The following is a 44,428-nucleotide window of genomic DNA, read 5'->3' as shown; positions in this document are numbered from 1 at the left end:
GTTTCTGAAAAAACTGCCGTCCAGCTATCGGGAACGGCTGACCAAAGCGGCAGCCTGAGCTAATTTATCCAGGAAGAACATAGAACCAGCAAGGAACAGGGACACTTTTCTATCTTTCAAGTTTTAGATAACTAATAAAAAAATTTGATGGTTAATAACTTAACTTAATAGTAATTCACTATATTTGTTCATGTCATTATTCATATCATACAAAAAAGAGCGGTTATTTTATGTAATATAAACATACATTATTTGTTATTTAATCTAACTTTTAATTTCACATACAGATCTTGTTGGGGGAGAGCTGGATCGGTTTGTGAGAAGGAGGGCAGCTGGGTCCCGTATCTTCCCATCGCTGAGGCATATCGTCTTCTTTGTGGAGCTTGAATGAGCTCCTTTTTCATTTTCTTTTTTCATTTTTCAGGTGAAAGGTGAAAATCGCTGTAAGCCTTGGTTGCCCAGTGGAAAGCAGAGATCATACCGCAGGACGTGAATATTCTAGGTACAAGGGTTACTTCACCGTGTGATACAAATAATTGTAATCCCTTTCTTAATACGTTACACTGATTTCGTAGTTTTCATGCTATCGCATAAAATGAACAAAATTATTTCATCCTAGGATGTGACAAATGTTGAAAAATCTTTATTTTATACGACATGGGCAAACACTCTTTAATCTCTTAAATAAAGTACAGGGGGCTTCGGATTCCCTGCTGACCTCACGCGGTGAAGCCCAGGCAGATGAATTAGGTGCCCGTTTCAAAGAAGAACAGATTGATTTTGATGCGGTTTTTTCAAGTGATCTTGGACGGGCAAGACAAACGGCCAAACGCTTCCTCCATCATTCGATGAAACCGGATATGCCCATAATTGAAACTGAAAATCTGCGTGAAGTTTCCTTTGGCTCATTTGAGGGCGGATCAAATGACACGCTCTGGGAGACGGGCAGTCAGGGGAAACATGATCTGACTGTGACTGAAGCTTCTTCTGATGAAGACAAGATTCATATTCTCTCAGCCATCAAAGAAAAAGATAAGCTGCATCTGGCAGAAAGTTTCGAAGAAGTCAGGGAACGCATCAGCCGGTTGCTGGATCAGGTCTCGCACTCAAACCATTCAGATATTCTCCTGTTCAGCCATGGGCTGATCATTGACTGTGTCCTGTACCTCTTATCTGATTTTCAGATGCATGTCACAAGGATTCCGAACACAAGCGTCACAAAAATAGCCTGTCATGACCCTTCATCTTATCATATCGAATATGTTGGGCGAACAGAGCATTTCTGATGGCTTGAAAGATCAATCATATAGGGTACGCCATGAATTTTTTTCTCTGCCGAATTCATCCAAGTATGAAAAGAAGCCTTATTTCTCAGATCTTTGAGAAATAAGGCTTCCTTGAACGGAATTATCCTATATTTTTCACCGGGTAAGGTACTCAATAAAGAGTCTGGCCACATGTTCCGGCGTAAAGCCATAGGCTGCCGTTACATCCTTGCCCTTTCCCGAAGCACCGAAACGGTCGATCGTCAGGTATGTCCCCTCAGAACCGACGTAGCGGTCCCATCCGAATGAGGAAGCCATTTCTATACCGATCCGCTTCTTGAGTTTCGGCGGAAGGATCTGATCTTTGTAGGCCTTGCTCTGGGCATCAAACTGTGCGAATGAAGGCAGACTGACCACCCGGACATTGACGTGCTCACGGAGCAGGAGTTGCTGAGCCTCAATTGCCAGACCAACTTCCGATCCGGTTGCAATGAGAATACCGTCCTCCTCTTTCGTTGTATCCGCAGGAGAAACGACATACCCTCCTCTTTTGACGCCTTCCGGTGCCTGCTCTACTTCACCCTGATAAGTTTTTGTACTTTGTCGCGTCAGAACAAGGACAGTCGGTTCGTCTCTGCTTTGCACAGCCTGTTTCCAGGCTTCCCTTGTTTCTACCGCGTCCGCCGGTCGAATCACGTTCAGATTCGGAATGGCGCGAAGGCCGGCCAGCTGTTCAACCGGTTCGTGGGTTGGGCCGTCTTCACCTACCGCAATACTGTCATGAGTGAAGACAAAGATAGACGGAACCTTCATTAACGCGGCCAGGCGAAGAGCCGGTTTCAGATAATCAGAGAAAGTGAAAAAGGTTGAACCATAAGCTTTCACACCGCCGTGAAGAGTCATCCCGTTTACCATGCCTGCCATGGCAAATTCACGGACACCGAACCAGATATTTTTTCCTGCATAATGTCCCGGCTGAAAATCGCCACTGTCTTTCAGATAGGTTTTGACGGAGGAAAAGAGATCCGCTGCGCCTCCGAACAGATCTGGCATGCTTTTGTTCAGGGCCTGCATGACTTCACCGGAAATTTTACGCGTGGCCCCTTCTGTTCCGGCCTGATAATCCGGAAGTTCCGCGTCATAATTTTCGGGAAGACCCCCATGGATAACAGAAAGCAGTTCCCTGCCTTCATCCGGGTAGACTTTTGTATATTCCGCGAGCAGCCCTTTCCACTTTTCTTCGGCTGCAGCTCCTTTCTGGATGCTCTCTGCACAATGCCGGTAAACGTCTTCCGGAACAACGAAAGGATCAAATGTCCATCCGTATCCCTTTTTCGCCAGCGCAGTTTCCTGATCACCAAGTGGGGAGCCGTGAACCTGATGCGTACCGGCAACATCCGGTGCACCGTAGCCAATCACCGTCCGTACTTCGATCAATGAAGGGTGATGAATATCTGCTTTCGCCTGATTCAGAGCCTGTTCGACGGCATTCAGATTATTCCCGTCCTCAACGGTTAATGTCTGCCAGCCATAGGACTGAAATCTTTTCTGAACGTCTTCGGTAAAGGCCATATCGGTGCCACCATCAAGAGAAATCCGGTTGGAATCATATAAGACAATGAGTTTCCCCAATTTTAGATGTCCGGCAAGCGAAGCAGACTCCGCTGTCACGCCTTCCATCAGATCGCCGTCACCGCTGAGCACATAAGTATAATGATCCACAACCGGGTATGCCGGCCGATTATATTTTTCTGCCAGATGTGCCTCAGCCATGGCCATCCCTGCAGCCATGGCGAATCCCTGTCCCAGTGGACCGGTGGTAGCTTCAACCCCGGGTGTATGGCCGTATTCCGGATGACCGGGCGTTTTACTGCCAAATTGTCTGAACTGCTTCAAATCATCAATGGTCAGCCCATACCCGAAAAGATGGAGCAGGCTATATAACAGGGCAGATCCGTGACCTGCCGAAAGGACGAAACGATCCCGGTTAAACCAATTCGGATCTTTCGGATGATGAACCATAACCCGGGACCACAGAGTGTAAGCCATTGGAGCCGCTCCCATTGGAAGACCCGGGTGCCCTGAGTTGGCCTTATTGATCATATCAATGGACAATGTACGGATGGCGTCAACAGTCAGCTGATCGATCTGTTTCTCCATATTTTATCCCTCCAAAGTAACTTACAAAATTGAGTATCCGAGGACTTTAATATCTTTGTTAAAGCCCTTGACCGTATCCAGCGAGACGTCCTCAAGTGGTTTCCCAATGTTCCCTTTCAATTTATTGATGATTGCCGGTGTGCAGGTGATGATATCAACGCCCAATTGTTCAGCCTGAAAGACATTAATCACTTCTCTTGAACTGGCCCAGAGCAGATGGGCTTCAGGTCTTGTATCACACAGAGCGACACTGCGCTGCATATAAGGGAGTGGGTCCCTTCCGGTATCAGCAATGCGTCCGGCAAATACGGAGACAATGTTATCCGTACCCGGAGCAAAAGCGTGAACGGCCTGCTCAACCTGTGAAACCGTTAATATAGCCGTAACATTGAGGTTGATCCCGTCTTCAGACAGTGCATGAATTAACGGTATGGAACTTTCGCCCTTTGTATTCTGAATCGGTATTTTGACATAGACATTTTTTCCAAGACTGTGTATCTTGCGGGCTTCCTTTTCCATCGTTTCAAAATCATCGGCAAACACTTCAAACGAAATGGGGAGATCAGGAATTCTTTCAACGACTTCTCTCGCGAAAGCGACATAGTCAGGCACTCCAGCCTTTTTCATCAAACTGGGATTAGTGGTAAAACCGCTTACGAATCCTGTGTGATAAGCATCCAGCATATCGTCAAGCACGGCACCGTCCGCATAGATTTTTACGTTAAGAGGTTCCATGAATCATTCCACCTTTTAATCTTTTGTTTATTTTCAATATGGGGCAAATTCTATCAGACAAAGATATCAATAATCAGGACGATGAAGAAGGCGGCAAAGGACAGTAAGGTTTCCAGTACCGTCCAGGTTTTGAACGTCTGTTTCACGGATAATCCCAGATATTCTTTAACCATCCAGAATCCTGCATCATTCACATGAGAGAACATCAGCGAGCCGGCACCGGTAGCGAGCACCAGCAATGGGAGATTTACCCCTGACATGTGAATAATAATCGGGTCGACAATACCCGCTGCCGTTGTTAAGGCAACTGTCGCGGAACCGGTTGCAATTCGTATCAGCCCGGCAACAACAAAAGCCATAATAATCGGGGAGAGTTGCCATTGCGTGGCAACTTGAGCGATCGCATTTCCGACACCGGAAGAGATCAGAACCTGCTTAAATGCACCGCCCGCACCGATAATCATCATAATGGAGGCCAGCGGAGCAAGGGAATCACCGGTTAGCTTACTGATCAGTGTCCGACTGATCCCCTGTCTGATACCCAGCAGATAATAGGCCACGAATACGGAAATCAGTAACGCAATCAGTGGATGGCCGATAAAATTTAAAACATTAGCCAGCTGATGAGGCATGGGAACAAACGGGACAATAACCGTTCCTATCATTAAGATAATAGGCAGCAGAATGGTAAAAAATGAAACACCGGTTGAAGGATAGGATGTCGCTGAAACATTAGCTGAGACAACTTTCGGTTCTGTCTCCGGCTTAACCCGCTTGCTGATATAATAGGCGAACAGCGGACCCCCAATAATACCGGCAGGCACAGTGACAATTAATGAATAAAGCAAAACCTGACCGACATCCGCATGGAAGATCCCAATGGCTGCCATGGCACCCGGATGAGGGGGAACAATGCCATGAGAAATAGACAACGCAGCAATCATCGGTATCGCAATCAAAAGCAGATTCTTTTTTGTCGTTTTCTGAATCGCGATGCACAGCGGCAAAAGAATAACCAGCCCGACTTCAAAAAATACCGGTATACTGATAATTAATCCGGCAAAGAACGTGGCCCATGGAAGGTTCCGTTCACCGAATGACCGGGTGAAGAAGTTGGAAATCTGTACACCCGCTCCGGACTCCGACATCATCTTGCCAAGAATGGTACCCAGAGCAAGGATTCCAAGTAATGAGCTGAGAATATCACCGACACCCTGCTCATACTCTGTGGCAATTTTCGTAAGGGGCAAACCTGCCGCAAGACCGAGCACCAGGCTTGCAACGGTCAGGCTGATAAAGGCATGCCATTTAAACCATGTGACGCCAACAATGACAAGGGCGATGGCAAGTACAGTAATGATAATGAGATAGGCATTGCTCATATAAATCACGGCTTTCTGTTAAAGAGTATTAGATCCTGTGTCTCCATTGACGAGCTGTTTCAACGGGCGTATGCGCTTACTTTCTGTGCGAACTGTTCCGCATTCTCTTCAACGCGTGTGTAGTTCCCCTCTTCTGCCCCTTTGGTCAGGACACTGCCTACGCCAACCGCAAAGCTGCCCTGATCCAGCCATTCCGTCACATTTTGCAGATTGACACCGCCTGTCGGCATCAGCTGGATATTGGGGAGCGGACCTTTGATGCTCTCGATAAATCCTGTTCCCACCGTACTTCCCGGGAAGACTTTAACGACATCCGCTCCGGCTTTCAAAGCCTCAACCATCTCCGTTACCGTCAGACAGCCGGGCAAATAGGGAACGGAGTATAAGTTGCATTGTTCACTTATTTCCCTTGAAAAACTTGGACCGACAATAAATGAGGCACCGGCAAGGATCGACAGCCGGGCTGTATCAGCATCAAGTACGGTACCGGCGCCAATAAGCGCATCCCTCTCCTTCCCGGCCAGTTTCCGTATGGCGTCCAGACCAGACGGTGTCGTCAGGGCAACTTCTATACTGCGGATCCCGCCACGAATGCAGGCTTCCGAAATGTGGCAGGCATCTTCTGCATCACGGCCCCGGACCACAGCCACCAGACGGTTCTGATTCATTTTTTTCAGCACATCATATTTTTTCAACATATCTGTCCATCCCCTCTCATTTGATCAGACCATGCGTACTGCGCCATGTGCGGCCGACGCTGTACTTTCGGCATATAATTTCAGGAATTTGCTGGCTGTATGTTTGATCTTGTTCAATTCTTTACTCCGCTCAGCCAGCTCCCTTTCGCTGACCTCCAGTTCAATAGAGCGTTCAGGTACATCGATGGTAATGATGTCATCATTTTTGACTAATGCGAGGGGACCCCCTTCTGCTGCCTCAGGACTCATATACCCGACAGAAAGGCCAGCCGAAGCACCGGAAAAACGACCATCCGTGATTAACGCAATTTTTTTGAACCGCGAAAGTATTTCCGTGCAACGGTGTAATTCGCGCATTCCCGGTCCGCCTTTCGGTCCTTCATAGCGAATCACAATCACATGGTTTTCCGAAATTTTACCGGATGAATAGGCTTCCTGGAACTGCTCCTCCGAATTGAAGACCATGGCCGGAGCCGACAGACGCATCAGTTCTTCTGGAACAGCTGATTGTTTGATTAATGCACCCTGATCGGCCAGATTGCCTTTCAGTACGGCAATACCGCCTTCCGGTTCAATGGGCTGATCCAGAGGATGAATGATTTCACGGTCGTGTACTTTTGCGCCTTTAATGTTCTCTCCCGCCGTCTTTCCGGTTACCGTCAGTGCATCCAGATGAAGCAGCGGTGAAAGTTCTTTCATGAGCGCCGGAACGCCGCCTGCACGCTGCAGATCATTAGTCGTAAAGTTATTGTTATTCGGTGTAACCGCAGCAATAAATGGAACTTTACGGCTGAGCCGGTCAAAAGTATCAAGTGCAAGGTCAATACCCGCTTCCTTGGCAATAGCCGGAAGATGAAGACAGGCATTTAACGAGCCACCCATAGCGAGCAGAACAGAGATTGCATTTTCAAAGGCTTCTTTTGTCAGGATATCTCTCGCGCGGATATTCTTTTTCGCGAGTTCGACGGCCTGACGTCCTGCGGCTCTGGCCGCTTCGAACTGTTCATCTGACTGCGATCTCATCCATGACGTGCCGGGTAAAGCCATTCCCAGAGCTTCCGAGAGCCCCTGCATCGTATTCGCCGTCCCAAGGAAAGGACAGACGCCGGCGCAGGGATAGTACTTCCGTGTCACGGCAACCAGTCCATCTTCGTCAAGCTCACCGGAAAGGAACTGCTGGCGCGCCGCTTTGGACTCTTTTGGCTTAATATAATTGGGCATCACTCCTCCAAGCACAACAACACTGGGGAGATTAACCCGTGCTGCACTCATCAGCATTCCCGGAACAATTTTGTCGCAGGAACTGAGCATGACCATACCATCGAAAATCTCATGCGCGCGGATCATGATTTCGACACTGTCGGCAATAATGTCCCGGCTTGGCAGAGAGTACTTCATCCCGTCATGTCCCTGCGCGATGCCGTCGCAAACGGCTATGGTGTTAAATTCAAGCGGATAACCTCCTGCTTCAAGCACACCCTTTTTTACATATTCCGCCAGTTTTCTGAGATGAACATGGCCGGGAACAATCTCATTCCAGGAATTGGCGATGGCAATAATTGGACGATCCATCATCTCATGAGGCACACCGCTTGAACATAAATGACCTTTCAGAATAGCCCGTGTATAGGGTTTGATCTGTGATAAACGATTTTGCATGTTTCTAAACTCCCTTCAGATCCCTGATGATTTTGTGTGAAAAGCTGTCAGCCTGCATTTTGTTCATGCTGAAAAGCTGCGATAGCATTCCATTCATCGTTCAGCTTTCTCGAAAGACGAATAAAAATCGGAAATAACTGTTCATAGGCTGCAACATTTTCCCGGATCGGCTGATGACTGTGTACGGAGCCGACCATTTGCGAGACTACATTGAGACTGTCTGTCCCTCCGGTTGCGTACAATCCAAGAACAGCAGCCCCGAGGCAGGAACTTTCGAAACTCTCCGGAACGTTTACCGGTTGATCAAAAATATCAGCCATCATCTGGCGCCACAGGGCAGAACGTGCAAATCCGCCGGTTGCCTGAATCCGTTTGGGTTCTCCTGTCCTTTCCCTCATGGCCAGCATGACGCTGTAAAGGTTATAAATGACCCCTTCCAGTACCGCCCGGAACATATGCTGCTTCTTATGATGCAAAGTCAGGCCGAAGAAAGCACCGCGAGCATTTGGATTCCACAGAGGCGCGCGCTCCCCGCTGAAATAAGGCTGGAAGATCAATCCGTCTGAACCGGGTTTGACTCGTGATGCCATGCGGGTAATCACATCATAAGGACTGATTCCAAGACGTTTCGCCGTCTCAATCTCCGAATCTGCAAATTCATCTCTTGCCCATCTCAGAACGCCGCCACCGTTGTTAACGGGCCCTCCAACGACCCACCTGTTTTCAGTCAGTTCATAACAGAAAAGCCTTTCTTTTGGATCAGCAGAAGGATGATCGAGCACGGTCCGGATCGCTCCGCTCGTACCGATCGTTACGGCAACCACACCGGGATCAATTGCATTCACACCCAGATTAGACAGAACGCCGTCACTCGCTCCGAGAACAAACAGGGTCTCCTTGCTTAATCCCATTTCTTCCGCATAATTCGGATTAAGCCCTTTCATTATTTGCGTCGTTGGTACCGGATCAGACAATTGATCCTTGGTAATTCCGGCGACTTTCAATGCCTCCTCATCCCAGGACAGGTTGTCCATTCGCAACAGACCCGTGCAGGAGGCAATGGAGTAATCAACAACATACTTATGGAACAGACGATAAAAAACATATTCTTTAATGGAAATGAATTTGGCCGCTTTGTTAAAAATCTCCGGCTTTTCATGACGCATCCAGATCAGTTTTGGAAGAGGAGACATCGGATGGATCGGTGTCCCCGTTCGCATGTAAATCTCATGGCCTCCTTCTTCCTTCAGTTTTTGACTCCAGTCCATGCTCCGATTGTCTGCCCATGTCATACAGCGCATCAGCGGTTTGCCCTCCTGATCAACCGGGATGACGCTGTGCATGGCGCAACTGAAGCTGACAAACTGAATCGTTTCCGGACTTTTTCCACTCTTTTCAACTACCTCATGAATAACACCGATCACCGCTCCAAAAATTTCATCAGGATCCTGTTCTGCGGTAAAAGCATCCGGCGTATATAATGGATAGCTATGATTGGCATACGCCACGATCGTGCCATCAAACGTATACAGCACGGCTTTTGTACTGGTGGTACCGATATCAACACCCATCATGTACGATTGACTCATCATTGAGACCCCCTTCTCCTTTTCATTAAACCGTTTTCATTTTTAGATTAAAGCGTTTTCATTTAATCTTGGATACTTGTCGACAACTTGCATTTAAAATGGGACTTTCCTTGATTTCGTCACGGCCTCTTAATCCGATTGTGATTCCGATGTCGGAAACGACTTATCAAGCGTTCTTTTCGAATCTTTAAAGTAGGTCATAACGGATTGCTCTACATTTTGACGATTTCCCGAAAGCAGACTGTGCATAATTTTTCGATGTTTGTTAATGACCCAGGCTACATGATCCGGACCATGAGCAAAAACATCTTCAGTCGTCACGATGATGACAGCCATAATTAATGATCTCATACCATTCCACAAATTCATGATCCGTTTATGATTGGCATGACGGATAATCTCTTCGTGAAAAGTTAAATCAAAATAAGCAAAATCGCTGTGATTATGATATTTCGCTGCAATTTCCATTTTATCGATAATCTGATTTAACAGACTGGATAACTGTTCCTGATGGTCGGTTGAGACTCTTTGCTGCGCGAAATTTTCAATCATTTCGCGCACATCATATAATTCATGAATATCTCTCAGGTCCATGCCTGATACATAAGCTCCCATGCGTTCCAGCCGTATCAATCCATCATGAGACAGTGCCTTCAATGCATCACGAACCGGGGAACGGCTGGTCCCATATTGTCGTGCCAGTCGGTTTTCCGATAGAATGTCCCCCGGTTTTATCTCATTTTCGAGAATGCGCAGACGCAAATCGTTGGCAATACGCTCACCTAGTGATGTATTTTTTGTCCATAACTCGGGAAATTGCAGCATTATCAAAAACTCCTGTTTTTGAAAAGCATATCACCTGGAAATACTGATTTCAACAGGTTTATTGCAAAGTACGGCCCGACTGTGTCACGGCATGGCCGCCGAATTCGTTGCGGAGTGCAGCTACCACTTTTCCGGTAAAGGTGTCCTTCTCGAGAGAGCGATAACGCATGATCAGCGACAGAGCAATAACTGGTGTAGACGCTTTCAAATCAAGCGCAGATTCAACCGTCCATTTCCCTTCACCGGATGATTCCATAATGCCAGTGATTTGATCCAGATGCCCATCCTTAGAGAAGGCATGCTCCAGCAGCTCAACCAGCCAGCTGCGAACGACTGATCCATGATTCCATACTTTTGCGACAGCCTGATTATCATAATCAAACTGGCTTTTCTCCAGGACTTCGAAACCTTCAGCCAGTGACTCCATCATCCCATATTCAATGCCGTTATGCACCATCTTCAGAAAATGTCCGCTCCCCGGTTTACCGGTATAAAGATAACCATCTTTTACCGTGATCTCTTTGAAGAGCGGTTCCATGGTATCGAATGCAGGTTTATCACCGCCAATCATCAGACAGGCCCCATTTCTGGCACCACTCATGCCACCAGAGGTGCCGACATCGAGAAAGGCAATGTCTTTTTTTCGAAGAAGCTGATAATGTCTGATGGAATCCGTATACCTCGAATTACCACCGTCCATAACGATATCCCCCGGGCTAAGGAGTTCTGCCAGCCGATGAATCGTTTCATCAGTTGGCTTGCCGCAGGGTACCATGACCCATATTTTTCTCGGTGTTTCCATCTTTCTGACGAGTTGCTCCAGGGAAGTGTAGCACTCGGCCCGTGAATCCAGTTTTGCAAACTGTTTGACTGCCTGATCTGATATGTCATAAGCTTTTACATGAATCTGATGATCCATCATATTCAGTGACAAATTCAGACCCATTTTGCCCAGTCCGATCATTCCAATATCCATAAGCAGCCCTTCTTTTACATATTGTGTACTTGTTGTGTTGTGTACTTGTCGACAAGAAACGCTTACAATTTGATGTAAGCCCTTTCTCAGTACGACTACATAATAGTACGGCTATCTGAAGTTGTCAAGACGATCTTTGATCAGTGTATTGCGATTCTTTTAAAGCCGCCACGGGCTACCTCCCGTCTTGATAGGGTTTTCACCTTAAAGATGTTTTGTCCTTAGAGCAAAAAATAAAATAAGCGGAGATTCTCCGGTTAGGGGCAGAACGGAATTCTGCTCGTGGGTATATAAGGTGAGGTTTTCCGGTTATGCCAGGCAAAAAGCTCCATTTTCCCGTTTTCTGAGTCAATAGGCGGAATCTCTCCGTCTATTTTAGCTGTTTATAAATTTAATGACTAAAGTAAGCGGCATTTTTCCGCCTATTCAACTGATCATGCACTTAACCGGATCCCCCCAACCGATAAGAGCAGATCCCAGGTCACCCCCATCGTATTTTAGAGTAAATCGTTCCTGTTTTTCAACCATACGATCGCAGTTTTACCCTCAATTTCAGAGCTCCCCAGGGTTTCCCACAGTGCAATGAGCTCTTTCTGAATCTATTTTCTCTTCAGCGGCCCTGTTGAAGAGGTCGATGATTTCAGCAACCCTTGAATCGCCTGATGACGGTCATGATGCCCGTATATGGCCGAACCGGCGACAAAGAGGGATGCCCCCGCCTTTCTGCACAGCGGCAGCGTTTCCGTATTGATTCCGCCATCCACCTCGATCGCGACATGCTGTTTACGCGTGTCAATCAACTGGGCAGCCTCCCGGATTTTATCAGGCATGGAGGGAATAAACGACTGACCGCCAAAGCCGGGATCAACGGTCATAATCAGCAGATAGTCTAGTTCATCAAGGATTGGACGCACCCAATCAACAGGCGTCGCCGGATTCAGCGCGACACCCGCCGCTATTCCGCTCTCTTTGATCATCCGGATCACGCGATGTAAATGACGGCAGGCTTCAACATGAACAGAAATCATATCCGCTCCGGCTTCGATAAATGAGGGAATGAGTGCAGCCGGTTCCTCTACCATCAGATGGACATCCATTTTAACGGCATTCGATTTTTTTAGTGCGCTTACAACATTTGCCCCCATCGATAGATTGGGCACAAAATGGCCATCCATCACGTCAACATGGATCAGATCCACATCCCTTTCAACGTCACGGACTTCTTCTGACAGTCTGGAAAAATCTGCAGATAGTATGGACGGTATAATCTTCATCACTCACAACTTCCTTTCAATCAGTAAAGCGTTTACCTCGGCAAAAATATGTCCTGCTGTCCGTTCGATTCAATGATATCGATATCCATTTGTTCCTGATTGTACTACGGCTTCCACAACTTTTCGCGCAGGAATGGAGGGCTGCGCGCCTAATTGCTGTACACTCAGCGATGCGGCAACATTGGCATAGGCGACCGCCTCCGCCAGATTGCTGAGATTCCGGTTCAGTCTAGTGCTCAATGCACCGATAAAGGTATCCCCTGCAGCCGTCGTATCGACCACACGGACTTTATGAGCCGGAATGATACCTGAGCCCTTTTCAGGCAGGTCATAATAGGCCCCTCCCGCTCCAAGCGTGATGACTGCGGCGCCGACTCCTTTTTCAGTAAAAAACGCTGCGGACCTTTTCATCGAGGCTTCATTGGTAATTTTTATTCCTGTGAGCGCCTCACTCTCTGTCTCATTAGGGATAATCAGATCGGTCAGCTGATATAGCTCCGGATCGACTGATTCCAGGGCTGGCGCCGGATTCAGGACGGTCAGCACATGCTGTTCTTTAGCCATATGGAAGGCCCTGACTGCGGCTGCAACCGGTGTCTCAAATTGCGTCATCAATAGATCATAGTCTGCCATTCCGGATAAAAGTCTGTCGATATCCTCAGAACGGATGTCCTGATTCGCTCCGGGATGGACAATAATGCTGTTTTGTCCCGCAGAGTCCAGTAAAATACAGGCCTCGCCTGTTCCCTGTTCAGAAATGCGGATTCGAGAGGTATCAATCCCCTCTTTATTCAAGGCTTCAATCATAGCTTTGCCATGGGAGTCCTCTCCCACTTTGCCCATGAAAGAGATCTGGGCACCGAGACGGGATGCAGCAATCGCCTGGTTGGCCCCTTTCCCGCCTCCTGCCCACGTCTTCTGGCGGGCGAAAATTGTTTCACCAGGATGGGGCAGGTGATCCAGATGAAGGGTTGTATCTACATTTATACTTCCCAGCACCATCACGCGATTCATTAGCGTCTCCTTTCAAATCCCTTTTGATCAGTCAGATGTCCGATTTATTCGTCGTTGCGAAAGTTACTGATCCCATATTAAAACATAGTTTCCAGCCTGAAATTCACATCGTCAAGGTCAAAAATCTGATCTGACTGATCACCACTCCATTCAACCCGTTCATCATGTTCCGGGTGAGTGGGGTCGTTCATAATTTTTAAATAATCCTCGTATCCCCACTCTCCGCCGACATCCTCAGGCGGCGTGTTTTCTTCTCCTTCGAGACAGACTGGAACATTTTTTGTACTGTTCTCATCAATGGATTCGACTTTCAATACATGATCCCACCCATCACCAAAATCGTAGGTATAGATGATACGTGTTCCTCTGCGCGCAAAGTCCGACAGCAGACGATCGTTTTCCATGAACATCGGGGTATTTCCCGGGAAATCGAAAGCTTCTTTATCACATACCAGCTGAGCCGATGGTTTCCCGCCTTTGTATACGGTAAATTCATGGAGATGACTGTCTGTCCATTGAAAGAGTACCTGCAGGATCCGGTGAAGCTGTCGAAAAGTGATGTCAAGTGGAACAACCACTCTGCGCCAGACGTCATGATTTTCAAGTACAAGAGTTGCTTTGATTACAGCTGCCCTGCATTGAATAACAGGCTGATCCGTAAGTTTTGCCAATTCTTTGTACATCACCTCATCCGGTATGATATAGTCACCGCTGCTGTTACCCACCAGAATTTTGCTTGTACCCCTGCCGGCTGCACTCTGGATCAGATCATTCGGATCCAGGACTTCCCCTCTAAACTGAACATTCTCACAGGCTTTATTCAGCCGTGCGACCATTGCCCGGTTTTTCGTCTTTGCATAAACGCAGCCCGGTGAAGCGCTGAGATACCGTTCAATGATCTCAGGGTTCACACTTGCATCAGATAACCTCCTGCGAATGGCATCAGCAATCAGCCCATCGAGTTTACGGAAATCTGCCGCCTTCAGCCCATAGAGAACAACTGTATAACGGCTGACATCGTTCATCAGCACAACCGTCTTCCGCCTGTTTATCGTCAGCAAATTGGCGTGCCATGAATAAAGCGGAGGAACATTTTCAACATGATCCGGTCGTTTCTTCAATGTGTCCAGTAATTTTTTGGTGCACTGAATTAGCATAATCAGTTATCCCTTCAATAAGATCAGTTAATTGCCGGGCCTCGTTTGTTGTTAACAGAGCATGCCATGATTATCTTCCCTTAACAAACAGGCTTATCTGTCTATTTGGTAACTCCCGGATTGTCTGTTTTCGTCTCAGACATAACAGGGGCTACTTCACAGTATACATTTGATCCCAAAATAAAAAAAGGACGAGCCTGAGCCCGCCCGCAATTTCTGATTGACTTGTTCATTCAACCACCAGCATGAAATGTGTTGAATTTTTCACATACTTTTAACAAGATTATCCATCCGGTGGTATAATTAGATATAGAAGCAAGGAAGTGCATCGGTCAGCTGATGCGCCTTTTTCTGTCGGACGATTTCCCCCTCCAAGACTTTCACAACTTATCCTGCAAGCATCTGCACCGTGTCTCCACGGGCGGATGTCCTGAATTCGTTCTTTCCTTTATCAACGGGGCGTTCAGCGTCCATTCGTTCAGGATCAAAACAAATTAAAGATATTCATTTGACTGAAGATACGCGGAGTATTCTAATCCAATTATATGTGAACGGATTCACAGCAACATACTTTCGGGGATTGACAGACAGATCTCCTTGGCCGATCAATGAAGGAGAGGATTTAATGATTAAAAAAGGTCAGCGTGTAGCGATTATTGTTTTAAACTGGAATGATTATGAGGATACCGCCGAATGCCTGAAATCACTCGAACGGCTTAATTATCCGAATTTTCACGTCTATCTGGTAGATAATCATTCCAGTGATCATTCATATGAAAAGTTAAGGGAAGACCATCGTCGCCATAAACTTACTTATGACATCAGCTTTCTGCAAACTGAATCTAATCTCGGCTTTGCCGGGGGAAACAATCTGGCCATTAAAAAAGCTTATGAAGCAGGTTATGACTATTTCTGGCTCGTAAATAACGACGCGGTGGTCACGCCTGATGCTCTGACGGAACTGGTCAAAACCATAAAAAGTGATCAAAAAATTGGGATTGTCGGATCGAAAATGTATTACTACAATTCCAACAAAATCTGGTTTGCCGGCGGTCGGGTCAGTTCCTGGACCGGCCAGACACATCACATCGGGTACGGTGAAGAGGATCACGGCCAGTATGATCAGCAGCGACCGGTTGAATTCATCACCGGATGCAGTCTCCTGTTCCGAAGAGCATTGATTGACAGAATCGGTCTGATGCGGGAATTCTACTTCCTTTATTATGAAGAGACAGAGTGGAATATCCGGGCCAGACAGGCAGGATTTAAAGTTGTCTACCAACCAAAATCGCGAATTTATCATAAGGTGTCGACGGCTACCGGAGGCGAGCAGAATCCGGACCCCTATGTGGCGTATTACGATTTGCGAAATGAATACTGGATGATCAAGCATACGCAGAACCTGTTTCGTACGCTGGTTGCCTATTTCTATCGCTTATATAAGGCCTTCCTGAAAACGAAAATTATTTTTCAGGGACACCAGGACCGCAAATTAGAGCGGATAAAATATATACTTAAGGCGGTGACCACATTCTGATTCATGAAGCAAACGGGATCAGGAGACAGGCACAAAAAAGTATCGTGTTGATGTGAACTCCTAAAGCCGGGTTCTTAAAGTGCTTGCCTGACAGTTGAAATCTGGTATTAAACCGGACTCTGACGACAGAGTTCTTTTTTTGATTCTGGATTCATTAAATAACACTTACTCCATTGGCGAATAGCTGTTTCTAATTTTTCTTCATGGTGACTGCCCGTTAATATGGGATAAATCACAGGTTTGCCGTGAACCGGCAGAAACTGTTTCGTGGCAGAGCATATGATCGGGTCAGACGACGTGCCCCCCGCCTCCCTCTATAATACCTCGCAATAGATTACCCTCTATATTATTGTATTGATTGAAAATAGTTGAGAAAAATGTATAACCTGCAAAATATGGAGCATGTGGACATATCCGGAGCGGTTGCACGGATCAAATTAATCCAGCCATTCAGGAGAATAAAAAACCCTCTTGAGGCTGAATTTTTTCATTCGGCTTCAAGAGGGCACTTCAATTTTTTTCATTTTATTTATTTAATGCTCCACGGTCACGTTCCGCGTCTGACGTCCAAAGTTTATTGCCTGCTGATTCGTGGCAAAATGGACATCAAGCCGATTACCTTTTATTGCACCACCGGTATCAGCTGCAGTGTACGTACCGAGACCGGATATCGTCACTTTTGATCCAAGAGGAATGACTGATGGATCAACAGCAACCACCCTGGCATTTGGATTCTCTTTCAGATTAATCCCGGTTGCCGTCGTCCCGTTCAAAGCGTAGCCGGTCACTTCAAATGATCCGGACTGACCACGCTGAACAGGCTGCTTTGTCGGCTGGGATTGCTGAACCTGGCGCGCGGCGGGTTGTGTTTGCTTTTGCACCGGCCGGGTAGCAGGCTTCGATGACTGAGGAGCCTTTTTGACAGCCGGCTGGCTTGGGGCTGCCTTTGTCTGCTTCGTTTTATCCTGAGACGTTTGCGCAGTTGCCTGCGGTTGGGTTGCTTCCTGGTGCACAACCGGTTTCTTCTGAACTGGCTGCGCGACTGGTTTCTTCTGAACTGGCTGTGCAGCTTGTTCCTTTTGAGCAGGCTGTGCGACCGGTTTCTTCTGAACTGGCTGAGCAACTGGTTTCTTCTGAACTGGCTGTGCAGCTGGTTTCTTTTGAACTGGCTGTGCAGCTGATTTCTTCTGAACTGGCTGTGCGGCCGGTCTGGCTGCAGGTTTATTTACCTGTGACTGTGATTTATTCACTTTTGGCTTGGATTCATTTACCCGGACCTGCTGAGCAGGTTCGGCTTTATGAACCGTTTGCTGCGCTTTCTGTTCCTCCGCCTTCTTTTCTTCCGCTCTGGCTGCAGCCGCTCTCTTCGCATTATATTGCTCCCAGCGCGTTGCCTTTTCTTTCCAGAGCCCATTCACTTCTTCACTCAAGGCACCACTGTCATAACTTTTATGTTCATCAGGGACGACTGGATTACTCTTTTCGGCAGGCTGCTCAGCATGAGCCGGAGTGGATCCGGCGGTCACAGGAAGAACAAGTCCTGTGGCCAGCATTATGGCAGCCATTTTCTTCATTCTGTTTCTTCGCATGAATCAAACCTCCTGAAATCCGTGTCATGCGATGAATAACACCGCTGTTCCTTTCAACACTGTTTATTATAGGAGGCTTATGTCACAGAATGATTGAAGCCGGTTTACAAAAACAATACGAATCGATGGTTCATATTTCATCTGTAACAAACAACCTGTCGATTCGTCGTGAATCGCGCTATCGAACTTCCACAATCAGGCGGTATCCGGTCAGCTGGTCAATTTCGTCGCAGACGTGCTGCAGTTCATCTTCCGGAGGCTGGACCGAAAGTTTAACCATCACTTCGGTCTGAGCAATATGTAAGGATGGATTTTTCTTCATCCCCCATCCATCCGGGATATGCTCGGACACCATGCGAATGATTTCATTTTGTTTCGGATTTTTGGCATAAGTAACCGGCAGGCCGGTACGCCAGGAAAGTTCCTCCATATCCGTCTCGTGCCGGCGGGCTATTTCCGGGGTAACAAAATGGACTTCCATATACGGTTTACCCTGGGATTGTTTCATACTCGCCTTATACAGGGTAATGCCGCGTTCTTTAGCCCAGACGCCGGCTTCGTGGATCCCCTGATTATTTTCCAGCCTGGGCGAAGGGGCCTCTGACCGGTAGAAATCAGTCTGGTTATCCGCCTGACCCGGAACAGCCGCATGGTTCTGTTCCCCTTTAAAGATCAGTGAAAACCCGGTTTCATCCTTTAACTGCTGCAACCGTGAATCCGCGTCATGAGGCCGCTTGACCGGCAGGCTGGCCGTCCGCTGATCCAGATAGACCGAGGCTGAACCACTGGTACCGAACAGGTCATGGATTTTTTTCTGGAGGCGGTCCACCCGCACAGAATCCGAAAAGTGAATAAACCAGCCGGTTCCCTCTTTTATACGATGACTCAGATCTGCCCGCTTTTCAGAATCGATGATGGCCGGAAAATCAAAGTACAGCGTCAGGTGCTCATCAGCTGTTCCCAGTGCGTCAGCCCCGCAGCGGATAAAATGAGGATCATCACTGAGCATATTCCGAATATAGTCCATTGCTTTCGTCGCGTTCATTTTGATCGCCTGAATGGGCAGATCGAGGTGTGCCAGCCTGTTCAGGTGCTCACGTGTCAGGGTATAGGTTGTTTTTCCTTCATCGACTTTTCGACTGTCTTCAGGCAGACTCTGCAGGGCCAGTGCGAGCGCAAGACGCGGTTTCAGGTCATCTTCAGGCAGAACCTGTGCAGCGATTGACTCAAAAGGATAGCGGCCTTCTTTACCGTTCTCCCAGTTAATCGTTTGCAGAAAAGGACGTGAAAAAGTAAACACTGCATCTGCTTCTTCCTGCAGCAGATCAAACGAACGGTTCCAGGGACCGATCGTCTCACAAACCTGTTCGAGTGACAGGCGAACCGCCTCCCCTTTTGGTGTCCGGCAGGTCAGTGATTGCGTCTTTGGATAAAAGCCGGTGCAGAGCGCCAGCTGAAGCGCATGATCCGCCTCTTTTTTATAGAGAAGCAGTTGGCCGACTTTTTCCTTAAGCGGCTGATGACGGCTATTTTTGCCCGGAGAAAATGAACCTGTCGCCTTTGCCCGGGCTGATACGGTGTATAGCTCACCGTTCTCAGTCAGCACCGGATGATGACGCGGTTCGATCCGCTCATTTAAGGCAAGGCGTGCATCATCGTCACCGTGGACGATCAGCGTCTTTGCCGGACGGACCATGCTGATAAAGCGGAGCAGCTCTCCGGCATCTCCATGGGCAGAAAGGCCGTACTTACCCACACGACATCTCACCTGATGGACGGTTCCGTTCAGCTCCAGTTCCCGGCTCTCCCCTTCTGCCAGACTGAGCAGTTTCCGCCCCGGACTTTCCTCATCCTGATAACCGGTAATAAAAATCGCATTTTTTTCGTGATTGACCAGGCGTTCGGCGTACCAGACACTGGCCCCGCCAATCAGCATCCCGGATGAAGCAACGATACATGCCGGCTTTCCCTTCAGTACCTGCTCACGATCTTTCGGCTTGACCGCAATGCAGCGCCCCTCAGTTAAAAAAGCATCACCGTGCACGCGGATCCGATGTGCAACCGGTCCTTTCAGATACTGCGGGTATCGGCGGTATATCTTACTGATCGGCGTCACCAGACCGTCGACATAAATCGGGAACCGGGGGATCAGTCCGCGATCCATGTAGTCCTGCAGAATCAGCAGGACTTCCTGCGCCCTCCCGAGAGCAAAGGCCGGAATTAAGGCAAAACCACCACCTGCAATCACTTCAGCGACATTATCGGCAAGCCTTTTCTCTTCCGTGTTCCGATCCGAATGTTCCCGGTTTCCGTATGTCGACTCAATAATCAGCGCATCCGGCCGGCTTGCGATGGGGACTTCTGCACCCGGTATGGTGCGTCCCGCTTTGAAGCTCAGATCTCCGCTGACCAGCAGTTTTTCTCCGTCGCCCTCGATACTGAACATCACCGCACCGAGGATATGACCGGCCCGGTGGAGCGTCACTTTCGTCTCTCCGAAAGCGATCTGACCACTTGCCGGAAAAAGCCGGACCGCGCGCAGTGTTTCTTCCATCTGTTCCTTTGTATACGGAATCAGCATCCGCGCCTCCATGCACCGCTGCGTCATGATTTTAAAAGAGTCACGCATCATGATTTGCATCAGATCGGCCGTCGGCGGCGTCGCAAAAATCGGAACATCCGGATAAATCCGATGTATAACAGGAAGCGCACCAATATGATCAGCATGGGCATGCGTCACCAGAATTGCATCCGGCTTATTCAGATGATCCAGCATCCCAATCGCCGGCATCAGTTCCTCACCATGAACCCGCATCCCGGCATCAACGATCAGACTGGTCGCGCCTATTTGAATATGAAGACAGGAGGCACCAATTTCGCTGCCCCCGCCAAGCACACTTATTTTCAATTCTTTAAACTCCTTTGTTTGTGAGATCGCTGTTCTTTTTTTTATCATAACACAGCATGATCAGTTGTTTCCCATTACGGGGATAAAGTATCCTGTCAAAGATACGGGCAGGAAGAAGGCAGAAGTATCGTAGATTCAGAGGCAGTGCTGAACTTGCCGTAACATCGAGTTAAAAAATCGATATGCAGTAATTCGGAAGCTTGATTCATATAATCGAAGGATCTTCAGCGCGGGAGCCATTGCCTTTGTTGACGGCCATGCCAGGTCAAATCCATGTCCCTCTCCGGACTTGTTCAACCAGAGTGTCTAAATCGTATTCGATGGATTGCGCGTTGAGGCTGAGATTAGTGATCGCCTGTGACTCGTTTTGGTTTAACTGCCAGGCGACTTCTTTAAATTGCAGTCTGATATTCTGAAGTATGCCGAGTGCGACGTGATTATAGGCAATAACAGCCTGATATTGCGTGCCGCCAAATAAGGCGGCTTCAATATAGGGCTTGAACGCATGCAAGATTTCCGGAAGATTTTTCTGAGTATAGTGAAGTACTTCCTGGAGATTTTCGGTTCGGTGAAGCAGCCTCTGCATGTCATCTCCGCTGTTATCCAAAAATCTGCGGATTCTATGATCCAGATCCGTGAACGGTATATGGACAAAAGCGGCGATGCCTTCACATCGCCTGATCTCATGTATTGCAGCCCGAATCGCGCCGCAAATAAATTGAACGGTAAAGCCTAATCCAGCCAAAAGCGACCCAACCCGTGCGTTTACTGACTGAGCGAATGCCTGATAGTTCTTTTCCAGGATCTCCCGACGGATGGCCATTCCCTGTTTGAGATAGTGTGACGACTCCAGATTCCCGCTTACCGTCTGTTCCACATGTGCCGATGCTTTCAGAGGGCTGCCCTGACTGAGCGCCTGGGCAATCGACTGATCAGCCTGATCCATGGCCTGCAGCGTTTGTTCGACCTGATTCCGAAAGCCGGTTATCTGCTGCTCTACTCTTTTTACATTTTTACTGACGATGTGATAATGCGCTTTCAGTTCCTCGACTACGCCATCAAGAAACTCATCTGTCCCGCCACGCAGTAATTCCGGTGTTTTGTGGTACTTTGCCTCAATGATCGCCCGAACAAGATCATTCCGATACAGGGCGACCTGAGTCAAAGGATGATCGACTCCATATAATTGACCCGCCAGCCTGCCCAATAGAGACCAGACGCCGGCAAAAGCCATGTCCGTCACCCATGATCCTTGAATCCAGCGGGCTTCATCACGAGTAGTGACCACAATGGCATGCATCCGGGTGATCCGATCAGCCTCTTCGAAGATTGGATCTGCCGTCTGACGCATAATCCGTTCAAAGCCGTTCTTCATTTCTGTCTGCCGATCATCGAGGCGGGCTCCCTCATAATCTATCGTCTGAACTGAACGATCCAGATAACGGGCCGATTGCTGAAAATCTGCCAAAATGACCTGATCCAGCGCATGAACCAGTTTGCTCATACTCGATTTGTCCAATTTAATTTTTGGCCCCGATCCGACCGTGGATCCTGTCAGTGTTTTGCCGGACCAGATATCTGATACAATCTGCCGGTCAGCCATGAAATGAATCTGACCATAAGAGGGCGTCCCTTCAATACCGACCGTAATCGTCTGATTCATTCTGCCGTTCTTATCGGAAACATAGCCGGTGTGATTGTTCGCCAGATAGCGCAGCCAGCTGACACCAAAATCGATCGTCACCTTCTCACCCGGCACACGATCATCATACCCGCCGGCCTGCTGTGCCAGTGTCAGCGGATCATAGTTGCCATAATAGTTGGTGATATGGCTATTTGCTTTTCCCACTGCATATTTATCCGCCACATCCTCAGGCAGCATGGCCGGATCCAGTGTGACTGAATGGACATCCTGCCTGACCGCAACATAATTGGCCAGTCCGCCACCAAGTGAATTGCCGGCAACATGATCGATGTCTCCATAAATCGCTTCCATTTCTTTGTAGTAGACTTCAGCCTGTTTAAACTGCGCGGTCACAGAATCATTTAATGCTAAATTGATATCTGTCTTAAGGTCGAGGTTGCCCTGTTCAGACTGCGTGCCTTCGTAAATGATGGAAATGTCGCCGGTCTGCAAATCCTTGACTGTGATGGCATCAAGACCGTGACGGGCGGGGTCATCGTAGGTTCTATTGACAACATAGTAACGATTTCCGTTAACTTTTAGTTCCTTTCTAACTTCCGGATGCTGATATACAGTAAATCCGCTTAAATACACTAAATCTTGATCATTAGTTATCTTAATTTGAGTATTTACAACCATTATCTCACCTCATTTCTCTGGCCTTATAATAATGTCATCAATGGCAGGAGTTGTCCCTTCCTCACTTTTTGCCGTCCCCGTCCTTTTCAGAATGTCATTACTATTTATAAATACGCCATAATTTCCTGGAGCTATTCCTTTTATAGATTTGAATTGTTCAATAACGGAATCAGCAATTTTCTTATCAGGAGCGGCATGCTTTTCTTTCATAAAAAAAGTTAAACTAATCAACACTCCATTTGGATCAAATGATTGTTGCTCGATTAACTGACGTAAATTTTCTTTTGAAATGTGCTGATTACTCATGTATGCTTTATACGCTTCGGGAAAATTAATGTCCATAGTACTAACATAATAATTGGAAGTTACATAGCCAGAGCCTGTATTATTTACTGCATTCTGCCGTTTACCTATTACCGGATGTTTTACTGTAATTGACTGGACAAATTGATCCAAACGTTTAAACTCTTCTTCATAGGCCATCACATAAAGCCCAGCCATAATCGCCCCTTCGACTTCTCCTTCATACGCCCAAACGTCACCGGTAACCTGCTGATTCTCAAGATCCACGGGAACGATCACTGAAGTATGAAAGTGCGGCTCACCCTTCGATTCGACAAAGGCTACAACTGCATTTTTCGCCCCTACCAGATGATGTGTCGTCACTTCGAGCTGGTATTTCTCTTTGAAAAACCGATCCACCTGTTCCACAATCTCATTTTTATGCGTTTTCGCAAAGGCATCTTCTTCTTCGCCGTTGTTGAACGAGTAACCTTGTCCGATATAGTCCTGGACAGGCATATATGGTGAACTGCTTGCTTCTTCCTTCTGCTGTGATGTATCTGGATGATCCGTGCTGTTTATCATTAATCCGCAGCCTCCCAGCGTTAAGCCTGATATCAGGATAAAAGCAGTGACTAAAAACCGTCTCCTGTGCATAATCCACGCTCCAATGTTCACAAAGCCTTATTTAGCTGTTTTTCAGTTCTGTATTTCCATTTTATCAACTTCACAGAATAATGAAATTGGTATAAAGGCCCAATGATGAATGCGCTTTCGACAAAAATAAAATTAAATCTGCATGATTTACCGGAAACAGAACGTTCTTTTGGTGACTAAAGGTCTAAAACCAGTTATTAAGTTTTCAAAAATTCAGGGGACTTTAACTGCTTTTACCCATTCTTTCAAAACAATATGCATAGAATGATTCGAGTAAGGCATCTCCTGGCCCGCTTGCACAGAAAATTAAAATGATGCTATGATGGATTGCGTTTACTGGATTAAAAGACGAAGATACATAGCTTATCATTTCTTGAATGACCCATTCTCAGCCATTCATTTACACGGAGGCAGTTTATGAAAAGAAGACTTTTCATCGCTTTAACACTCGCACTGAGTCTGGCTGTGGCAGGCTGTGCCCGGACGAGCTGGTCCGGAGAGAGTGTGAACCACACTCAGGAACAGAAGCAGGAGCAGGATTACGAACAGAAGCAGAATCAAAAACCAGGCCCGAAAAACATACAGGAAAACCCACGTATTGAGAAACATCATTATCGGACAAAGGACCTCGAATATCCGCAGATTGACGGAATGGTCAACAGAAATGCCCAGGAGAAAATGAATCAGAAACTCCAGACTTATGTAAGAAAAGTCTACTCTGACCGGATCAAAATTCTTTCTCAATATGAAAAAGATAAGAAAGAATTTGAACAAGACGCCGGTGCAGAATTGCCTCCGTATTATTCGACACTGAACTATGAAATAAAATATTTATCTTCGGAGAAAATCAGTCTGCTGTTGATCAATGACATCGGTACCGGTGGTGTCCACGGAAACCCCCAGGGAACCGTGTTTAATTTCAATGTTAAAACGGGAAATGAAGTCCCGCTTGAAGATAATTTTTCATCAGAGAAATATCTCAGTCAGGCCAGACATTTTGCCATCAACTATTTAGCAGCTCACCCGGACAAGTATCCCCTGTACGATTCAAAATCTTTCGGTCCGGACGATATTACCAGCTACTACTGGACAAAAGAAGGCATGGACTTTCTGTTTCCACCTTATGCAGTCGCTCCTTATGCAGCGGGATTCGTCTCCCTGCCCATACCAGACTACCTGATGGACAGTCCTGATTCCCGGAATCTTGACGAGGTAAATAATAAACAAAAGCTAATCGCAGCTCAGCCATCCTTCAGCAGTTATCAGGGAAACTGGGCACAGTCTGTTGGTCCCGTGGAGCAGGTTGCAGTGAACCTCACCTTTTCGGAAGGGATGCCTGCAACGGTCAATATTAACGCCATGTTCGGAGACGAGGCCACAACAACCGGTGACATGTACGTTCTATTCGATAAAAACGGGAAAGCGAAAGCAGACTTTACCACAAAAAGTTATACGGCCGCGATGGACGCGGCAGGTGAATCCAAAAATGGAAAAGCCGTCATCACGCTGAATAACGATACCATCACCGTAACCATCAGCTATCCTGTCGGCGGGGAAGACGGAAAACTGAAGGCGGGCACCTATCATCTGGAAAAGAAAAGTGCAGAAACTCAGGACATTATCTATTAATGTTTCAATCTATTACAAGAGCATTCACCGCGATACTGTTTCACAAAGAGGGTACAACTGAACCGGGATTCATTTCAGCTGTAAATCGTCGGGTTTTCTCCGCTGACAATCCTTGATTAGCATGGCTGTTTATTATTGTGTTAACCCAACGTAATCATGTTTGACGTTAGTTGAACGTTTATTAAATGATCCAACCAAAGAAAGATGTACCTGCAGTTGCGGCAAGGCCAACGAATCAATTCGCTCAGAGCATCTTAAAACTTTTGGATGAGGATGGGAAAATATAGCGTTCGGAGAAATCAATTGTGCTGGCGGATCACAGTAAAATTGGTGTAACGACTTTTGCGCATATTTGTGGTCTGAAAGAAGTCTCGACGCTGATAACCAATGGTGAATGCCCTGCAGATATACAGCAGGCACTGAAGGAAAATGGAGTGAAGTTGCTTTCGTCGACTTACACCGATCAGGATCCCGTTTAATCAATGACACCCCTTTCTATGTCAATTATGATTTTTATTTCTGAAGTCTGCTTTTTACTCAACCAGATTAATAACGACCTCATCTAATTTTTGCAACTGACTAATTTTCTGTTTTTTGTAATCTGTCTTTGTTGAACGAACGACAAGACTGACGTAATATATTTTACGGCTATCCTTGTCCTTCCCCGTTTTCACCGAGTAAGATAGAACATCATCATGATCAAACAGGTTGAAAGCAGCGTGCAATGACGTCTTGTTGATTGATGAATAGTTAAATGCAATGGTCATGTTTTTTCTTGATTTCAGAAAAATGCTCGGTAATTCTAACCCAAGGAGAGTTAAAATCGTTCCGCAGATCCCCACCAGAAACATTCCTGATCCGATCGCCAGACCAACACCTGATGTTGTCCAAACCCCGGCCGCTGTTGTCAGTCCGTGCACAAATCTTTTCTGAACGATAATAGTCCCCGCTCCAATAAAACCGATACCGCTGACTACCTGGGCAGCAATACGGCTTGGATCAAGAGAAATTTTAGTTTCCGATGCAATCTGGGCAAACCCATACTGGGACACAATCATAATCAAGGCACTTCCAAGAGAAACAAGAAAATGGGTACGGATACCTGCTTCTTTTGAGCGCAGTTCACGATCTAAACCAATGACTGCTCCCAGGATTCCAGCGACCAACAATCTTATAGAAAACTGCAAATTCATCTCATCACGTTACCTCCTCTGAAATAATAAAAAGAAATAACACAAAAACGGTCAAATAAATCATCATAATCCTAGTTTATTCAGAATTTCTCCAAGATGCTCAGATGCTTGAACTGATCACTTTTCTCGATTACACCCCGTGCATGAAAAAAGTGCACGCAAAAAGGATCCAAATCTGGTGAAATTAAGTCACCACAACAGCCAGAGAGGATCCTTTATGAAGACTACTTTATCGCAAATCACGTTAGATTTCAAAGATTTCAATCGAAAAATCAAGCTATCAAACGATGGTGGTGAACTTTCTTCAGATAGTGGTCAACTGCTTTTTAAAGAAAAAAAGGGAGTGTTGAAAATGACTGTTCGTCAACCTACCGAAAAGGAAATGTTGATTCAAGATATTTTAAATATGACAGACGAATAGGCTAAGGAATTGCGTAAACAATTGAACGAATGTAAAAAATTATTGCTTCCTTACGAAGACGAGATCTTGACTAAAGAAGAAGAACAGGCTTTGAAAGAATCTGAAAAAGGTAATGCCAAAACGTATCCTTACAACGAGATTTTTGGCAAAGATGGTCGGTGAACAATGTATACCTACGTCTACTATTTTTCAAACCTCAAACTGCACCAGATGAAAGAGTGAACCTGCTTCACTCTGGATCCTGTCTTCTAATTTTTTTGGATAAATAGCAATAAAGCAGGTTGACGGTCCTGAAGATTGCATGATATCGACATCTGTCTGCACTTGACGATCATTCATATTTTCCGAGAATGCCTGATTCAGTTCATATAAAATTCCTTTAGAACCTACAGGAAAAAGAGTAACGCCACTGATCTGAGCTATTGAATCGAATAAATGGAGGGAAGCAATCTCTTCTGGTCTGTCCCGCACCGCTTCGCCAACAAGCGGTGAGCCGATAACGGCTACTCTTTGCTTTTTGATATTTAGAGGGACTTCAACCCCTCCCATTGCCTTTTTTCCTAATACCGTCAGGCCTATCGTTGACTGTTTCAGCTGGAAGTTGGTTTCTGTACTGCCTGTAATTTGTACATCCATGAAATTCAGTTCTTTCAGCCCTTTTTTTACCCCTGTAACAAGTTCAGCCCAGGCATCGTTCCCGCAAAAATTGTGGATGATCACAATAAAAGGATGGCCCCCCGCCGAAATACATTCCATTACCGCTGTTCGAAAAGCAAAGTAAGACACCACAGCATACGGCACTTGGACCTCATCCTGAGCCTTCATCCCAACCGCTCCGCTATTATCTACAGCGACGATCATCGATTCATCTTCAGTAAGAGGGATAACGGAGACATCTCTCATCGTTTTCCCCACCTCACTTGAAAAGCAGCATATACTCGAACTCGGGGTATTGCAAGTATAGCAATACTGCCAGGCACAGCAGGGATTTTAATATAAGCACCGACGACGGATAAGGCAATAAAGATGCCCATCCACGCAAGTTTATTACCCTTGTTGCGATTTCTCATCTTTCTTACTCCCTCCTTGAAAGACTTTTCCACTTCGTATCTTCACGTCTTTAACATTTACCCGATCGTTGACGGCTCTTCCCCAGGCCAAAAAATGATTTGCGAGCCAAATCTGAAGCACGAAGCTCTCCAGTCTTCTTGTTACTGCATGCGATATGGATGGTGGCTGCTGCTTTAGTTCGCCTACTGTACCGTAGTTTCAACACGGATCTCATCCTTTCACATGGCCTCAGATCAGACGTGTTTTTCCCTCATCCCCTGTTCGTGTCTGCAGGTTTCCCTCATTTTAATCTTTGGTTCAGCCCATACCAGATCACATCGACACGATCTGCCCGTTTGGCAATATCCTGAAAGACCCATCCGGTAACGTCTCGCCACAGTCGATCATTCTTATCTACAGGGACAATGCCCTTCGTTATGTCTGTTCCGATAATAACAAGCTTTCGGCTGGCTTCTTCTTTTTCCCACTGGCTCCAGCTTTCCAATCTCGCATTAAAAAGGGATCTGACCTGATCTGCATGGTTCTTCGTTAATTCTTTTCTTACCCACTGCTCCATCCCAACTATCATTAAGTTCTCAGACTGGCTTAGATCCGGGCCCGCTGCCGGATCTGAAAGCGCGCAGGCAGAAACAACATCAAAGTCACTTTCACCAGGGTGATGATAGAAATTTTTCACCCACTCTGTTTTTCCGTTAAAGGCACCTCCCGTAACGAAGTGCATGTTTCTCCCCTCCTGAACATGTCCCGACTTTCCCAGATGAGCGCGTAGCCATACCCGTTTGATACGTTCCAATCCCGGAAATCCGTCTTTTCTTTTGAATAAGTGGATAACAAATAACGTATCACGCCCCCATGGGTAACCAAAACGACCCGACTCAGCTGTTCCATCATGATTTTCCTTTTTAACTTCTTCCAGCCTTGATCTATACGCTTCGCAAATGCCTGAAAGGATTCGCCCTGGGGAGGGGAAACATGGAAGGGATCTTCTAACCATCTGCGATAGACCCCTGCATCTTTCAATTGTTCATACGTTTTGCCTTCCCAATTTCCAAAATTCATTTCTCTGAATTCCGGATAGACCTCTTGTGAAACATGTTCAAAGAGAAGCTCCGCCGTTTGCCGGCAGCGTTTTAAATCGCTTGTCGCAACATAATGGCAGGGGGTCAACATTTTTCCTGATAACTCTGCCCTTCCCTGCTTGCTTAAAGGCGAATCCGTCCAGCCGATATAAGCATGACGCTCATTTTCTTCTGTTAAACCGTGACGAAATAATGTAATAACCAGACCATCATCCATAACACGAGCTCCGACCCTTCTACAGATGCGCCAACGACATCTCCTGTAATACCGCCAAACCACTTGACGGCTTTATGAGATAGGCCAAAATAGAGCACAACCATGGTGACGAGTAAGATGGATGCGCCAATGAAGGCTCGCTGATTTACTGATCCCGCTAATACGAGAATAATAAAAAAATAAATTGGATAAATACCCAATGTTTTTTTATCTGCAGCCTGTTTAAAATAAGCGCCTAATCCGTCAGCTTTTGCCCCTTTCACATGAATGATCAGCATGCCCATGATGCTTTTACTGATGAGGGGAATCATGGCAATTAAAAGATAAGTAGTGGCACTTTCCCGTATAACCGTTTCATAGATAAATAAAAATTTTGCCGCTAAAAGGACGATCACCACAAGCACGCCAAAGGCCCCTGTCCGGGGATCCTTCATAATTTCCAGTCGTTTCTTTATACTTTGATAGGAAAAATAGGCATCACTTGCATCGATCCACCCATCAAGATGAATCCCTCCCGTGATCACAATCATCGCCACCCACACGAAAAAGGCAGCAGCCAGCGAAGAAAAGGGAGTCCAGTTCAAAGCAAGATAAAGGATGCATGCGTAAAGAAGGCCTTGTATCAAACCTAAAATGGGAAAGGTCTTAATCGCATGATTGATGTTGTCTTTATCCATCGAAATCTCGCAGCGAATCGGAATAGAGGTGAAAAATTGTAAATTGATCATCATGCCTTTTATCCATTTCATGATCCAAGTCTTCCAATCGAAAATGATGTTTTTCCCCGTGTTCCATCTAAAACGTTCTATCGAATGACATATAAGAAGCCGCCGGTCATATTGTGGACTCAAATGGCACGGCTATTGTGCCTTCAGCGACAGATGGGCGCAAGGAATGCTGTCTTCAAAATATATCCCTTTCAAAGTGGTTCTCCTTTCATTAACAGGGGAATCCCTGCTTCCATCTGATACGCACGTTCAGCTATTTTTACGATTTGCACATGAAGTTCGCCAAGGAGCCTGGCATATAAAAGGACAAGCTTCTGATGGATCGGCTCAAAAAGCACTTCATTACTGACAACGATGAGTACCCTGCAGTTCTGGGATACGGCAATGAGTCCGTTCATTATGTGATCTTTCACTTTTTGTGGAACGGTCCCATCCTCCAGGTGATTCCCTTCATGGAAAAGTTCATTGCTTAACAGCGTCGTTAAACAATCAAGCAATACAACATCATGCTTTTGAAAAAAAGGAGCCAGCTGCCCGATATCCATCGGTTGTTCCCATGTTTTCCAGGGATACGGACCATTTTTTCTTTCCTCCTGATGGCGCAAAATACGACTTTCCATTTCTTGATCCGTTGCTCTGCCCGTTGCAATATAGTGAAGGGAACCTGACGTCGCTTCAGCGCATTGAATGGCCATGCGTTCTGCAAAAGCGCTCTTGCCGCTTCTTACACCGCCTGTGATAAAGATTAACGTTCCTGCCCGCATCATACTCTTCATACCTCCCTTCTCCTGCTTTTTTGCAGGGCTTCCCTTGTGCATGCCTCGACCCCCTGGCTAATAAGCTTCACGAGTGGGGTGATGGGATCTGTGAAGCCGATCTTCTTTCCTTTTTGTGTAGCGGCCACAAGCACATGGCCTGCCAGCCGCCCCTCTATAGCGGTTTTCCCCATGATGCCTGAGTCCCGCAGCGCGTTTACTTTTGTCTCAGTCGCTGTGATCATACTCTGAATAAATGCTTCCTCCGAAAGTTCACCATGTATAAACAGCCATGTCGTCCCTGAAAGAGCGTGCTCCTCTCCCCCGGATGCTCCCACGGCACTGCCCGCAGCTGCTGTCACAACAACAAATAAAGAAAACCCATCCCTCTTATATAAATGACAGGAAACATCTTCAGGGAAAGCAGATGACATCACTCCGACCGTGTCACTCGGCTCAAAACCATTTTTGTGTAAAAATAAAGTCATTTCCTTTTTCAAATCATCGCGTGGTTCATCCTGGTTCACATGGCGGTTTACAAAGCTCTGATACCACCCTGTGCCTGCACCCATAACGCCTGAATACAGGGTGCGCAGCTGAAAGGGCGCCTGATAAGCGATCCAGTCCTCCTGAATGTCTAAAAAAGTCTCATCTAGTACACGATCTTCTGATGAATCCCGTTCAGGTAAGAGAAGCATTTGTGGAGCGGGCACCTTTGGGTGGGGCATTTTCTTCACTTCTGTCCGGTAGACGTTTTTCACCCTTGCTTCTTTAAGCACTTCATCTGGGCGGGCATCCACCTGTACTTCTCCATTCTGAAGCAAAAGCAGGCGATCGCAATATAGCCCGGCCAGATTTAGATCATGAAAAATAGAGATCACGGTCAATTTCTTTTGAACCGTCCATTGCTTTAACAGATCGAACAGCCCTTTTTGAAAGGAAAGATCTAAATGATTCGTGGGTTCATCTAAAAGTAAGAGTTCCGGTTCCTGGGCAAGAGCCTGTGCCAGATAGACGCGCTGCTGTTCTCCACCGGACAGCTCCCGGATCGAATGATTTTCAAATGCCTTCACATGGGTTTGTTTCATCACCCTTTGAATGACCGCTTCATCCTCTTCCCCCCAGGCGTGTAACAGGCCTTTTTGGTGCGGATAACGGCCAAGCGCAACGACTTCTTTTACTGTATAGGAAAAATTTTGCGGCGAAATCTGAGGGAGTACGGCCATGAGCTGCGCCAGTTCTTTCGCCGTATAATGGCGAACAGAGCGGTTCTTTACCAGAATGGAACCCTTTTGATAAGGGAGTATGCCGCTCAGCATTTTTAATAAGGTGGTCTTGCCGCTTCCATTCGGGCCTAATATACCAAACAGTTCCCCTTTTTGAACAGCAAAGGAGACATGCTTAAGCACCGGATTTCCCGGATACCCCCCTGAAACATTCTCAAGCTTTAGCATTTTTTATCTTCTTCCTTCTTTTCGGCTGTTCAATAAAATCATTGCGAAGACGGGAGCCCCAATCAAAGCCGTAATGACGCCAATAGGGAGCTCAATGGGTGAAATAATGGTTCGAGCGACCAAATCAGCTAAAATTAAAAAACCACTTCCGGTTAATAGCGACAGCGGTAATACATGTCGATGATCGGATCCCCATAATAAGCGCACGACATGTGGAATCACTAATCCTGCAAAACCAATTGTCCCGGAAACGGCCACCGCTGCCCCGGTCAAAATCGATCCTGCTGTTAAAATAAGCATCTTCCTTTTTTGAACATTGACACCCAAATGGTAAGCCTTCTCTTCGCCAAAAGTCAGGGCATTTAATTCCTTTGCATTCAGCATCAGCATCAAAGAACCGATGATGAAGAAGGGAAAAATAATTTGCACATAAGCCCAGCCGCGCATCGAAACACCACCCAGGAGCCAGCCGATAATCTGCCTTAACTCCTCACCTGTCAAGGCAATCATTAGAGAAATCATCGCACTTAAAAAAGAACTGAAAATAATGCCTGTGAGAATAATGGTCTCGACCCGCATCGATCGGTCCACTTTTTGAGCAAATAATAAAACGAGCAAAATCGTCAGCCATGAAAAGACAATACTGAGCATGGGCAGCGTATAGTGGCCGAAAAAAGGCAGGGTAAAATGAAAAAATAAAGTCACCACAGCCCCCACGGATGCCCCGGATGAAACGCCTAACGTATAGGGATCGGCGAGTGGATTCCGTAATAATCCCTGAAAAGCAGCTCCTGCAACAGCAAGCGATGCGCCCACCAGTCCTGCGAGAATGACCCGTGGAAGGCGAATGTTGATGACAATCGTCGATAACGTCTGATCTACATGGCCTTCTGGTATCACGTGAAGCATCCCAAGGCTGATTTGAAGTAAATCCCTTAAAGGAATATAAACCGTGCCGATTGAAATGCCAAGAAACAGGGATACCATGAGAAAAGAAACAGCGATCACATAAGCTGCTTTCCTGTTATTTAAATTGATCCGGATAAACCGCTTTGGCAAGATCTTCTACCCCTTTGACGATTCTCGGACCTGGACGCGTCACTTCGTCTGAGTTCACATCGATGACCTGCTTATGTTTAATGGCGTTTATCTCCTGCCATCCTTTTCGGTTTGACACTTGTTTGACGGCATCTTTTACATAATATCCATAAGTTGTAATGATGACATCCGGATTTTGTCTGATGATTTCCTCAGGATCAACCTTCACCCAGCCCTCTTCTGTCACAATGTTGTCGGCATGAATAACAGACAACATTTCATTCATAAATGTATTTTTCCCAACCGTATAAATATCCGGCGCACCCGAAATTTCAACGTATACCTTTTTCTTATCGGCTGCCTTAATTTTCGCGGTTTTTTTCTTAATCGCCGCGATCCTGCTTTTCATATTCTGAATAAGATGGTCCGCTTTTTCACTTTCACCCGTTGCTTTCCCGATCATATCAATAGAATCATAAACTTGCGTGAAATTCTGCGCATCATTAACGACGACAACAGCGATCCCTGCATCTCTGAGTTGCTGTAAGCCATCTTTTGAATCATGAGCAGCTGACGCATGCGCTAACACGAGATCCGGTTTAAGGGAAATGATTTTTTCAACATTCAGATCCGTTCCGCCTACTTTTGTCTTTTTGGTTGCTTCTTTTGGATAATTATCAAAATCTGAAACGCCGACGATTTTATCACCAAGTCCAAAAGCAAAAGCAATTTCTGTATTACTTGGGATCAAAGAAACGATTTTATTCGGTTTCTTCTTAATGACTACCTCTTTATTTACAGCATCTTTAATCTTTACCGGATAGGTTATTTTTTCCCCTTGCTCTGTCTTGTTTTGACTAGAGCTCGTTTGATCAGTCTGACCGCAACCTGTTAAGGCGCCTAAAATCATCATGATAGCAATTAATAATGTATACCCTTTTTTCACTTTTTTTATCCTCCTAAAAGTAAATGAAACACAGCTTATTTCTGCTGCCAGCGGGACACCGCTGGTATACTAATGAATCAGAAATGAGGTTGTTGAATGATCGAATAAAAAAACACCCCCATGACCTGGAGGTGCCGAAATGTCTATACAGTAGCAAACGTAGCGTATTGCATGATATACACATTCCTGTCCTCGCAGGTTTTTCGTGTGATGAATCAGGCAGGTCTCCTGGCTTATGATCATCGCTTTCTGCGCCTTCCCATATGATACAGTGGCTTAAGTAGCAGATCGCTCCCAATTACAGTGACGGGATCGCGTTGGAATCTCACCAACTTCCCTATTGAGCTTTCAAAAGAAAACACCTGAATCATGACGTATGAAATTATTAGCTGTGCCATACTATCCTTGAATGCAACAGGTTTACTAATATTTTTTGCGTAATTCCCACTTGGTTACGATTTCTTCTTTCATACCGGCACGTTTATTTAAATACCGGGAGAGCTGGAAGAAATAATCCGATACACGATTTATAAAAATATAGCTCTGTGGAACTTCTGTATCGAGGCTGCTTAATAAAGCTACATAATCCCGCTCACATCGGCGAACTATTGCACGTGTTATCTGGGCATAGGTCGCTGATGTCGAACCGCTGTATAAGATAAATTCAGTCAACGGATCCACGCGCTGATCCAACAGATCGATTTTTGACTCAAGAGATGAGACATGACTTTTATCAATGTAAATTCTTGAAAAATTTGAGCTCACTTCAATACCCATGTGGTAGAAAGCGTTCTGAATCCAGATCAGATTTTTCAGCTCATCCCCCAAGCCTTCAAAATTTTGCTTCTCCTCTAAAGATCGATGAATCTGTGAAGACAGATAGCCGATTGACGCGGAAACCTCATCCATACTGCCATTCAGCTGAATGATCGGACTGCTTTTCAACGGGCGAGCGCCGCTCAATGTATTTGTCTTGCCAAGATCGCCATGACCGGTATAGATCTTCATAAGGGTTCCCCCTCCCATATCCTACCCATGCTAGTTTCAAAAAATTCCAGCATCTCATGAAATATATTTTCACTTAATAGATGATTTAATAAATCAATTCCAATTTCCATAATTTACATATAAAGTCTATATCATCAATAACGCTCTTTAATTTCTATAGCTTTAAATCAATTCCGCTCTTCTTTTCTTTCATCATCAATTCGATTAAGTACACGATCTGCGCACCGGCTTCTACGTTCGGCGTCCCATCATTATAGATGTTAGAAATCACCGTCCTCTGTGACTCCGGTTTTGAAGTACTGGACTCATAGGCCATATAGGCACTCATACTTTCATTAGTGACAAGCCCCGGCCTCTCCCCTATTAAGTTCACGGTTATTTTGGCATTTAGCGCCTCACTGATCATGTCCATTGTGGCTACCCGGCCATATTTAACAAATATTGGCGTGCCTATTTTGTATCCTTTTGCCTGAACCCCATCCGAAATGACTGAATAGATATCCTCTATATTTGCATCGATGGCAAATGCACTGAGCCCATCGGCCGCTATGATTTGAACATCAGGATCAGATATACACTTTTCTTTTATTTCCTCCATCGTTTCCCTTGAGAACCTTCTACCTAAATCTGGCCTTTTAATATATTCCTCTTTATCTTTTACTAGTGTTTTTACTTTTAAAAAGCCTAACCTGTCTATAATATTTTCATCTACATTCGACCAAACAGAATCATTGGCGGCTGCATGATCTACCAAGAATTTAAGCAAGGTTTCAGTTCTATACCTTGTCCCCGCTCTACCAACACATATTCTTGCATTAGTAGATTGTTTCAATTTTATACACGCTTCCATGTTCGCCGGATTGGTTATCGTCACTCTGGAAGTGTAATCAGCAGAAGAAATATCTCTAATCAATTGCTCGGGCACTATATTTCACTCCTAGACCATAAATATGGACGGATCTCCGGCTTTTTCGGTAAGTTTTCCATTTTCCATTATACCCAGATTTTCCATGCTTTCTTCAAATTCTTTTATGGGTCTTTTGTTTGTCATTTCTCTAATTGTCGCAATGTCATGAAAACTGGTTGTCTGATTCATTAACATGACATCATCTGCTACGGGCAAACCCATTATATAATTGCAGTCGGCTTCTGCAAGTAACATTTCTAGATTTTCCGAATCATTTTGGTCTGAAGCCATATGATTCGTATGACAGCAATCAACACCCATGGACAATCCTGTAAGTTTAGCCATGAAATGGTCTTCAAGTCCGGCTCTAATCGTCTGTTTTCCATTATATAAATATTCCGGTCCAATAAAGCCAACAACTGTATTGACTAAAAAGGGATGGTATCTTTTGGCCAGGCCATAACATCTTGCTTCCATAGTCACCTGATCTGATCCATGATGCCCATCTGATGATAATTCAGATCCCTGACCTGTTTCAAAATACATAAAATTATTTCCGCTGCAACTTTTTTTCTCTTGCATAAGTGCGTACGCCTCGTCTAAAAGCGCCACATCTATACCAAAAGCTCTGTTTGATTTCTCAGATCCGGCAATACTTTGAAACATGAGGTCTACAGGTGCCCCTCGTTTTAAAGCTTCCATCTGGGTTGATACATGGGCAAGTACGCAGTTTTGTGTTGGTATGTTCCACTTTCCCTCAAATTCTTTAAATTTATTAAGGATCAGTGAAACCCCATTGATGTTGTCCCCCACGGGATTTAGTCCAACGACGGCATCACCGACACCATAACTAATACCTTCCATGACGGATGCCATAATTCCATCTATATCGTCTTTAGCATTATTGGGCTGAAGTCTTGCCGAAAAAGTTCCTTTTCTACCTATAGTCGTATTGCAAGTCGCGGTGTTCTTTACTTTTTGAGCTGCATAAACCAAGTCCATATTACTCATAAGTTTTGTCACGGCCGCGATCATTTCAGATGTTAAACCATCCCGTATGCCCTTTATACCATTCTCATCCGACTTTAAAATAAACTCTCTTAGTTCTCCAACAGTTAGAGATTTGATTTGCTTATAAGTAATCTCATCCACTGCATCCTGTATTAATCTGGTTACTTCATCTTTCTCATATGGGACAACTGGATGATTTCTCAGCTCTTCAAGCGTTATCTCGGATAATACAACCTTTGCGGCAACTCTTTCCGCTGAACTTCTGGCCATAATCCCCGCCAGTTCGTCACCAGACTTTTCTTCATTTGCCTTAGCCAGTACATCTTTTATATCTTTAAAGGAATAGATTTTCCCAAAGAGTTTCATCTTCAAAATCAAATGAAATCACCTGCTCTCATTGCTAACGAATTAATTCTTAAAAATTAAGGTTTTTATAACGACAGGGACTGTATTAGCTATCGGTTTTCCTATATCAATGTAGTCACCGGTATCTACTTCTATATTGTCAATACTGATTACTTTTCTGGAATCTCTAACGATATTTTTAATCGTTTGTCCTAAAGCTTTAGCAAAATCGTTTTCTATAACGACAATGATTGGATGATTACGATATTCAAAGGCTTTAACAATTGACTCCGCCATTTTTTTTATTTGTAAATACTTAGGGGCCTTTGGACCTTTAAAGGCAACGGCAACATACTCGTCTGGATATAAGTCCATTTTGCTACAAATATTTTTATAAAGGTATACAAGGTCCCTATCATCATTGCTGAAGACTTTTAAGATGGGAATATTTTTTATGGGCAATATCTCCTCGTCAAAGATAATTGTGCTTCCACTCAGCTTTATCGAATGGATCCCCGCTCCCATGACAGTAGCTCTTATTTTCTCCTTAGGTTCCAAAAAAATTTTCCTGTCTTTTTCTAAAACTTTCCTTATGGAGTAGCCTAGAAGTGGACCGATATCTCCAAATTTCGTGGTATCTTCTAATGTATTTATCTCGGCGTTGTGATAAATGAACTCCGACACACCACCAGAAAACATTGTTATCTCTGTTCTAACATCCTTATTTCTGTGTTGAATGAACAGATCTTTTTCTTCATCGGATAATTCTTTGTTGTTTGCAACCTTTAGAATAATTTGGGCAAATTTATCGGTCAGCTTATTCAAGTCCTCAAAACTTGGTCTTGCTCCAATATGAAGATTCAATTTTAAACTGTCTATTATTGTTTTTATCTTGTCAGATATATAAATAATTTTGTTTTCTTTATTAAATCTTATCAGCCTTCCTCCAATATCGAGTGCATATGAATCCACTATTTCCCCTTCAAAAAATACAGACGTGTTTGTCGTACCGCCTCCAATATCCAAGTTCACAACTTTCTTTGAGTGGTTCTTTGACATTTCTGCAGCTCCCGATCCAAAGCCTGCGAGTATAGCTTCGAGATCAGCTCCTGCAGTCGCCACGACAAAGTCTCCTGCAAAATCAGAAAGGGCATTAAGAACTTTTTCAGCATTTTCCTTTCTTGCCGTTTCTCCGGTTATTATAATTGCGCCTGTAGAAATATTGTCCTTGCGTATTCCTGCTCTTTTATACTCCTGACTGATCAGCCCTTTTAACCCTGAGAGATCTATTTTTTCTCTGGATATTAGTGGGGTAAAATATATGGCGCTTTTATATATAATGTTTTTCTCAGTGATTTTAACTTTGGGTAAGTGAAAATCGCTTGCAGTATTCTGTATAGTAAATTCACTAAATATGACTTGTGTGGTCGTTGTCCCAATATCAATTCCTACACTGATGATTTTGCTCTTCATAAGTAAGCTCCAATATAATCCATAAATAATTTACTATTATGTCAGTATCCAATCGATCAGGTTAAAGGCTGTATCATGGCGTATAATGAACCTGTTTTAACTTTAACGTATAACGTACACTCATTGTATTATTATTCGAAACCAAGTATTTTAGTAGGCAACGATACAGAAATATGATCTTTTAATGGGTATAAATATTCCAGAAACTCCTATAATTACCAATTATCATGTATTTTGAAATATATCAAGCTTCGCTTAGCCCCTTATATAATCCAGGTCTTCTATTTGAGAAATTTGGAAACTTTGTTCTCAGTTCCTTCATATAATCTAAATCAATATCGGAAATAACTAATCTTTCTTCATCCCCTGCACTTGCCGTCACTACCCCCAAAGGATCAACAACCATGCTTCTTCCTATAAAGATATTTTGCGTTTGATCAGCAACACAGAAATACATTCTGTTTTCAATGGCCCTTGCAGAAAGTAATGTCTTTAACTGTTCCTCTTTCATAGGCCCTGCTACCCAGGCTGAGAGCATAAACACGACATCAGCTCTTTGCAGAGCTAACAATCTTGGAACTTCAGGATATTTCAACTCGTGGCAAATCATCAACCCAATATTTCCGAACTCTGTTTCAACAATCTGGGAGGGTGCCTCACCTGGGACAAACTCATCTGATTCTTTATAATCAAAAACATCATAAAGATGGGTTTTATGATAAGTTCGAATGATTGCCCCTTCACGGTTAATCATAATAGCCGTATTATATGGACGTTCATGATCATCAATTTTGGTTTCTATAATACCGCATACTACATAAATCCCGTTCTTCTTTGCAGCTTTACATAGTTCCGATACAAATGGACCGTCCAGCGGCTCAGCAGCATCTATCGCCGTGATCTGAGCACCTGGAATGGCAAGTGCCATGTATATTTCCGGAAAGATAACGAAATCAGCGCCTTGTTTCTTTGCACTTTCAATAAAAGCTAACGCCTTTTCTAGATTTTTCTTCTTATCAATCGTACTGGATAATTGTGCTAAAGCTATTTTCATCACAAGTCCTCCTTTGGAATTATAACTGAGAATTGTTTTGACCTATTGATTGACTAAGCAACTGGGCATTAAGATCTTAATAAAGGTGACATGCCACCTTATGATCTTCACCCATCTTTTTTATAGTGGGAACTTGAACCTTACATATTTCTTTTGCAAATGGACACCGCGTATGGAAAGCACATCCATTCGGAAGATTCATAGGAGACGGAATTTCGCCAGTCAGATGAATGCGCTCGCGTTTCCTATTCGGATTTGCTACTGGAATCGCAGACAAAAGTGCCTGGGTATACGGATGCATGGGTTCGGAAAACAAGGAATCAGTTTTCGCTTCCTCTACCAAACGTCCAAGATACATCACCCCAATACGATCAGAAATATGCCTTACGACACTTAGGTCATGAGCAATAAACAAATATGTTACATTAGTTTCTTCTTGAATATCTTCCATTAGATTAAGGATCTGCGATTGGATGGACACATCCAGTGCCGATACCGGCTCATCGCAGACAATTAATTTTGGATTGACAGATAAAGCTCTGGCAATCCCGATCCTTTGCCTTTGTCCTCCTGAGAACTCGTGGGGGAACCTGTAAAAGTGATCCATCTGCAATCCTACCCTGTTCAGTAGATCCATCACTTTTTCGGTTCTTTCACCATGTGTCTTGTAAATTTTATGAATCTTCATAGGCTCTTCCAGAATACTCCCAATCCTTTTTTTAGGATTAAGTGAAGAATAAGGATCCTGAAAGACCATTTGCAAATCCTTTCTAATTGAAAACATTTGTTTTTTGTTCAATTGAACAATATCTTGTCCCTTATATTGACACTTTCCTGATGTCGGCTCAATAAGTCTTAGTATACTTCTGCCCGTCGTGCTTTTTCCACATCCGGACTCACCGACAAGGCCGTACGTTTCTCCTTCATGAAGTTCAAAAGAGACATTATTTACAGCTTTAACAAATTTATGAACCCGTCCAATCTTTTTATGGGTAGAAAACTCTTTAGACAAGTTCTCAACTTTTAAAAAGGGGTGTCTCATAACATCAGCCATATGAAATAGTCTCCTTACCTTTTATTTTTTCATAATGCCAACACTTAACCTTATGATTTTCAGTGTAGGAGACTAAATCTGGTTCCTTGGTGCGGCAGAGATCATCGGCGTAAGGGCAGCGGGGTGCAAAACGACACCCCTTAGGTATATGGTGGAGAGAGGGCACTTTCCCAGATATGGTGTGTAATTTTTTCGTCCGGTCTCCATCTATCTGAGGTATGGACTGGATTAATCCTATGGTATAAGGATGCAACGGCGAATCAAATAGTTGGTGTACATCGGCTTCTTCAATAACCTGTCCTAAATACATGACAACAACCCGTGTGCATACTTCAGCTACCACACCTAAATCATGGGTAATAAAAATTGTGCCCATCTTAAATTCATTTTTTAGATTAAGGATTAAATCTAGAATTTGCGCCTGCGTCGTTACATCAAGGGCTGTTGTTGGTTCATCAGCAATCAGCAGCTCTGGATCACAAGCTATTGCCAATGCAATCATTACCCTCTGTCTCATTCCGCCCGATAATTCATGAGGGTATTCATGAATCCTTTTTTCAGGGCTTGGGATACCCGAGAACTTTAGTAATTGTACGGCTTTATCCCACGCATCCTTGCGTGAAACTTTCAGATGAAGCCTCACTGATTCTGCAATTTGATTTCCAATGGTATAAACCGGATTTAGTGAACTCATGGGATCCTGAAAGATCATAGAAATTTTATCTCCTCTAATCTTCCTCATATCATCAAGTGACAAAGATAACAAATTAGAGCCTTTGTATAAAATTTCTCCCTCATATTTTGTTGTTTTTTCGGGATGCAGCCTCATAATAGATTCTGAAGTGACACTCTTTCCGCAACCTGATTCACCAACAATCCCAAGTATTTCACCGGAATCCACATAGAATGATACACCATCAACTGCTACAACTTTCCCTTGCTCCGTAGAAAAGTGAACCTTTAAGTTCTTTATCTCAAGCAAATGATTGTATTCCATATATCTATAACCTCATTTTGAATTATTAGAATGGGGGTCCAGCAAATCACGAATCCCATCGCCAAAAAGATTCACGCTTAATACGATAACAATGACCATCAGACCAGGAAAAACAGTCATCCACCATCCATTTAGAATTATTATTTTCCCGTCGTATAAAATATTTCCCAGACTGGGATTTGGTGCCGGAACGCCGGCTCCCAAATAACTCAACATGGCTTCCGTAATAATCGTTATCGCGAAGATATAGGTTGTCTGAACTAGGAGAGGCGAGAGAGCATTCGGCATGATATGTAGCCAAATAATTCTTGCCGAACTTGCCCCCATGGCCCTTTCTGCTTCGATATAAGTTCTTTCCTTTATTCTTAGCGCGGCCGATCGGACGATACGAGCAAAGGATGGAACAAATACAATAACTAAAGCTACAATAACATTTCTTGTACTTGGCCCGAATACCGCGACGATAATGATCGCCAATAAAATAGCTGGAAAAGACATCAACCCGTCACAAATTCTCATCAGTATATGATCCAATACCTTATAATAGGAAGCGTATAAGCCAACAGCTGTACCGATAGCTGCAGAAATGATTGTGACTGTAAACCCAACAAACATTGATATCCGTGTACCATAAATTGTCCGGCTAAAAACATCTCTACCAAAATTATCGGTCCCAAAAAAATGCACCATGCTTGGAGCCTGCAATCTATCCTGCACACGCATTGTTAACGGACTATATGGAGCGATCAATGGTGCCAGTAAAGATACGACTAACAAAAGTATAAAGGTTATCGCACTAATGATAATCAATCGGTTAGATAAAACACGACTGATGAACAGTCTCCTTCGTTCTTTTTGCAATTGATGCTTGACATTAATAATTTTCGTGGCACTTGCCGTTATTCGTTCCACTCTCTCTGTTCACTCCTCTCATTTATTATTTACTGAGTCTTACTCTTGGATCGATAACTCCATACAGTAAATCAATAATGAGATTAATCATAACATGGGAAACTGCCACAATTAACACGATACCCTCAATCAAAGGAAAGTCCCTTCGTTGAATCGAATTAATCATTAATTGACCTAATCCAGGTATGTTAAACACAGTTTCTATGACAATTGCCCCGGCAATAAGCGTTGAAAATTGCTGCCCAACAACTTCTAGTACAGTTGGTAACGCATTTCGAAAGGCGTGTTTGTAAATCACGCTTTTTTTGCTCAGCCCCTTGGAACGTGCTGTTTTTATATATCCCGTGCTTAACACATCAATCATTGACGATCTGGTCATCCGAGTAACGATGGCTGCCTGCATAAAACCTAATGCAAAAGCAGGTAATATTAATGAGTAAATGTGATTCCACAACCCGACAGAGACGGGAACATAGCCAGAAACCGGGAACAGTTTCATGTTCACTGAAAACAATAGGATCAGAAACATCCCTAGCAGAAAGTTAGGTAGCGAGATACCAAACAGCGAGAACCCAATGACCGCTTGATCAGTTTTGGAACCCTTCCTGGTGGAGGTCAATATCCCCATAGGAATCGCAATGATTAGTGCAATGATTTCAGCAAAGATACTCAAATTCAATGTTGGTCCAAGATATTGAACAAACACATGCAAGACAGGCTGCTGCAAATACACCGAATCCCCAAAATTCCCGCGCAAAATATCAGAAAACCAGATAATAAACTGTTGATATAAGGGACGATCTAAGCCCAGCTCTTGTTGAAGCTGATGAACCGCATCCGGCGTCGCTTCTGGGCCCAAGATCACCGATGCGGGATCTCCGGTTAAATGAATCAGAGTAAAAATAACTACAGCCACTATAATTAAAACAGGGACGATCGAAAGCAACCGTTTTGCTATATACACATTCAAGCCATTATCCTCCTCGTATATTAGTAGTAAGAGCTCAATCCAAGAGAATTTCCAGTTGGATCCGGATACCTGGAATGACTCCTGGATTCCTATAGGATTTGTTTCAAAGCCTTTCGGCTTCCCTGTCCATTTAAGA

The 44,428-nt window shown here is 44.9% G+C and carries 38 protein-coding genes and 1 riboswitch; of the genes, 5 read left to right on the top strand and 33 right to left on the bottom strand.

Annotated features, from left to right (window positions below):
- Positions 1–629 precede the first annotated feature (629 nt).
- Complete coding sequence (locus EWH91_RS11965) at positions 630–1,286, top strand: histidine phosphatase family protein (protein ID WP_240697355.1); 657 nt, start codon at positions 630–632, stop codon at positions 1,284–1,286.
- A gap of 135 nt (positions 1,287–1,421) precedes the next feature.
- Here EWH91_RS11965 and tkt read toward each other — a convergent pair whose 3' ends face one another.
- The 11 genes from tkt to EWH91_RS11910 all read right to left on the bottom strand — a co-directional run bounded on the left by tkt (position 1,422) and on the right by EWH91_RS11910 (position 14,734).
- Positions 1,422–3,425, bottom strand: a complete 2,004-nt coding sequence (gene tkt, locus EWH91_RS11960) for a transketolase (RefSeq protein ID WP_129930267.1) — start codon at positions 3,423–3,425, stop codon at positions 1,422–1,424.
- A 21-nt stretch (positions 3,426–3,446) separates the two neighbouring features.
- Complete coding sequence (locus EWH91_RS11955) at positions 3,447–4,160, bottom strand: transaldolase (RefSeq protein ID WP_129930266.1); 714 nt, start codon at positions 4,158–4,160, stop codon at positions 3,447–3,449.
- A 53-nt stretch (positions 4,161–4,213) separates the two neighbouring features.
- Positions 4,214–5,542, bottom strand: a complete 1,329-nt coding sequence (locus EWH91_RS11950) for a GntT/GntP/DsdX family permease (protein WP_129930265.1) — start codon at positions 5,540–5,542, stop codon at positions 4,214–4,216.
- A gap of 59 nt (positions 5,543–5,601) precedes the next feature.
- Positions 5,602–6,240: a bifunctional 2-keto-4-hydroxyglutarate aldolase/2-keto-3-deoxy-6-phosphogluconate aldolase gene (locus EWH91_RS11945; protein ID WP_129930264.1), complete on the bottom strand. Its 639-nt coding sequence runs from the start codon at positions 6,238–6,240 to the stop codon at positions 5,602–5,604.
- Positions 6,241–6,264: 24 nt separating this feature from the next.
- A complete protein-coding gene (gene ilvD, locus EWH91_RS11940; protein ID WP_129930263.1) occupies positions 6,265–7,899 on the bottom strand; it encodes a dihydroxy-acid dehydratase in 1,635 nt (544 codons plus the stop codon).
- A gap of 47 nt (positions 7,900–7,946) precedes the next feature.
- Complete coding sequence (gene gntK / locus EWH91_RS11935) at positions 7,947–9,491, bottom strand: gluconokinase (RefSeq protein WP_165364321.1); 1,545 nt, start codon at positions 9,489–9,491, stop codon at positions 7,947–7,949.
- Between the two features lie 126 nt (positions 9,492–9,617).
- On the bottom strand, positions 9,618–10,313 hold the full coding sequence (locus EWH91_RS11930) for a GntR family transcriptional regulator (protein ID WP_129930261.1): 696 nt from the start codon (positions 10,311–10,313) through the stop codon (positions 9,618–9,620).
- 58 nt (positions 10,314–10,371) lie between these two features.
- Positions 10,372–11,289: a phosphogluconate dehydrogenase (NAD(+)-dependent, decarboxylating) gene (gene gnd, locus EWH91_RS11925; protein WP_129930260.1), complete on the bottom strand. Its 918-nt coding sequence runs from the start codon at positions 11,287–11,289 to the stop codon at positions 10,372–10,374.
- Positions 11,290–11,888: 599 nt separating this feature from the next.
- On the bottom strand, positions 11,889–12,566 hold the full coding sequence (gene rpe / locus EWH91_RS11920) for a ribulose-phosphate 3-epimerase (protein ID WP_129930259.1): 678 nt from the start codon (positions 12,564–12,566) through the stop codon (positions 11,889–11,891).
- A 66-nt stretch (positions 12,567–12,632) separates the two neighbouring features.
- Positions 12,633–13,577 carry a ribokinase gene (gene rbsK, locus EWH91_RS11915; protein WP_129930258.1) on the bottom strand — a complete coding sequence of 315 codons (945 nt, stop codon included), beginning with the start codon at positions 13,575–13,577 and terminating at the stop codon, positions 12,633–12,635.
- A 77-nt stretch (positions 13,578–13,654) separates the two neighbouring features.
- Positions 13,655–14,734 (bottom strand): plasmid pRiA4b ORF-3 family protein, encoded by a 1,080-nt coding sequence (locus tag EWH91_RS11910; RefSeq protein ID WP_129930257.1) that lies wholly within the window; start codon positions 14,732–14,734, stop codon positions 13,655–13,657.
- Between the two features lie 625 nt (positions 14,735–15,359).
- On the opposite strand from EWH91_RS11910, the gene EWH91_RS11905 reads away from it, so the two are divergent.
- A complete protein-coding gene (locus EWH91_RS11905; RefSeq protein ID WP_129930256.1) occupies positions 15,360–16,271 on the top strand; it encodes a glycosyltransferase family 2 protein in 912 nt (303 codons plus the stop codon).
- A gap of 533 nt (positions 16,272–16,804) precedes the next feature.
- Here EWH91_RS11905 and EWH91_RS11900 read toward each other — a convergent pair.
- The 4 genes from EWH91_RS11900 to EWH91_RS11885 all read right to left on the bottom strand — a co-directional run bounded on the left by EWH91_RS11900 (position 16,805) and on the right by EWH91_RS11885 (position 23,958).
- Positions 16,805–17,860, bottom strand: a complete 1,056-nt coding sequence (locus EWH91_RS11900; protein ID WP_129930255.1) for a 3D domain-containing protein — start codon at positions 17,858–17,860, stop codon at positions 16,805–16,807.
- Positions 17,861–18,038: 178 nt separating this feature from the next.
- Entirely contained in the window at positions 18,039–20,768 is a 2,730-nt protein-coding gene (locus EWH91_RS11895) for an MBL fold metallo-hydrolase (protein ID WP_129930254.1), read from the bottom strand.
- A gap of 265 nt (positions 20,769–21,033) precedes the next feature.
- Positions 21,034–23,091: an SA1320 family protein gene (locus tag EWH91_RS11890; protein WP_129930253.1), complete on the bottom strand. Its 2,058-nt coding sequence runs from the start codon at positions 23,089–23,091 to the stop codon at positions 21,034–21,036.
- Positions 23,092–23,100: 9 nt separating this feature from the next.
- Positions 23,101–23,958 (bottom strand): DUF1672 family protein, encoded by an 858-nt coding sequence (locus EWH91_RS11885; RefSeq protein WP_165364320.1) that lies wholly within the window; start codon positions 23,956–23,958, stop codon positions 23,101–23,103.
- A gap of 489 nt (positions 23,959–24,447) precedes the next feature.
- Between EWH91_RS11885 and EWH91_RS11880 the strand changes: the two genes are divergently transcribed.
- A complete protein-coding gene (locus tag EWH91_RS11880) occupies positions 24,448–25,659 on the top strand; it encodes a DUF3298 and DUF4163 domain-containing protein (RefSeq protein ID WP_129930251.1) in 1,212 nt (403 codons plus the stop codon).
- A 305-nt stretch (positions 25,660–25,964) separates the two neighbouring features.
- Positions 25,965–26,138 (top strand): hypothetical protein, encoded by a 174-nt coding sequence (locus tag EWH91_RS14510; RefSeq protein ID WP_165364319.1) that lies wholly within the window; start codon positions 25,965–25,967, stop codon positions 26,136–26,138.
- A gap of 54 nt (positions 26,139–26,192) precedes the next feature.
- Here the strand turns inward: EWH91_RS14510 and EWH91_RS15170 are convergent, their stop codons facing one another.
- The gene (locus EWH91_RS15170) at positions 26,193–26,852 is read right to left on the bottom strand and encodes an MgtC/SapB family protein (protein ID WP_129930250.1); all 660 of its coding nucleotides are present in this window, start codon (positions 26,850–26,852) and stop codon (positions 26,193–26,195) included.
- A 217-nt stretch (positions 26,853–27,069) separates the two neighbouring features.
- Between EWH91_RS15170 and EWH91_RS14930 the strand changes: the two genes are divergently transcribed.
- Positions 27,070–27,273, top strand: a complete 204-nt coding sequence (locus EWH91_RS14930) for a hypothetical protein (protein ID WP_129930249.1) — start codon at positions 27,070–27,072, stop codon at positions 27,271–27,273.
- A gap of 189 nt (positions 27,274–27,462) precedes the next feature.
- Here the strand turns inward: EWH91_RS14930 and EWH91_RS11865 are convergent, their stop codons facing one another.
- The 17 genes from EWH91_RS11865 to EWH91_RS11780 all read right to left on the bottom strand — a co-directional run.
- The gene (locus EWH91_RS11865; protein WP_129930248.1) at positions 27,463–28,176 is read right to left on the bottom strand and encodes an ATP-binding protein; all 714 of its coding nucleotides are present in this window, start codon (positions 28,174–28,176) and stop codon (positions 27,463–27,465) included.
- A 448-nt stretch (positions 28,177–28,624) separates the two neighbouring features.
- Positions 28,625–29,065, bottom strand: coding sequence for a bifunctional adenosylcobinamide kinase/adenosylcobinamide-phosphate guanylyltransferase (locus EWH91_RS11855; protein WP_129930247.1), 441 nt, complete (start codon positions 29,063–29,065; stop codon positions 28,625–28,627).
- Positions 29,017–29,640, bottom strand: a complete 624-nt coding sequence (locus tag EWH91_RS11850) for a histidine phosphatase family protein (RefSeq protein WP_129930246.1) — start codon at positions 29,638–29,640, stop codon at positions 29,017–29,019. The genes EWH91_RS11855 and EWH91_RS11850 overlap by 49 nt, the downstream gene beginning before the upstream one ends.
- Positions 29,598–30,389, bottom strand: coding sequence for an adenosylcobinamide-GDP ribazoletransferase (cobS, locus tag EWH91_RS11845; protein WP_129930245.1), 792 nt, complete (start codon positions 30,387–30,389; stop codon positions 29,598–29,600). Before cobS ends, EWH91_RS11850 begins: the two co-directional genes overlap by 43 nt.
- A gap of 170 nt (positions 30,390–30,559) precedes the next feature.
- The gene (locus tag EWH91_RS11840) at positions 30,560–31,144 is read right to left on the bottom strand and encodes a bifunctional adenosylcobinamide kinase/adenosylcobinamide-phosphate guanylyltransferase (protein WP_240697354.1); all 585 of its coding nucleotides are present in this window, start codon (positions 31,142–31,144) and stop codon (positions 30,560–30,562) included.
- Positions 31,141–32,577, bottom strand: a complete 1,437-nt coding sequence (locus EWH91_RS11835) for an ABC transporter ATP-binding protein (RefSeq protein ID WP_129930244.1) — start codon at positions 32,575–32,577, stop codon at positions 31,141–31,143. Before EWH91_RS11835 ends, EWH91_RS11840 begins: the two co-directional genes overlap by 4 nt.
- 3 nt (positions 32,578–32,580) lie before the next feature.
- Entirely contained in the window at positions 32,581–33,636 is a 1,056-nt protein-coding gene (locus tag EWH91_RS11830) for a FecCD family ABC transporter permease (RefSeq protein ID WP_129930243.1), read from the bottom strand.
- Positions 33,602–34,561: a helical backbone metal receptor gene (locus EWH91_RS11825; protein WP_206184330.1), complete on the bottom strand. Its 960-nt coding sequence runs from the start codon at positions 34,559–34,561 to the stop codon at positions 33,602–33,604. Before EWH91_RS11825 ends, EWH91_RS11830 begins: the two co-directional genes overlap by 35 nt.
- 201 nt (positions 34,562–34,762) lie before the next feature.
- Positions 34,763–34,942, bottom strand: a riboswitch (cobalamin riboswitch).
- 42 nt (positions 34,943–34,984) lie between these two features.
- A complete protein-coding gene (locus EWH91_RS11820; RefSeq protein WP_129930242.1) occupies positions 34,985–35,569 on the bottom strand; it encodes a cob(I)yrinic acid a,c-diamide adenosyltransferase in 585 nt (194 codons plus the stop codon).
- Between the two features lie 154 nt (positions 35,570–35,723).
- Positions 35,724–36,494: an ethanolamine ammonia-lyase subunit EutC gene (eutC, locus tag EWH91_RS11815; RefSeq protein ID WP_129930241.1), complete on the bottom strand. Its 771-nt coding sequence runs from the start codon at positions 36,492–36,494 to the stop codon at positions 35,724–35,726.
- A gap of 12 nt (positions 36,495–36,506) precedes the next feature.
- Positions 36,507–37,865 carry an ethanolamine ammonia-lyase subunit EutB gene (locus EWH91_RS11810; protein WP_206184329.1) on the bottom strand — a complete coding sequence of 453 codons (1,359 nt, stop codon included), beginning with the start codon at positions 37,863–37,865 and terminating at the stop codon, positions 36,507–36,509.
- A gap of 30 nt (positions 37,866–37,895) precedes the next feature.
- Entirely contained in the window at positions 37,896–39,305 is a 1,410-nt protein-coding gene (locus EWH91_RS11805; protein ID WP_129930240.1) for an ethanolamine ammonia-lyase reactivating factor EutA, read from the bottom strand.
- A 244-nt stretch (positions 39,306–39,549) separates the two neighbouring features.
- Entirely contained in the window at positions 39,550–40,359 is an 810-nt protein-coding gene (locus tag EWH91_RS11800; protein ID WP_129930239.1) for a carbon-nitrogen hydrolase family protein, read from the bottom strand.
- Positions 40,360–40,435: 76 nt separating this feature from the next.
- Positions 40,436–41,413, bottom strand: a complete 978-nt coding sequence (locus EWH91_RS11795) for an ABC transporter ATP-binding protein (RefSeq protein WP_129930238.1) — start codon at positions 41,411–41,413, stop codon at positions 40,436–40,438.
- Positions 41,406–42,410: an ABC transporter ATP-binding protein gene (locus tag EWH91_RS11790; RefSeq protein ID WP_129930237.1), complete on the bottom strand. Its 1,005-nt coding sequence runs from the start codon at positions 42,408–42,410 to the stop codon at positions 41,406–41,408. Before EWH91_RS11790 ends, EWH91_RS11795 begins: the two co-directional genes overlap by 8 nt.
- A 12-nt stretch (positions 42,411–42,422) precedes the next feature.
- Positions 42,423–43,322: an ABC transporter permease gene (locus tag EWH91_RS11785; protein ID WP_240697353.1), complete on the bottom strand. Its 900-nt coding sequence runs from the start codon at positions 43,320–43,322 to the stop codon at positions 42,423–42,425.
- A gap of 25 nt (positions 43,323–43,347) precedes the next feature.
- Positions 43,348–44,428: ABC transporter permease (locus EWH91_RS11780; RefSeq protein WP_326407613.1), on the bottom strand; the 1,081-nt coding region annotated here is incomplete at its 5' end.

This window comes from Sporolactobacillus sp. THM19-2, from assembly GCF_004153195.1.
GTDB lineage: Bacteria > Bacillota > Bacilli > Bacillales > Sporolactobacillaceae > Sporolactobacillus.
The sequence above is the reverse complement of the archived record's forward strand: the minus strand, read 5'-3'. Positions and strand labels throughout refer to the sequence as shown.

Bases quoted from the DNA above. Each gene is read 5' to 3' on its own strand.
- EWH91_RS11910 (WP_129930257.1), bottom strand. From the start codon at position 14,734: ATGCTAATTCAGTGCACCAAAAAATTACTGGACACATTGAAGAAACGA.
- EWH91_RS11800 (WP_129930239.1), bottom strand. From the start codon at position 40,359: ATGAAAATAGCTTTAGCACAATTATCCAGTACGATTGATAAGAAGAAA.
- EWH91_RS11805 (WP_129930240.1), bottom strand. From the start codon at position 39,305: ATGAAGAGCAAAATCATCAGTGTAGGAATTGATATTGGGACAACGACC.
- EWH91_RS11905 (WP_129930256.1), top strand. From the start codon at position 15,360: ATGATTAAAAAAGGTCAGCGTGTAGCGATTATTGTTTTAAACTGGAAT.
- EWH91_RS11840 (WP_240697354.1), bottom strand. From the start codon at position 31,144: ATGAAGAGTATGATGCGGGCAGGAACGTTAATCTTTATCACAGGCGGT.
- EWH91_RS11820 (WP_129930242.1), bottom strand. From the start codon at position 35,569: ATGAAGATCTATACCGGTCATGGCGATCTTGGCAAGACAAATACATTG.
- EWH91_RS11955 (WP_129930266.1), bottom strand. From the start codon at position 4,160: ATGGAACCTCTTAACGTAAAAATCTATGCGGACGGTGCCGTGCTTGAC.
- EWH91_RS11965 (WP_240697355.1), top strand. From the start codon at position 630: ATGTTGAAAAATCTTTATTTTATACGACATGGGCAAACACTCTTTAAT.
- EWH91_RS11835 (WP_129930244.1), bottom strand. From the start codon at position 32,577: ATGCTAAAGCTTGAGAATGTTTCAGGGGGGTATCCGGGAAATCCGGTG.
- EWH91_RS11950 (WP_129930265.1), bottom strand. From the start codon at position 5,542: ATGAGCAATGCCTATCTCATTATCATTACTGTACTTGCCATCGCCCTT.
- EWH91_RS11890 (WP_129930253.1), bottom strand. From the start codon at position 23,091: ATGGTTGTAAATACTCAAATTAAGATAACTAATGATCAAGATTTAGTG.
- EWH91_RS11880 (WP_129930251.1), top strand. From the start codon at position 24,448: ATGAAAAGAAGACTTTTCATCGCTTTAACACTCGCACTGAGTCTGGCT.
- gntK (WP_165364321.1), bottom strand. From the start codon at position 9,491: ATGATGAGTCAATCGTACATGATGGGTGTTGATATCGGTACCACCAGT.
- EWH91_RS14930 (WP_129930249.1), top strand. From the start codon at position 27,070: ATGAAGACTACTTTATCGCAAATCACGTTAGATTTCAAAGATTTCAAT.
- EWH91_RS11930 (WP_129930261.1), bottom strand. From the start codon at position 10,313: ATGCTGCAATTTCCCGAGTTATGGACAAAAAATACATCACTAGGTGAG.
- EWH91_RS11885 (WP_165364320.1), bottom strand. From the start codon at position 23,958: ATGATAAACAGCACGGATCATCCAGATACATCACAGCAGAAGGAAGAA.
- EWH91_RS11855 (WP_129930247.1), bottom strand. From the start codon at position 29,065: ATGCACTTCGTTACGGGAGGTGCCTTTAACGGAAAAACAGAGTGGGTG.
- cobS (WP_129930245.1), bottom strand. From the start codon at position 30,389: ATGAAATGGATAAAAGGCATGATGATCAATTTACAATTTTTCACCTCT.
- EWH91_RS11850 (WP_129930246.1), bottom strand. From the start codon at position 29,640: ATGGATGATGGTCTGGTTATTACATTATTTCGTCACGGTTTAACAGAA.
- EWH91_RS11795 (WP_129930238.1), bottom strand. From the start codon at position 41,413: ATGGCTGATGTTATGAGACACCCCTTTTTAAAAGTTGAGAACTTGTCT.
- rbsK (WP_129930258.1), bottom strand. From the start codon at position 13,577: ATGAATCGCGTGATGGTGCTGGGAAGTATAAATGTAGATACAACCCTT.
- EWH91_RS11790 (WP_129930237.1), bottom strand. From the start codon at position 42,410: ATGGAATACAATCATTTGCTTGAGATAAAGAACTTAAAGGTTCACTTT.
- ilvD (WP_129930263.1), bottom strand. From the start codon at position 7,899: ATGCAAAATCGTTTATCACAGATCAAACCCTATACACGGGCTATTCTG.
- gnd (WP_129930260.1), bottom strand. From the start codon at position 11,289: ATGGATATTGGAATGATCGGACTGGGCAAAATGGGTCTGAATTTGTCA.
- EWH91_RS11945 (WP_129930264.1), bottom strand. From the start codon at position 6,240: ATGTTGAAAAAATATGATGTGCTGAAAAAAATGAATCAGAACCGTCTG.
- tkt (WP_129930267.1), bottom strand. From the start codon at position 3,425: ATGGAGAAACAGATCGATCAGCTGACTGTTGACGCCATCCGTACATTG.
- EWH91_RS11900 (WP_129930255.1), bottom strand. From the start codon at position 17,860: ATGCGAAGAAACAGAATGAAGAAAATGGCTGCCATAATGCTGGCCACA.
- EWH91_RS11865 (WP_129930248.1), bottom strand. From the start codon at position 28,176: ATGAGAGATGTCTCCGTTATCCCTCTTACTGAAGATGAATCGATGATC.
- EWH91_RS15170 (WP_129930250.1), bottom strand. From the start codon at position 26,852: ATGAATTTGCAGTTTTCTATAAGATTGTTGGTCGCTGGAATCCTGGGA.